General features: G+C 41.1%; 52 protein-coding genes and 1 other annotated feature (2 of these 53 running past the window's edge). Of the genes, 44 read left to right on the top strand and 8 right to left on the bottom strand.

The window, feature by feature from the left end; translation table 11 throughout:
- The 27 genes from mutM to SOR_RS10255 form a co-directional block, all read left to right on the top strand.
- Positions 1–429, top strand: the 3' portion of a protein-coding gene (gene mutM / locus SOR_RS05755) for a DNA-formamidopyrimidine glycosylase (protein WP_001114614.1). The gene continues 396 nt to the left of window position 1, outside the view; only the last 429 of its 825 coding nucleotides appear in the window; the start codon falls outside the window, past its left edge; it ends in the stop codon at positions 427–429.
- Positions 429–1,034, top strand: coding sequence for a dephospho-CoA kinase (coaE, locus tag SOR_RS05750; RefSeq protein WP_000516173.1), 606 nt, complete (start codon positions 429–431; stop codon positions 1,032–1,034). The genes mutM and coaE overlap by 1 nt, the downstream gene beginning before the upstream one ends.
- Positions 1,021–2,220 (top strand): multidrug efflux MFS transporter, encoded by a 1,200-nt coding sequence (locus SOR_RS05745; RefSeq protein WP_001156306.1) that lies wholly within the window; start codon positions 1,021–1,023, stop codon positions 2,218–2,220. Before coaE ends, SOR_RS05745 begins: the two co-directional genes overlap by 14 nt.
- Positions 2,220–2,369 (top strand): 50S ribosomal protein L33, encoded by a 150-nt coding sequence (gene rpmG / locus SOR_RS05740; protein WP_007519517.1) that lies wholly within the window; start codon positions 2,220–2,222, stop codon positions 2,367–2,369. Before SOR_RS05745 ends, rpmG begins: the two co-directional genes overlap by 1 nt.
- 39 nt (positions 2,370–2,408) lie before the next feature.
- On the top strand, positions 2,409–2,642 hold the full coding sequence (secG, locus tag SOR_RS05735) for a preprotein translocase subunit SecG (protein WP_000282517.1): 234 nt from the start codon (positions 2,409–2,411) through the stop codon (positions 2,640–2,642).
- Positions 2,643–2,749: 107 nt separating this feature from the next.
- On the top strand, positions 2,750–5,104 hold the full coding sequence (gene rnr, locus SOR_RS05730) for a ribonuclease R (RefSeq protein ID WP_000653285.1): 2,355 nt from the start codon (positions 2,750–2,752) through the stop codon (positions 5,102–5,104).
- Positions 5,067–5,534 (top strand): SsrA-binding protein SmpB, encoded by a 468-nt coding sequence (smpB, locus tag SOR_RS05725; RefSeq protein WP_001051740.1) that lies wholly within the window; start codon positions 5,067–5,069, stop codon positions 5,532–5,534. The genes rnr and smpB overlap by 38 nt, the downstream gene beginning before the upstream one ends.
- 14 nt (positions 5,535–5,548) lie before the next feature.
- Complete coding sequence (gene tehB, locus SOR_RS05720) at positions 5,549–6,409, top strand: SAM-dependent methyltransferase TehB (RefSeq protein WP_000413067.1); 861 nt, start codon at positions 5,549–5,551, stop codon at positions 6,407–6,409.
- Positions 6,410–6,586: 177 nt separating this feature from the next.
- Positions 6,587–7,735: a PDDEXK family nuclease gene (locus SOR_RS05715; RefSeq protein ID WP_000202637.1), complete on the top strand. Its 1,149-nt coding sequence runs from the start codon at positions 6,587–6,589 to the stop codon at positions 7,733–7,735.
- A gap of 77 nt (positions 7,736–7,812) precedes the next feature.
- The gene (locus SOR_RS05710) at positions 7,813–8,769 is read left to right on the top strand and encodes a competence protein CoiA (RefSeq protein ID WP_000495872.1); all 957 of its coding nucleotides are present in this window, start codon (positions 7,813–7,815) and stop codon (positions 8,767–8,769) included.
- A gap of 18 nt (positions 8,770–8,787) precedes the next feature.
- Positions 8,788–10,590: an oligoendopeptidase F gene (pepF, locus tag SOR_RS05705; RefSeq protein ID WP_000244093.1), complete on the top strand. Its 1,803-nt coding sequence runs from the start codon at positions 8,788–8,790 to the stop codon at positions 10,588–10,590.
- Position 10,591: 1 nt separating this feature from the next.
- The gene (locus tag SOR_RS05700) at positions 10,592–11,305 is read left to right on the top strand and encodes an O-methyltransferase (protein ID WP_000230397.1); all 714 of its coding nucleotides are present in this window, start codon (positions 10,592–10,594) and stop codon (positions 11,303–11,305) included.
- A gap of 67 nt (positions 11,306–11,372) precedes the next feature.
- Positions 11,373–12,314 (top strand): peptidylprolyl isomerase PrsA, encoded by a 942-nt coding sequence (gene prsA / locus SOR_RS05695; protein ID WP_000728079.1) that lies wholly within the window; start codon positions 11,373–11,375, stop codon positions 12,312–12,314.
- Between the two features lie 186 nt (positions 12,315–12,500).
- Complete coding sequence (gene ftsW, locus SOR_RS05690; protein WP_000703341.1) at positions 12,501–13,724, top strand: cell division peptidoglycan polymerase FtsW; 1,224 nt, start codon at positions 12,501–12,503, stop codon at positions 13,722–13,724.
- Positions 13,725–13,747: 23 nt separating this feature from the next.
- Entirely contained in the window at positions 13,748–16,444 is a 2,697-nt protein-coding gene (gene ppc, locus SOR_RS05685) for a phosphoenolpyruvate carboxylase (RefSeq protein ID WP_000058161.1), read from the top strand.
- A 96-nt stretch (positions 16,445–16,540) separates the two neighbouring features.
- Positions 16,541–16,757: a binding site (T-box leader), on the top strand.
- 118 nt (positions 16,758–16,875) lie between these two features.
- Positions 16,876–17,871: a tryptophan ABC transporter substrate-binding protein gene (gene trpX, locus SOR_RS05680; RefSeq protein WP_000792185.1), complete on the top strand. Its 996-nt coding sequence runs from the start codon at positions 16,876–16,878 to the stop codon at positions 17,869–17,871.
- A 65-nt stretch (positions 17,872–17,936) separates the two neighbouring features.
- Positions 17,937–18,803 (top strand): ABC transporter permease, encoded by an 867-nt coding sequence (locus SOR_RS05675; RefSeq protein ID WP_000637259.1) that lies wholly within the window; start codon positions 17,937–17,939, stop codon positions 18,801–18,803.
- Positions 18,800–19,558, top strand: coding sequence for an ABC transporter ATP-binding protein (locus SOR_RS05670; RefSeq protein ID WP_000125423.1), 759 nt, complete (start codon positions 18,800–18,802; stop codon positions 19,556–19,558). The genes SOR_RS05675 and SOR_RS05670 overlap by 4 nt, the downstream gene beginning before the upstream one ends.
- 195 nt (positions 19,559–19,753) lie before the next feature.
- Entirely contained in the window at positions 19,754–21,514 is a 1,761-nt protein-coding gene (dnaG, locus tag SOR_RS05665; protein WP_000227886.1) for a DNA primase, read from the top strand.
- Between the two features lie 2 nt (positions 21,515–21,516).
- Positions 21,517–22,626, top strand: a complete 1,110-nt coding sequence (rpoD, locus tag SOR_RS05660; RefSeq protein WP_000201892.1) for an RNA polymerase sigma factor RpoD — start codon at positions 21,517–21,519, stop codon at positions 22,624–22,626.
- Between the two features lie 14 nt (positions 22,627–22,640).
- Positions 22,641–22,970: a metal-sulfur cluster assembly factor gene (locus SOR_RS05655; RefSeq protein ID WP_000331930.1), complete on the top strand. Its 330-nt coding sequence runs from the start codon at positions 22,641–22,643 to the stop codon at positions 22,968–22,970.
- A gap of 113 nt (positions 22,971–23,083) precedes the next feature.
- On the top strand, positions 23,084–24,127 hold the full coding sequence (locus SOR_RS05650; RefSeq protein WP_041170859.1) for a glycosyltransferase family 4 protein: 1,044 nt from the start codon (positions 23,084–23,086) through the stop codon (positions 24,125–24,127).
- Positions 24,128–24,135: 8 nt separating this feature from the next.
- A complete protein-coding gene (locus SOR_RS05645) occupies positions 24,136–25,452 on the top strand; it encodes a glycosyltransferase family 4 protein (RefSeq protein WP_001219451.1) in 1,317 nt (438 codons plus the stop codon).
- A 27-nt stretch (positions 25,453–25,479) separates the two neighbouring features.
- Entirely contained in the window at positions 25,480–25,671 is a 192-nt protein-coding gene (locus SOR_RS05640) for a PspC domain-containing protein (RefSeq protein WP_001074501.1), read from the top strand.
- Between the two features lie 30 nt (positions 25,672–25,701).
- Entirely contained in the window at positions 25,702–25,836 is a 135-nt protein-coding gene (locus tag SOR_RS05635) for a DUF4044 domain-containing protein (protein ID WP_000863856.1), read from the top strand.
- 70 nt (positions 25,837–25,906) lie between these two features.
- On the top strand, positions 25,907–27,217 hold the full coding sequence (gene obgE / locus SOR_RS05630) for a GTPase ObgE (protein ID WP_000061636.1): 1,311 nt from the start codon (positions 25,907–25,909) through the stop codon (positions 27,215–27,217).
- A 9-nt stretch (positions 27,218–27,226) separates the two neighbouring features.
- Positions 27,227–27,391: a hypothetical protein gene (locus tag SOR_RS10255; protein WP_000502577.1), complete on the top strand. Its 165-nt coding sequence runs from the start codon at positions 27,227–27,229 to the stop codon at positions 27,389–27,391.
- 34 nt (positions 27,392–27,425) lie between these two features.
- Here SOR_RS10255 and SOR_RS05620 read toward each other — a convergent pair whose 3' ends face one another.
- Both SOR_RS05620 and SOR_RS05615 read right to left on the bottom strand, forming a co-directional pair.
- Positions 27,426–27,896, bottom strand: a complete 471-nt coding sequence (locus tag SOR_RS05620; protein ID WP_001043014.1) for an arginine repressor — start codon at positions 27,894–27,896, stop codon at positions 27,426–27,428.
- 524 nt (positions 27,897–28,420) lie between these two features.
- Complete coding sequence (locus SOR_RS05615; RefSeq protein ID WP_001212023.1) at positions 28,421–30,703, bottom strand: Xaa-Pro dipeptidyl-peptidase; 2,283 nt, start codon at positions 30,701–30,703, stop codon at positions 28,421–28,423.
- Between the two features lie 437 nt (positions 30,704–31,140).
- Between SOR_RS05615 and SOR_RS05610 the strand changes: the two genes are divergently transcribed.
- The 9 genes from SOR_RS05610 to sdbB all read left to right on the top strand — a co-directional run bounded on the left by SOR_RS05610 (position 31,141) and on the right by sdbB (position 42,472).
- Positions 31,141–34,242, top strand: a complete 3,102-nt coding sequence (locus tag SOR_RS05610) for a DNA polymerase III subunit alpha (protein ID WP_000561566.1) — start codon at positions 31,141–31,143, stop codon at positions 34,240–34,242.
- 81 nt (positions 34,243–34,323) lie between these two features.
- Positions 34,324–35,331, top strand: a complete 1,008-nt coding sequence (gene pfkA, locus SOR_RS05605; RefSeq protein WP_000820877.1) for a 6-phosphofructokinase — start codon at positions 34,324–34,326, stop codon at positions 35,329–35,331.
- Between the two features lie 66 nt (positions 35,332–35,397).
- Positions 35,398–36,903 carry a pyruvate kinase gene (gene pyk, locus SOR_RS05600; protein ID WP_001042832.1) on the top strand — a complete coding sequence of 502 codons (1,506 nt, stop codon included), beginning with the start codon at positions 35,398–35,400 and terminating at the stop codon, positions 36,901–36,903.
- Positions 36,904–37,063: 160 nt separating this feature from the next.
- A complete protein-coding gene (locus SOR_RS05595; RefSeq protein ID WP_001227110.1) occupies positions 37,064–38,323 on the top strand; it encodes a UDP-N-acetylglucosamine 1-carboxyvinyltransferase in 1,260 nt (419 codons plus the stop codon).
- A 15-nt stretch (positions 38,324–38,338) separates the two neighbouring features.
- Positions 38,339–38,890, top strand: coding sequence for a GNAT family N-acetyltransferase (locus tag SOR_RS05590; protein ID WP_001028755.1), 552 nt, complete (start codon positions 38,339–38,341; stop codon positions 38,888–38,890).
- Positions 38,883–40,160 carry a CBS-HotDog domain-containing transcription factor SpxR gene (gene spxR, locus SOR_RS05585; protein ID WP_000033809.1) on the top strand — a complete coding sequence of 426 codons (1,278 nt, stop codon included), beginning with the start codon at positions 38,883–38,885 and terminating at the stop codon, positions 40,158–40,160. The genes SOR_RS05590 and spxR overlap by 8 nt, the downstream gene beginning before the upstream one ends.
- 15 nt (positions 40,161–40,175) lie before the next feature.
- Positions 40,176–41,036 carry a methionyl aminopeptidase gene (locus SOR_RS05580; protein ID WP_000631558.1) on the top strand — a complete coding sequence of 287 codons (861 nt, stop codon included), beginning with the start codon at positions 40,176–40,178 and terminating at the stop codon, positions 41,034–41,036.
- A 125-nt stretch (positions 41,037–41,161) separates the two neighbouring features.
- Positions 41,162–41,869: a thiol-disulfide oxidoreductase-associated membrane protein CcdA2 gene (gene ccdA2, locus SOR_RS05575; protein ID WP_000443814.1), complete on the top strand. Its 708-nt coding sequence runs from the start codon at positions 41,162–41,164 to the stop codon at positions 41,867–41,869.
- 12 nt (positions 41,870–41,881) lie between these two features.
- Positions 41,882–42,472, top strand: coding sequence for a thiol-disulfide oxidoreductase-associated lipoprotein SdbB (gene sdbB, locus SOR_RS05570; RefSeq protein WP_000755590.1), 591 nt, complete (start codon positions 41,882–41,884; stop codon positions 42,470–42,472).
- On the opposite strand, the gene pbp3 is transcribed toward sdbB, so the two are convergent.
- Positions 42,456–43,697: a D-alanyl-D-alanine carboxypeptidase PBP3 gene (pbp3, locus tag SOR_RS05565; RefSeq protein ID WP_000720631.1), complete on the bottom strand. Its 1,242-nt coding sequence runs from the start codon at positions 43,695–43,697 to the stop codon at positions 42,456–42,458. The two genes, sdbB and pbp3, sit on opposite strands and share 17 nt — an antisense overlap.
- Positions 43,698–43,802: 105 nt before the next feature.
- Between pbp3 and SOR_RS05560 the strand changes: the two genes are divergently transcribed.
- The 4 genes from SOR_RS05560 (at position 43,803) to ffh (ending at position 48,403) form a co-directional block, all read left to right on the top strand.
- Positions 43,803–44,912, top strand: coding sequence for an AI-2E family transporter (locus SOR_RS05560; protein WP_000489823.1), 1,110 nt, complete (start codon positions 43,803–43,805; stop codon positions 44,910–44,912).
- Between the two features lie 235 nt (positions 44,913–45,147).
- Positions 45,148–46,344: an elongation factor Tu gene (gene tuf, locus SOR_RS05555; protein WP_001040723.1), complete on the top strand. Its 1,197-nt coding sequence runs from the start codon at positions 45,148–45,150 to the stop codon at positions 46,342–46,344.
- 143 nt (positions 46,345–46,487) lie between these two features.
- Positions 46,488–46,820 carry a putative DNA-binding protein gene (locus tag SOR_RS05550; protein WP_000402066.1) on the top strand — a complete coding sequence of 111 codons (333 nt, stop codon included), beginning with the start codon at positions 46,488–46,490 and terminating at the stop codon, positions 46,818–46,820.
- A gap of 11 nt (positions 46,821–46,831) precedes the next feature.
- Positions 46,832–48,403: a signal recognition particle protein gene (gene ffh, locus SOR_RS05545; RefSeq protein WP_000863609.1), complete on the top strand. Its 1,572-nt coding sequence runs from the start codon at positions 46,832–46,834 to the stop codon at positions 48,401–48,403.
- 88 nt (positions 48,404–48,491) lie between these two features.
- On the opposite strand, the gene SOR_RS05540 is transcribed toward ffh, so the two are convergent.
- The 5 genes from SOR_RS05540 to guaA all read right to left on the bottom strand — a co-directional run bounded on the left by SOR_RS05540 (position 48,492) and on the right by guaA (position 54,843).
- Positions 48,492–49,490: a sensor histidine kinase gene (locus SOR_RS05540; protein ID WP_000682243.1), complete on the bottom strand. Its 999-nt coding sequence runs from the start codon at positions 49,488–49,490 to the stop codon at positions 48,492–48,494.
- Complete coding sequence (locus SOR_RS05535; protein ID WP_000680570.1) at positions 49,480–50,163, bottom strand: response regulator transcription factor; 684 nt, start codon at positions 50,161–50,163, stop codon at positions 49,480–49,482. The genes SOR_RS05540 and SOR_RS05535 overlap by 11 nt, the downstream gene beginning before the upstream one ends.
- A gap of 32 nt (positions 50,164–50,195) precedes the next feature.
- The gene (locus SOR_RS05530) at positions 50,196–52,250 is read right to left on the bottom strand and encodes an FtsX-like permease family protein (protein ID WP_000491816.1); all 2,055 of its coding nucleotides are present in this window, start codon (positions 52,248–52,250) and stop codon (positions 50,196–50,198) included.
- Positions 52,240–53,013, bottom strand: coding sequence for an ABC transporter ATP-binding protein (locus tag SOR_RS05525; RefSeq protein ID WP_000447868.1), 774 nt, complete (start codon positions 53,011–53,013; stop codon positions 52,240–52,242). Before SOR_RS05525 ends, SOR_RS05530 begins: the two co-directional genes overlap by 11 nt.
- A 267-nt stretch (positions 53,014–53,280) precedes the next feature.
- Positions 53,281–54,843 (bottom strand): glutamine-hydrolyzing GMP synthase, encoded by a 1,563-nt coding sequence (gene guaA, locus SOR_RS05520; RefSeq protein ID WP_000065733.1) that lies wholly within the window; start codon positions 54,841–54,843, stop codon positions 53,281–53,283.
- Positions 54,844–54,983: 140 nt separating this feature from the next.
- Here guaA and SOR_RS05515 point away from each other — a divergent pair, with 140 nt between their 5' ends.
- The 4 genes from SOR_RS05515 to SOR_RS05500 all read left to right on the top strand — a co-directional run.
- Entirely contained in the window at positions 54,984–55,682 is a 699-nt protein-coding gene (locus SOR_RS05515) for a GntR family transcriptional regulator (RefSeq protein ID WP_000936196.1), read from the top strand.
- Positions 55,683–55,818: 136 nt separating this feature from the next.
- Positions 55,819–57,105 carry a peptidase U32 family protein gene (locus tag SOR_RS05510; protein ID WP_000169101.1) on the top strand — a complete coding sequence of 429 codons (1,287 nt, stop codon included), beginning with the start codon at positions 55,819–55,821 and terminating at the stop codon, positions 57,103–57,105.
- 14 nt (positions 57,106–57,119) lie between these two features.
- On the top strand, positions 57,120–57,431 hold the full coding sequence (locus tag SOR_RS05505; protein ID WP_001070652.1) for a CHY zinc finger protein: 312 nt from the start codon (positions 57,120–57,122) through the stop codon (positions 57,429–57,431).
- Positions 57,432–57,662: 231 nt separating this feature from the next.
- Positions 57,663–57,671 carry the 5' end (the start) of a F0F1 ATP synthase subunit C gene (locus tag SOR_RS05500; RefSeq protein WP_001054556.1) on the top strand. It continues 192 nt past the right edge of the window, so the window shows 9 of its 201 coding nt (coding positions 1–9); the start codon lies at positions 57,663–57,665; its stop codon lies off the right edge, out of view.

The following is a 57,671-nucleotide window of genomic DNA, read 5'->3' as shown; positions in this document are numbered from 1 at the left end:
GGTCCTGAGCCAAAAGAGCAGGATTTTGATTTGCAGGTCTTTCAAGCTGCCCTAGCCAAATCTAAGAAGCCTATCAAATCTCACCTTTTAGACCAGACCTTGGTAGCTGGCCTTGGCAATATCTATGTAGATGAGGTCCTCTGGCGAGCTCAGGTTCATCCAGCAAGACCTTCGCAAACTTTGACAGCAGCAGAAGCGTCAGCTATTCATGACCAGACCATTGCTGTTTTGGGGCAGGCTGTTGAAAAGGGTGGCTCTACCATTCGGACCTATACCAATGCCTTTGGGGAAGATGGAACCATGCAGGATTTTCATCAGGTCTATGATAAGGCTGGTCAAGCATGTTCACGCTGTGGCACCCTCATTGAGAAATTCCAGCTCGGTGGAAGGGGAACTCATTTTTGTCCTCAGTGTCAAAGGAGGGGCTAATGGGAAAAATCATTGGAATCACAGGAGGAATTGCCTCAGGTAAGTCAACTGTGACAAATTTCCTAAGAGAGCAAGGTTTTCAAGTGGTTGATGCTGACGCAGTCGTCCACCAGCTACAAAAACCTGGTGGTCGTCTTTATCAGCTCTTAGTTCAGCACTTTGGGCAGAAAATCATCCTTGAAAATGGAGAACTCAATCGCCCTCTCCTGGCTAGTCTCATCTTTTCAAATCCTGAGGAGCAGGAATGGTCTAAACAAACACAAGGAGAGATTATTCGTGAGGAATTGGCTGCATTGCGAGACCAGTTGATTCAGACAGAAGCGATTTTTTTCATGGATATTCCCCTGCTTTTTGAACAGGGCTACAGTGCTTGGTTTGATGAAACGTGGCTGGTCTATGTGGACTATGATATCCAATTGGAACGATTCATGAAACGGGATCATCTTTCTAAGGAAGTCGCCGAGTCGCGTCTTTCCGCCCAGTGGTCTTTAGAAGAAAAGAAAAAATTGGCAAGTCATATATTAGATAACAATGGCAGTCGTGATCAGCTTGTGGGTCAAGTAGTGAAGTTACTTGAAGGAGGCGACAGCTGTGCAAGAGATTAGTTGGAAAGAGAATCTTCGTGTCGCCTGGTTTGGTAGTTTTTTAACGGGCGCCAGCATTTCCTTGGTCGTTCCTTTTATGCCTATCTTTGTAGAGCAGTTGGGAATCGAAAGAAATCAAGTAACTTTCTATGCTGGATTAGCCATCTCGGTCTCGGCTGTTTCAGCAGCTCTAGTTTCTCCCATCTGGGGTATTCTTGCTGACAAATATGGACGAAAGCCCATGATGATTCGAGCAGGTCTTGCCATGACCATCACTATGGGAGGTTTGGCCTTCGTACCCAATATCTATTGGCTACTCTTTCTGCGCTTGCTCAATGGTGTATTTACTGGTTTTGTCCCCAATGCAACGGCCTTGATTGCTAGTCAGGTACCCAAAGATAAGTCTGGAGCGGCTCTGGGGACTCTATCTACAGGAGTTGTTGCAGGAACACTGACGGGTCCCTTTGTTGGAGGCTTTATTGCTGAAATTTTTGGCATTCGCAATGTCTTTTTATTGGTGGGTGCTTTCCTATTTTTAGCTGCAATCCTGACTATTTTCTTTATCAAGGAAGATTTTCAACCAGTGGCTAAGGAGAAGGCTATCCCAACGAAAGAAGTATTTTCTTCTTTCAAGTATCCTAGGCTTTTAGTAAACCTATTTTTGACGAGCTTTGTCATTCAATTTTCAGCTCAATCAATTGGTCCCATTCTAGCTCTCTATGTGCGGGACTTAGGGCAGTCCGAAAATCTCCTATTTATATCAGGATTGATCGTATCCAGCATGGGATTTTCTAGCATGATGAGTGCTGGAATTCTAGGAAAACTTGGCGATAAGGTAGGGAATCATAGATTGTTGGTCACAGCACAGATTTATTCCGTTATCATTTACCTTCTTTGTGCCCATGCGACCAGCCCCCTTCAACTTGGCTTGTATCGTTTTCTCTTTGGTTTGGGAACGGGAGCTCTCATACCGGGAGTCAATGCCCTTCTCAGCAAAATGACTCCAAAATCAGGTATTTCAAGGATTTTCGCCTTCAACCAAGTCTTTTTTTACCTCGGTGGAGTGATTGGACCTATGGCGGGATCCGCAGTTGCAGGATATTTGGGCTATCATGCTGTCTTTTATGCGACAGCAGCCTGTGTAGCTTTCAGTTGTTTATGTAACATAGTGCAATTTAGATCATTATTAAAAGTAAAGGAAATCTAGTGCGAGTAAAAATCAATCTCAAGTGCTCCTCTTGTGGCAGCATGAATTATCTAACCAGTAAGAACTCCAAAACTCATCCAGACAAGATTGAGGTGTTAAAATATTGTCCAAAGGAAAGAAAAGTAACTTTACATCTTGAATCTAAGTAGAATTTATGGTAAAATAATAGGGATTTTAAGGAGTTTGATATGTATAACCTATTATTAACCATTTTATTAGTATTATCTGTTGTGATTGTGATTGCGATTTTCATGCAACCAACTAAAAACCAATCCAGCAATGTATTTGATGCCAGCTCAGGTGATTTGTTTGAACGTAGTAAAGCGCGTGGTTTTGAAGCTGTGATGCAACGTTTGACAGGTATTTTAGTCTTTTTCTGGCTAGCCATTGCCTTAGCATTGACGGTATTATCAAGTAGATAAGAAATGGGCGAGACTAGGTCTTAGCCTCTTTTTATTTTTATTAAGTATTAAATGATGTTTGAAAAGGTCTTACAGTAACAGAAAATTAAAAAATCTAGAAAGAAAACATGAAAGATAAAATTAAAGAATATTTGCAAGAGAAGGGGCGAGTGACGGTAAATGACCTAGCTCAGGTTCTCGGAAAGGATGGATCCAAGGATTTCCGTGAGTTGATTAAGACCCTGTCTCTAATGGAAAGAAAGCACCAGATTCGATTTGGAGAAGATGGAAGCCTTACCTTGGACCAGAAGAAGAAACATGAAATCACCCTCAAAGGGGTTTTTCATGCCCATAAAAATGGGTTTGGCTTTGTCAGCCTGGAAGGCGAAGAGGACGACCTTTTTGTAGGAAAAAACGATGTCAACTATGCCATTGATGGTGATACCGTAGAGGTCGTGATTAAGAAAGTCGCTGACCGTAACAAGGGAACTGCTGCAGAAGCCAAAATTATCGATATTCTAGAGCATAGCCTGACGACAGTTGTCGGGCAAATCGTTCTGGATCAGGAAAAACCTAAGTATGCTGGCTACATTCGTTCAAAGAATCAGAAAATCAGCCAACCGATTTATGTGAAGAAACCAGCTCTTAAACTAGAGGGAACGGAAGTTCTCAAGGTCTTTATCGACAAATACCCAAGTAGAAAACACGATTTCTTTGTCGCTAGTGTACTGGATGTAGTGGGTCACTCTACTGATGCTGGGATTGATGTCCTTGAAGTTTTGGAGTCTATGGATATTGTCTCTGAATTTCCAGCGGCTGTTCTCAAGGAGGCGGAAAGTGTGCCTGATGCTCCTTCAGAAAAGGATATGGAGGGGCGTCTTGATTTGAGAGATGAGCTTACCTTTACCATTGACGGCGCGGATGCCAAGGACTTGGACGATGCAGTTCACATCAAGCCTTTGAAAAATGGCAATATCGAACTCGGAGTTCACATCGCGGATGTTTCCTACTATGTGACTGAGGGCTCTGCCCTTGACAAGGAAGCCCTTAACCGGGCAACTTCTGTCTATGTGACAGACCGTGTAGTACCTATGCTACCAGAACGACTGTCAAATGGCATCTGCTCTCTCAATCCTCAAGTAGATCGCTTGACCCAGTCTGCCATTATGGAGATTGATAAACATGGTCGTGTGGTTAATTACACCATTACCCAAACGGTTATCAAGACTAGTTTTCGTATGACCTATAGCGCTGTTAATGATATCCTAGCTGGCGATGAGGAAAAGAGACAAGAGTTTAAGAAAATTGTTCCTAGTATCGAGCTCATGGCCAAGCTTCATGAAAGGCTAGAAAACATGCGTGAGAAACGTGGTGCCCTGAATTTTGATACCAACGAAGCTAAGATTTTGGTGGATAAAAAAGGCAAGCCTGTGGATATTGTCCTCCGTCAACGCGGCGTTGCTGAGCGGATGATCGAGTCCTTCATGTTGATTGCTAACGAAACAGTTGCCGAGCACTTTAGCAAGCTGGACCTACCTTTTATCTATCGGATTCATGAGGAGCCTAAGGCAGAAAAAGTTCAGAAGTTTATTGACTATGCTTCAAGCTTTGGTTTGCGGATTTATGGGACTGCCAGTGAGATTAGCCAAGAGGCGCTTCAAGATATCATGCGTGCTGTTGAGGGAGAGCCTTATGCGGATGTATTGTCCATGATGCTTCTCCGCTCCATGCAACAAGCTCGCTATTCAGAGCACAATCACGGTCACTATGGTCTTGCTGCTGATTATTATACTCACTTTACCAGTCCGATTCGCCGTTATCCAGATCTCCTTGTCCACCGTATGATTCGGGATTACGGCCGTTCCAAGGAAATAGCAGAGCATTTTGAGCAAGTGATTCCAGAGATTGCAACCCAGTCTTCCAACCGTGAACGTCGTGCCATCGAGGCAGAGCGTGAAGTCGAAGCTATGAAAAAGGCTGAGTACATGGAAGAATACGTGGGCGAAGAGTATGATGCGGTTGTATCCAGCATCGTCAAATTCGGTCTCTTTGTCGAATTGCCAAATACAGTTGAAGGCTTGATTCACATTACTAATTTGCCTGAATTTTATCATTTCAACGAGCGTGACTTGACACTCCGTGGGGAGAAATCGGGCATAACTTTCCGTGTAGGACAGCAGATTCGCATTCGGGTTGAAAGAGCGGATAAGATGACAGGTGAAATTGACTTCTCTTATATCCCAAGTGAGTTTGATGTGATTGAAAAAGGCTTGAAACAAGCTGGGCGCAAAGACAGAGGTCGTGGTTCAAGTCGTCGTTCGGATAAGAAGGAAGACAAGAGAAAATCAGGGCGCTCAAATGATAAGCACAAGCATTCACAAAAAGACAAGAAGAAAAAGGGGAAGAACCCTTTTTACAAGGAAGTAGCTAAGAAAGGAGCCAAGCATGGCAAAGGGCGAGGGAAAGGTCGTCGCACAAAATAAAAAAGCGCACCACGACTATACAATCGTAGATACGCTAGAGGCAGGAATGGTCCTGACCGGAACTGAAATCAAGAGCGTTCGAGCTGCTCGAATCAATCTCAAGGACGGCTTTGCTCAAGTAAAAAATGGGGAAGTCTGGCTGAGCAATGTCCATATCGCCCCTTACGAAGAGGGCAATATCTGGAACCAGGAACCGGAACGACGTCGCAAACTTCTGCTCCATAAGAAGCAAATTCAAAAATTGGAACAAGAGACCAAAGGGACAGGAATGACCCTTGTTCCCCTTAAAGTCTATATCAAAGATGGTTATGCTAAACTCCTTTTAGGACTTGCTAAAGGGAAACATGACTATGACAAACGGGAGTCGATCAAGCGTCGTGACCAAAACCGCGACATCGCGCGTGTGATGAAAGCTGTCAACCAGCGTTAAGAAGAGGAAGTAAAATGGAAAAATTAATTGCCTATAAACGGATGCCCTTGTGGAATAAACAAACCATGCCTGAAGCTGTCCAGCAAAAGCACAATACTAAAGTCGGCACTTGGGGAAAAATTACTGTCTTGAAGGGTGCTCTCAAGTTTATTGAGCTGACAGAAGATGGTGAGGTTCTAGCTGAGTACCTCTTTGAGGCAGGAGCTGACAATCCTATGGCGCAACCACAAGCCTGGCACCGAGTGGAGGCTGCGACAGACGATGTAGAGTGGTACTTGGAATTTTATTGTAAACCTGAGGATTATTTCCCTAAGAAATACAATACCAATCCAGTCCACTCAGAGGTCCTAGAAGCTATGCAGACGGTGAAACCGGGGAAAGCCTTGGATTTGGGTTGTGGTCAGGGGCGTAACTCTCTCTTTCTCGCACAGAATGGTTTTGATGTGACAGCTGTTGATCAAAATGAATTGTCCCTTGAAATCTTGCAAAGCATCGTAGAGCAAGAGGATCTCGACATGCCTGTCGGACTTTATGATATCAATTCAGCCAGCATTAGCCAAGCCTATGATTTCATCGTATCGACAGTTGTTCTGATGTTCCTACAAGCGGACCGCATTCCAGCTATTATCCAAAATATGCAGGAGCACACCACGGTCGGTGGTTACAATCTTATCGTCTGTGCCATGGATACAGAGGATTATCCTTGCTCGGTTAATTTCCCATTCACCTTTAAAGAAGGGGAGTTGGCGGACTACTACAAGGATTGGGAATTGATCAAGTATAATGAAAACCCAGGACATCTGCACCGTCGTGATGAAAATGGCAATCGTATTCAACTACGCTTTGCGACCATGTTAGCTAAAAAGATCAAGTAAATCAAACCTATACCAGCGAATAGAAACTACTTTGCAAGGTTTCTATTCGTTTTTGTTTGCGTTGGTTGATTGGGGCAAGCAGGATTTTATGCTATACTAGAAGTAGGAAATCTGAGTAGTAGGGCTGTATTGCCGATACTCTCAGCGCAAGAAAGTCTTTATGATGGAGGTGGTCGAATGACGAGTCTTTTGGTGGAATTGTATGATCGGCATGTATTGGAAAAGAATGTCTACCAAGCCTTTATCAGTGATTGTGACGAGATTCTTTTTCTATCTTTGACGAAAATAAGCAATGAAGAGAAGCTCTCTCTCCGTCAGTTTATCATGGAAGAGGTACCTCATATTCAACGAGTGACCTTTCGTCAGTTATCCTTAGAACAACTAGCAGACCAGTTAGATTATTGTCTAGCAGGCTATGACCAGGTTCTTCTTGATGTTTTTGGTGGGGATTCGCTACTAGCCTTATCTCTCTATCAATACGGCTTGGATCGCCACCTCCCCATCGTAGCCATGGATGTCGAACGAGGAAAACAATACAAGTGGGTGGCTGGTCAGTTAGAAAAAGAAGACCTAGACATTCCAACCCTAAGCATCCAACAGCTGATCGCCTTGCGTGGCGGAAAAATGCTCAAATCAAAACGCCCTATCCACTCAGCTCAGCAAATTGCAGCCGTCAAAAAACTAGCCAGTTCTGCCATTGCCAACCCTGCCCACTGGTATCAAGTGACCCAATTTTTCTCTCTAGCTAAGACCAATGACCTGCATGCTGATACCGAAAAAATACTGGAAAACAACGGCAGGTATTATCACTATCCAGAATCCCTCATTCCTTTACTTGTGGAAGCGGGGATGCTTTGTATTGAAAGTGAGGACAAGAAACGAGTAGCATACAGCTTTCCAAGTCAAGAAGCTCAGGTCTTTTGCCGCAACAAGGGGCATATTTTAGAGGTATATCTCTATCTCTTGGCACTTGAATCGCAGCTGTTTGATGAGTGCATGATAGGCGGTGAGATTGATTGGAATGGCATCTTTCCAGAGGCAGACAATGTTCAAAATGAGATTGATGTCATTCTGAGAAAGGGGCGCTCAATTACCTTTATCTCCTGCAAGATGACAGATTTATCTGTTGAAGCCATCAACGAACTAGAAGTCTATGCCAATCATTTTGCCGGGGAGAGTTACCTCAAGTTAATTGTCTGTACGGGGAAAATCAATCCTGCTTATGCCAATCGCTGCCAGGAATACGGCGTGCTGGTCATTAGAAGTGAGCAGATTCCCAATCTCATTCCCATGCTAAAAAAATATTCTAAGAGACAAAAAAGATAAGAAATAATATCATGAAAGGCTGGGATTCCAGTCTTTTTTTCTTTCTTTTTCGAATAAATGAGAAAAGGAGGTAGACCATGTTTGTAGCCAGAGATGCCAAGGGGAAATTGGTGAATGCCCTCGAAAAAGATGTTACCAAGCAAGCTTATACTTGTCCAGCCTGTGGTGGTGGACTACGATTACGCCAAGGACCGAGGATTCGAACGCACTTTGCCCATGAAAGGTTAAGAGATTGTATGGCTATTTTTGAGAATGAAAGTCCAGAACACTTGGGTAACAAAGAGGCCCTTTATCACTGGGCCAAGAAGGACAATCAGGTCGCCTTAGAATATAGTCTGCCTGCGATTCAGCAGATAGCAGATGTTCTCGTCAATGAAAAACTAGCTCTTGAGGTTCAGTGCAGTCCCTTGTCTCAAAAGCTTCTAGGCGATAGAAGTCAAGGATACCGCAGCCAGGGCTATCAGGTTATCTGGTTACTGGGAGAAAAACTCTGGTTAAAAGAGCGATTAACACAATTGCAAAGGGGATTTCTCTATTTTAGTCAAAATATGGGATTCTATGTTTGGGAACTAGATCTCAAAAAGCAAGTTTTGAGACTTAAATACCTTTTACATCAGGACCTACGTGGCAAACTTCATTTTCAGGTCAAGGAATTTCCCTATGGCCAAGGAAATCTCTTGGAAATTCTACGATTTCCTTATCAAAAACAAAAGCTAGCTAGTCTTACAGTTTCTCAAGATTCAACTATCTGTCACTACATTCGCCAACAGTTGTACTACCAAATGCCTTACTGGATGAAGAAGCAAGAAGAGGCCTATCATCAAGGAGACAATCTATTAAACCGTCAACTGGACGACTGGTATCCCCAGGTCAGACCGATAGAGTCAGGTGATTTTTTGCAGATTGAAACGGATTTGACTAGCTATTATAGAAATTTTCAGGCCTACTATCAAAAAAATCCTAAAAATAATCGCCAAAAGCTCTATCCACCAGCCTTTTATCACTTATATTTCTCAAAAAATGTGGTAAAATAGAAAGGATGGAGGAATCTTATGGTATTACAACGACATGAAATAAATGAAAAAGATACATGGGATCTTTCGACAATCTACCCAACAGACCAGGCTTGGGAAGAAGCCTTGAAAGATTTAACTGAAAAAGTACAAACAGCAGCCCAGTATGAGGGGCATCTCTTGGACAGCGCAGACAGTTTGCTTGAGATCACAGAATTCTCACTTGACTTGGAACGCCAAGTTGAAAAGCTTTATGTCTATGCGCATATGAAAAATGATCAGGACACGCGTGAAGCCAAGTATCAAGAGTACTATGCTAAGGCAATGACCCTATACAGTCAGTTAGAACAAGCCTTTTCATTCTATGAACCTGAGTTTATGGAGATTAGCGAAGAGCAGTATGCGGCCTTCCTAGAAGCTCAACCAAAACTCCAAGTTTACAAGCACTTTTTTGACAAGCTCTTGCAAAAGAAAGACCATGTTCTTTCGCAACGTGAGGAAGAATTGCTTGCTGGAGCAGGAGAAATTTTTGGCGCTGCTAGTGAAACCTTTGCTATTTTGGACAATGCAGATATCACCTTTCCATACGTCTTGGATGATGAAGGCAAGGAAGTACAGCTCTCTCACGGAACATATTCTCGCTTGATGGAATCTAAAAATCGTGAAGTGCGCCGTGGTGCCTATGAAGCCCTCTATGCGACTTACGAGCAATTCCAACATACTTATGCGAAGACATTGCAAACAAATGTCAAGGTGCAAAACTACCGAGCAAAAGTTCGCAACTATAAGAGTGCTCGCCATGCAGCCCTCGCGGCAAACTTTGTTCCAGAAAGTGTCTATGACAATCTAGTAGCTGCAGTTCGCAAGCATTTGCCACTCTTGCATCGTTACCTAGAACTTCGTTCTAAAATCTTGGGTATTTCCGACCTCAAGATGTACGATGTCTACACTCCACTATCTTCAGTAGATTATAGCTTTACCTACGAAGAAGCCTTGAAAAAGGCAGAAGAAGCTTTGGCAGTTTTAGGTGACGACTACTTGAGCCGTGTTAAACGTGCCTTCAGTGAGCGTTGGATTGATGTCTATGAAAACCAAGGCAAGCGTTCAGGTGCCTACTCTGGTGGTTCTTATGATACCAATGCCTTTATGCTTCTCAACTGGCAGGATAATCTAGATAATCTTTTTACCCTTGTTCATGAAACAGGCCACAGTATGCACTCAAGCTATACTCGTGAAACCCAGCCTTATGTTTACGGAGATTATTCTATCTTCTTGGCGGAGATTGCCTCAACGACCAATGAAAATATCTTGACAGAAAAATTATTGGAAGAAGTAGAAGACGATGCGACACGCTTTGCTATCCTCAATAACTTCCTGGACGGTTTCCGTGGAACAGTCTTCCGTCAAACTCAATTCGCTGAGTTTGAACATGCCATCCACCAAGCAGACCAAAATGGAGAAGTCTTGACAAGTGATTTCCTCAATAAACTCTACGCTGACCTGAACCAAGAGTACTATGGACTCAGCAAGGAAGACAATCCTCAGATCCAATACGAGTGGGCACGCATTCCGCATTTCTACTATAACTACTATGTTTATCAGTATTCAACAGGTTTTGCAGCAGCTTCAGCCTTGGCTGAGAAGATTGTCCATGGTAGTCAAGAAGATCGTGACCGCTATATCGACTACCTCAAGGCAGGTAAATCTGACTATCCACTCAATGTCATGAGAAAAGCAGGAGTGGATATGGAGAAGGAAGACTATCTCAACGATGCCTTTGCAGTCTTTGAACGTCGCTTGAACGAGTTTGAAGCCCTTGTTGAAAAATTGGGACTAGCTTAAGATGGTAGAGTCTTATAGTAAAAATGCCAATCACAATATGCGTCGCCCCATCGTCAAGGAAGAAATCGTAGAACTCATGCGCCAGCGTCAAAAGCAGGTGACAGGCTCCCTGAAAGAATTGGAGACCTTCGCTCGTAAGGAAAACATTCCCATTATTCCCCATGAAACGGTCGTGTATTTTCGATTTCTCATGGAGACCATACAGCCTAAGAATATTTTGGAAATTGGAACGGCAATTGGCTTTTCTGCCCTCCTGATGGCGGAACATGCGCCAAATGCCAAGATTACAACGATTGACCGTAATCCTGAGATGATAGGCTTTGCCAAGGAAAACTTTGCCCAGTTTGACAGTCGTAAGCAAATCACCCTCCTAGAGGGAGATGCAGTCGATGTTTTATCTAGTCTGACAGAAACTTATGATTTTGTCTTTATGGATTCGGCCAAGTCCAAGTATATCGTCTTTCTGCCTGAAATTCTTAAACATTTGGAAGTCGGTGGAGTGGTGGTCTTGGATGATATTTTCCAAGGAGGAGATGTTGCCAAGGATATCATGGAAGTACGCCGAGGTCAACGCACCATTTACCGTGGTTTGCAAAGACTTTTCGACGCAACTTTGGACAATCCAGGTCTAACAGCAACTTTAGTTCCACTTGGGGACGGCATTCTCATGATACGAAAGAATCTAGCAGAAGTAGAGCTTCCTGAGAGCGAATGATTTTCAGAAAAATTTAAGAAATTATAGTAAAATAGATAAGGTAACACTTACCGTAAAAGGAGTAAACATGAAGAAAAAACTTATGGCAGGAGCCATCACACTTTTATCAGTAGCAACACTTGCAGCTTGTTCAAACAGTTCTGAAGGAAAAGATTTGATCAGCATGAAGGGCGATGTGATTACAGAACATCAATTCTTTGAAGAAGTAAAGAACAATCCAACCGCACAACAAGTCTTGCTCAATATGACTATCCAAAAAGTATTCGAACAACAATATGGATCAGAGGTAACGGATAAAGATGTGGATGACGCCGTTGCTGAAGAACAAAAGAAATACGGTGATAGCTATAACAGCGTGCTTCAACGTGCAGGTATGACACCTGAGACTCGTAAAGCTCAAATCCGTACTAGCAAATTGGTTGAATTGGCGGTTAAGAAGGCCGCTGAGAGCGAATTGACAGACGAAGCCTACCAAAAGGCTTTTGAAGCGTACACACCAGATGTAACTGCTCAAATCATCCGTATGGACAATGAAGACAAGGCAAAAGAAGTACTTGAGAAAGCTAAAGCAGAAGGTGCGGATTTTGCTCAGTTGGCAAAAGACAACTCTAACGACGACAAAACAAAAGAAAATGGTGGAGAAATCACTTTTGACTCTGCTTCAACAGAACTTCCAGAACAAGTCAAGAAAGCAGCCTTTGCCTTGGATGTGAACGGGGTTTCTGATGTGATTACAGCTACTGGAACACAAGCCTACAGCAGTCAGTTCTACATCATCAAAGTAACGAAGAAAACAGAAAAATCTTCTAATATAGAGGATTACAAAGAAAAATTGAAGACCATCATCTTGACTCAAAAACAAAATGATTCAGCCTTTGTTCAAGGAGTAATTGGTAAAGAATTGCAAGCAGCAAACATCAAGGTTAAAGACCAATCATTCCAAAACATCTTCACCCAATACATCGGTGGTGGTGACTCAAGCTCAAGCAGCAGCTCTTCATCTAACTAAGAAAGCAAAAACAAATCTCAAAAGAGATTTGTTTTTTTATACCTGATACTAGAAAATGAGTAAAATTCGAAGGATTAAAGGATAAGAGTTTTTTTCTTTCTGAAAAAGTGGTATAATAGCAATCAAAACTAGAAAATAAAACGGAATTGGGAACAGAAGCGTCTGTTCCTATTAGAGTGGTGAAATATGAAAATTAGTAAAAGGCACCTACTAAACTATTCCATTTTGATTCCTTATTTCCTTTTATCGATTTTGGGACTGATTGTGGTGTACTCGACAACGAGTGCAACCTTGATCGAAGAAGGAAAAAGTGCCTTTCAATTGGTGCGTAACCAGGGGATCTTCTGGATAGCTAGTTTGATTCTGATTGCCTTAATCTATAAATTAAAATTAGGTTTCCTAAGAAATGGGCGTCTCATCTTTATCGTAATGATTGTGGAGATGGTTCTTTTAGCTCTGGCGCGACTGGTCGGGACACCTGTCAATGGAGCATACGGATGGATTTCTGTAGGACCTGTAACGATTCAGCCTGCGGAGTACCTTAAGATTATCATCATCTGCTACCTGGCACATCGATTTTCAAAGGAACAAGATGAGATTGCAGTTTATGACTTCCAGGTTTTGACACAGAATCAGTGGCTACCTCGAGCTTTTAACGACTGGCGTTTTGTTCTGCTGGTTCTGATTGGTAGCTTGGGAATTTTTCCAGACTTGGGTAATGCGACCATCTTGGTCTTGGTGGCGCTCATCATGTATACGGTTAGTGGGATTGCCTATCGTTGGTTCTCGACCATTCTAGCTCTCTTGGCAGGGAGCTCAATGTTAGTCTTGTCTGTCATTCGCTTTGTTGGGGTTGAAAAGTTCTCTCAAATTCCTGTATTTGGTTACGTTGCTAAACGTTTTAGTGCCTTCTTCAATCCCTTTAATGATTTGGCGGGGGCAGGACATCAGCTCGCAAATTCCTACTATGCAATGGTAAATGGAGGCTGGTTCGGACTGGGACTAGGGAATTCTATCGAGAAGCGTGGTTATCTGCCAGAAGCCCATACGGATTTTGTCTTTTCGATTGTCATCGAGGAGTTTGGATTTGTTGGAGCCAGTATGATTTTGGCTCTACTCTTCTTCTTGATTTTGCGAATCATCTTGGTTGGTATTCGAGCAAAGGATCCCTTTAACTCCATGGTTGCTATTGGTGTCGGAGGGATGATCCTTGTTCAGGTATTTGTCAATATCGGTGGGATTTCAGGATTGATTCCTTCTACAGGGGTAACCTTCCCCTTCCTTTCACAAGGTGGGAACAGTCTCCTGGTATTATCAGTAGCCATCGCGCTTGTACTAAACATTGATGCCAGCGAAAAACGTGCCAAACTTATCAGAGAATACGAGAATCAAACCGATGAAAGTCTGTAAGGATTGAATGGAAAGGAAAGTATATGTCTCTTCAAAAATTAGAAAACTATAGTAATAAAGCAGTTGTCCAAGAAGAAGTCTTGATTCTGACTGAGCTATTAGAAGATATTACAAAAAATATGCTGGCGCCAGAAACCTTTGAAAAGATTATCCAGTTAAAGGAATTATCAACTAGCGAGGATTATCAAGGGCTCAATGACCTAGTGACAAGTCTTTCGAATGAAGAAATGATTTACATTTCACGCTATTTCTCTATCCTTCCACTTTTGATTAATATCTCCGAGGATGTGGATTTGGCCTATGAAATTAATCACCAAAACAATGTGGACCAAGACTATCTAGGAAAACTATCTACAACGATTAAGATGGTAGCTGAAAAAGAAAATGCAGCTGAAATTTTAGAAAAGTTAAATGTCGTTCCTGTCTTGACCGCCCATCCAACGCAAGTACAACGCAAGAGTATGCTGGATTTGACCAACCATATCCATACGCTCTTGCGCAAGTACCGTGATGTCAAACTCGGCTTGATTAATAAAGAAAAATGGCACACAGATCTCCGTCGTTACATTGAAATTATCATGCAAACGGACATGATTCGTGAGAAGAAATTGAAAGTAACCAACGAAATCACCAACGTGATGGAGTACTACCAAAGTTCTTTCCTGAATGCTGTTCCACGTTTGACAGCTGAGTATAAAAAAATGGCCAAAGAACAAGGTATCGATCTCCAACATCCAAAACCGATTACCATGGGGATGTGGATCGGAGGAGACCGTGATGGAAATCCTTTCGTAACTGCAGAAACCCTCAACAAATCAGCCTTGACTCAGTGTGAAGTCATCATGAACTACTATGATGAAAAGATTTATAATCTTTATCGTGAATTTTCACTGTCAACCAGCATCGTGAATGTCAGCGACAAGGTTCGTGAGATGGCGCTGAAGTCACAAGATAACTCCATTTACCGTGAAAAAGAACTCTATCGTCGTGCTCTTTTTGACATTCAAGCTAAGATGCAGGCAACCAAGGCTTATCTCATTGAAGACAAGGAACTTCAGCCTAGATATGCCACTGCAGATGAATTCTATCAAGATTTGTTGGCGATTCGCGATTCTCTCCTTGAAAACAAAGGGGAATACCTGATTTCTGGAGAATTTGTCGAGTTGATGCAGGCAGTTGAAATCTTTGGCTTCTATCTTGCCTCTATCGACATGCGCCAGGATTCTAGTGTTCACGAAGCCTGTGTGGCTGAATTGCTAGCATCAGCTGGTATCAACGACCACTATAGCGACCTTTCTGAAGACGAAAAATGTACCCTCCTCTTAAAAGAGTTGGAAGAAGATCCTCGTATCCTCTCAGCGACTCATGCTCAAAAGTCAGAACTTCTTGAGAAGGAACTGTCTATCTTTAAAGCTGCCCGCAAGTTGAAGGATAAACTGGGTGAAAACGTCATTCGTCAAACCATCATTTCTCACGCAACAAGTGTATCCGATATGTTAGAGCTAGCCATTATGCTTAAGGAAGTCGGTTTGGTGGATGCCCAAAAAGCCCGCGTTCAGATTGTTCCCCTCTTTGAAACGATCGAGGACTTGGATCACTCAGAAGAAACCATGAGAAGATATTTCTCTCTTCCTTTGGCTAAAAAATGGATTGCTTCAAAAGACAACTACCAAGAAATCATGCTTGGTTACTCTGATAGTAACAAGGACGGTGGTTACCTATCATCATGTTGGACTCTCTATAAAGCGCAACAACAACTGACTGCTATTGGGGATGAATTTGGCGTTAAAGTCACTTTCTTCCATGGTCGTGGTGGTACTGTGGGTCGTGGTGGTGGACCAACTTATGAAGCCATCACATCTCAACCACTTAAGTCTATTAAGGACCGTATCCGTTTGACTGAGCAAGGAGAAGTGATTGGAAACAAATACGGTAACAAAGATGCTGCCTATTATAACCTTGAAATGTTGGTTTCTGCAGCCATTAACCGTATGATTACCAAGAAGAAGAGTGATACCAATACATCAAACCGTTACGAAGCCATCATGGACCAAGTAGTGGACCGCAGCTACGATATCTACCGTGACTTGGTCTTTGGAAATGAACATTTCTATGACTATTTCTTTGAATCAAGCCCAATCAAGGCTATTTCAAGCTTCAATATCGGTTCGCGTCCAGCAGCTCGTAAGACCATCACTGAAATTGGCGGTTTGCGCGCTATCCCTTGGGTCTTCTCATGGTCACAAAGCCGTGTCATGTTCCCTGGATGGTATGGTGTAGGATCAAGCTTTAAAGAGTTTATTGATCAAGATCCGAAAAATATCGAGTTTCTTCGTGATATGTACCAAAACTGGCCTTTCTTCCAATCTTTGCTTTCCAATGTAGACATGGTCTTGTCAAAGTCTAACATGAATATTGCCTTTGAATATGCCAAGCTCTGTGAAGACGAAGAAGTGCAAGCTATCTACTACACTATTTTAGATGAATGGCAGTTAACCAAGGATGTTATTTTAGCTATCGAAGGTTATGATGAACTCTTAGCAGAAAACTCTTACCTAAAAGACAGCCTAAACTATCGTATGCCTTACTTTAATATCCTTAACTACATCCAGTTGGAGTTGATTAAACGTCAACGTCGCGGCGAATTGTCGGCAGACGAAGAAAAACTGATCCATACAACCATTAACGGAATTGCAACTGGTTTACGTAATTCAGGCTGATATTCTACAAACTTCCTCTTTTTTCAAGGGGAAGTTTTTGAATTGTTTAAAAAATTCTAAAAATAGTCTTGACAAGTAGTTGAAAAATGATATAATTTAAATATTCAGAAAGTAATCATTGAAGTTTTTTAGAGAGTCTGTGGTTGGTGGAAACAGATAGATGAAAGTGATGAAAATTGGGCTGAATGTACTTAAGAATTTGAAATCATAAAAATTCGGTGAGCACACCTTACAGTGCAACTCGTGAATGCGAGAAAGAGCGATAGGGATAGTCCCTATAATTGAGGTGGCACCGCGCATCGACGTCCTCACACAAGTTTTTTGTGTGGGGACTTTTTCTATTAGGAGGAAAGATATTGGAATTTAAACGATGGCATCGCTTGATGATGTAATTTAAAAAGTTAAGGTAAAAGAATTAAGGAGAAAGAAAAATGAAAAATAAACGTTTGATTGGAATTGTCGCTGGATTAGCAGTATTGGTGGTGGCTAGCTTGATTTATTCATCAATGAACAAGCCAGCAACTAAGGAAGAGCAAAAGGTCGCTAAGGTTGGTGTCCTTCAATTTGTTAGTCACCCATCCTTGGACTTGATTTACCAAGGGATTCAAGATGGACTAGCTGAAGAAGGCTATAAGGACGATCAAGTAAAAATCGACTTTATGAACTCTGAAGGTGATCAGAGCAAGGTTGCAACCATGAGTAAACAATTGGTAGCAAATGGAAACGATGTTGTTGTTGGGATTGCAACACCAGCAGCTCAAGGGCTCGCAAGTGCTACAAAAGACCTACCAGTTATCATGGCTGCTATTACAGACCCAATCGGTGCTAACTTGGTCAAAGATTTGAAAAAACCAGGTGGCAACATCACAGGGGTATCAGACCACAACCCTGCTGAACAACAAGTAGAGTTGATAAAAACTCTCACACCAAATGTCAAAACAATCGGCGCTCTTTACTCAAGTAGCGAAGATAACTCAAAAACACAGGTAGAAGAATTCAAGGCTTATGCTGAAAAAGCAGGTTTGACAGTCGAAACATTTGCTGTTCCATCAACAAATGAAATTGCTTCAACAGTCAATGTTATGACCAGCAAGGTCGATGCGATTTGGGTTCCAATTGACAACACTATTGCATCCGCATTTTCAACAGTTGTTTCAAGCAACCAAACAGCTAAAAAGCCAATCTATCCAAGTGCCACTGCCATGGTAGAAGCAGGTGGACTAGCATCTGTAGTAGTTGACCAACACGATCTTGGTGTGGCTACTGGTAAAATGATTGCTAAAGTTTTGAAGGGTGAAAAACCAGCTGATACGCCAGTTAATGTCTTTTCAACTGGTAAGTCAGTGATTAATAAAAAACTAGCGCAGGAACTTGGTATCACCATTCCTGAGTCCGTTCTAAATGAAGCAGGACAAGTGATTGAATAAAGATAAAGGAGGAGCTGGACACATCTCCTCCCATTTTTACTAAAGAAAGAAATGAGTGAAAGATTATGATAGTATCCATTATTTCTCAGGGGATGGTCTGGGCGATTTTAGGTTTGGGAATCTTTATGACTTTTCGAATTTTGAATTTCCCTGATATGACTACTGAAGGTTCTTTTCCTCTTGGGGGAGCAGTAGCTGTAACCTTGATAACACAGGGAGTCAACCCAGTTTTAGCAACCCTAGCTGCAGTAGGTGCGGGCTGTCTAGCTGGAATGGCGACAGGTCTCTTATATACCAAAGGAAAAATCCCAACTCTCTTATCAGGGATTTTGGTCATGACTTCCTGCCATTCCATCATGCTCATGATTATGGGACGTGCGAACTTGGGGCTTCTTGGGACCAAGCAAATTCAAGATGCCTTGCCTTTTGATTCGGATCTCAATCAACTCCTGACTGGATTAATCTTTGTAGCTCTTGTAATTGGTCTCATGCTCTTTTTCCTTGATACCAAACTAGGTCAGGCCTACATCGCTACTGGTGATAATCCTGATATGGCTCGTAGCTTTGGTATCAATACGGGTCGTATGGAACTCATGGGTTTGGTTCTCTCAAATGGGATTATCGCGCTTGCAGGGGCATTAATTGCTCAACAAGAAGGATATGCAGACGTTTCTCGAGGAATTGGAGTGATTGTCGTAGGGCTTGCTAGCTTGATTATTGGTGAGGTATTGTTCAAGAGTTTGACCCTGGCAGAGCGACTCATGACCATTGTCGTGGGGTCTATTGCTTATCAGTTTCTCGTCTGGGGAGTGATTGCTCTTGGATTTAATACAAGTTATCTTCGTTTATACAGCGCCTTGATTTTGGCAGTTTGTCTCATGATTCCAACCTTCAAAAGCAAATACCTGAAAGGAGTCAAGTTTAGCAAATGACAGCAATTGTAGAATTAAAAAATGCTACCAAAGTCATCACGAATGGCTTTGATGAGGAAAAAATCATTCTGAATGATGTTTCTCTTGAAATTTTCGAACATGATTTCATTACCATCCTAGGGGGAAATGGAGCTGGGAAGTCAACGCTTTTTAACACGATTGCAGGTACCTTACCTTTAACAAGTGGAAGTATCCGTATCATGGGCGAGGACGTGACGCATTTTTCACCTGAAAAGCGGGCTAAGTATTTGTCTCGTGTCTTTCAGGATCCTAAGATGGGTACGGCTCCCCGTATGACGGTGGCGGAAAATCTCTTGATTGCCAAGTTCCGTGGTGAGAAGAGAGGGCTTCTTCCTAGAAGATTATCAAGTCATAGAGAAGAGTTTCAGGCTACCATTGAAAAGGTTGGAAATGGTCTTGAAAAACATCTGGACACTCCGATTGAATTTCTATCAGGTGGTCAACGTCAGGCCTTGAGTCTCTTGATGGCAACCTTAAAGCGACCAGAGTTGCTCTTGTTGGATGAACACACAGCAGCCCTCGACCCCAAGACCAGTGTTGCCTTGATGGAGTTAACAGATGAATTTGTCACAAAAGATAAGCTGACTGCCCTCATGATTACCCACCATATGGAGGATGCGTTGAAGTATGGAAATCGTTTGATTGTCATGAAAGAAGGTCGTATCATCCAGGACCTCAACAAAGAAGAAAAAGCTAAGATGAAGATTTCAGACTACTATCAATTATTTGAATAGATGAGTTAAATTATCATCAAAAATAGTGAAGAAAAACTTAGAAGCATGGAAGTGTTTCTGAGTTTTTTATCTCCTCTTTCTATCTAGAAAAATAAGGCAAAGAGAATTACGGAAAGCGTATGAAATGGTTTACTTTTTTTCAGAAATAAGCTATACTAGTTTACGTGAAACTATGATAAGATGGAGGTATTGTGTATGGTTGACAAGCAAGTCATTGAAGAAATCAAAAACAATGCCAACATTGTGGAAGTCATAGGTGATGTGATTTCTTTACAGAAGGCTGGACGGAACTATTTAGGGCTCTGTCCTTTTCATGGTGAAAAGACCCCCTCTTTCAACGTTGTGGAAGACAAGCAGTTTTATCATTGCTTCGGCTGTGGTCGTTCAGGAGATGTCTTTAAGTTCATCGAAGAATACCAAGGCGTGTCCTTCATGGAAGCCGTTCAGCTCTTAGGAGAGCGCGTCGGTATTCAACTAGCCATGCCTGTCCAGTCTCGTTCTCAACAGGCTTCGCCTCATCAAGCTTTATATGACATGCATGAAGAAGCTGCCCGTTTTTATCATGCCATCCTCATGACGACAAAGATGGGAGAAGAAGCAAGGGCTTATCTCTACAAACGAGGATTGACAGACGATGTTCTGAAGCACTTCCAGATTGGACTAGCTCCAGCAGAGAGAACTTATCTCTATCAACGTTTGGCTGACAAGTTTGAGGAAAAGGATTTATTGGATTCGGGCTTGTTTTATCTGTCAGATGGTAATCAATTTTATGATACTTTTTTTGGACGGATCATCTTTCCTTTGACCAATGACAAGGGACAGGTTATTGCATTTTCAGGTCGTATCTGGCAAGAAACAGATAGTCAGACTGCCAAATATAAAAATAGTCGCTCGACTGCAATTTTTAACAAGAGTTACGAATTGTATCATTTGGACAAGGCAAAAAAGGGAACAGGTAAGATTACAGAGCTCTATCTGATGGAAGGCTTCATGGATGTGATAGCAGCCTACCGTGCTGGTATAGAAAATGCTGTAGCTTCCATGGGAACAGCCTTAAGCAAGGAGCATGTTGACCACCTTAAACGCTTTACCAAAAAAATTGTTCTCAGCTATGATGGTGACAAGGCAGGGCAGGCAGCAACAGCCAAGGCTCTAGAGGAATTAAAAGACTTCTCAGTGGAGGTTGTTCGAGTACCTGATGCCATGGACCCAGATGAGTATTTGCAAAAGAATTCTGCTGAAGACCTGGCTTACCTTTTAACCAAGACTCGTATCAGTCCTATAGAGTTCTATATTCACCAGCTAAAGCCTGAAAATAGTGATAACTTGCAGGCGCAAATTGAGTTCATTGAAAAGATTGCTCCCCTAATCGCCAAAGAAAAGTCTATCACTGCCCAGAATTCTTATATCCACATTCTGGCGGATAATCTACCTTCTTTTGATTACCAGCAGGTGGAACAGATAGTAAATGAAAGTCGCATTGTTCAGAGGCAGGAAAGAGTTAAAGAGGAGCAACCTCCAGCAGCGATTAGTTTACCTGTAACGCGCCAACTGACAGCAGTCATGAGAGCAGAGGCTCATCTCCTCTATAGGATGGCTGAGAACCCAGTTGTTTTGAATGACTATCGATTAAGAGAAGATTTTTTCTTTGATACCCCAGAATTTCAGATTCTTTACGAATTATTAAGTGAGCAGGGAGAAATCGCCTCAGAGGAGCTTTCTCATCAGACACCTGAAGTTGAAAATGCTTGGTACCACGTGCTTAGCTTGGATTTGCCAGTTGAGATGTCGCCCCAAGAGCTAGCGGAAGTCGAAGCGACTCGAAACCGTGCCCTCCTCAGCAAGGACAACTTAAGAATTAAAAAGAAAGTGCAGGAAGCTAGTCATGTAGGAGATACAGACACAGCCTTGGAAGAATTGCAACGATTGATTTCCCAAAAGAGAAGAATGGAGTAATAATGGCAACAAAACAAAAAGAAGTAACCACATTTGATGTGCAAGTAGCAGACTTTATCCGTAACCACAAAAAAACAGGAACAGCAACAGATGACGAAATCAATTCAAGTCTGGTTATTCCTTTTACCCTCGATGCAGACGGCATTGAAGACCTTTTGCAACGGATTCAGGATGCTGGAATTTCTATCACAGACAACGAAGGAAATCCAAGCGCGCGTGTGCTTAGTGCAGAAGAAGAGCCAGAACTCAGTGATGAGGACTTGATTGGCTCAACTTCTGCCAAGGTCAATGACCCAGTCCGTATGTATTTGAAGGAAATCGGGGTCGTTCCTCTCTTGACCAACGAAGAGGAAAAAGAATTGGCCCTAGCAGTTGAGGCTGGTGATATCGAAGCCAAACAACGTCTTGCAGAAGCCAACCTTCGTTTGGTGGTTTCTATCGCTAAGCGCTACGTAGGGCGTGGCATGCAATTTCTGGATTTGATCCAAGAAGGAAACATGGGCTTGATGAAGGCTGTTGACAAGTTTGACTATTCAAAAGGATTTAAGTTTTCTACGTACGCAACTTGGTGGATTCGTCAGGCGATTACCCGTGCCATCGCTGACCAGGCACGTACTATTCGTATCCCTGTCCACATGGTAGAAACCATTAACAAGCTTGTCCGTGAACAGCGGAATCTCCTTCAAGAATTGGGGCAAGATCCAACTCCTGAACAAATTGCTGAGCGTATGGATATGACACCTGACAAGGTCCGTGAAATCCTAAAGATTGCCCAAGAACCAGTATCACTTGAAACACCGATCGGTGAAGAGGACGATAGTCATCTTGGGGACTTTATCGAAGACGAAGTGATTGAAAATCCAGTAGACTACACAACTCGTATCGTTTTGCGTGAGCAGTTGGATGAGGTTTTGGATACTCTTACAGACCGTGAAGAAAACGTTCTGCGCCTTCGTTTCGGGCTAGATGATGGGAAAATGCGTACTCTTGAAGATGTTGGTAAAGTCTTTAACGTGACTCGTGAGCGTATCCGTCAGATTGAGGCTAAGGCTTTGAGAAAATTGCGTCAACCAAGTCGCAGTAAACCCCTTCGTGATTTTATTGAAGACTAAGAGTGAGGAATAACATGGCTTATACAGAAGAGCAAATCGAAACGATCAAAACACGCATTTTAAATGCTTTGGAAGAAGTCATCGACCCTGAGTTGGGGATTGATATTGTCAACCTAGGTTTAATTTATGAAATTCGTTTTGATGGTGAAACAGGTCACACTGAAATTGATATGACCTTGACAACTATGGGCTGCCCACTGGCTGACCTTTTGACAGACCAGATACACGATGCGATGACAGATGTGCCTGAGGTAACCAATACCGAAGTTAAATTGGTCTGGTATCCAGCTTGGACGGTTGAAAAAATGAGTCGATATGCACGTATCGCTCTAGGAATTAAATAAAGACTAAGAAAAATGCGAGAGACGATTGGAAAAAGGATAAAATTATCCTATTTTCCAATCGTCTCTTCTTTCTTTTGCTGATTTTCTGGAAATAAAATGGTATAATGAAAGGTATGGAAAACGAAAAATTGCGTATTAATATGCTAAGCTCAAGTGAAAAAGTAGCTGGTCAAGGAGTGTCAGGAGCTTATCGAGAATTGGTTAGTCTCCTTCACCGCGATGCCAAAGACCAGTTGATTGTTACAGAGAATCTTCCTGTAGAGGCAGATGTAACTCATTTTCACACCATTGATTTCCCCTATTATTTATCTACTTTCCAAAAGAAACGCTCTGGGAGAAAAATTGGCTATGTGCATTTTTTGCCTGATACGCTTGAGGGGAGTTTGAAGATCCCATTTTTCCTAAAAGGAATTGTCAAACGCTATGTTTTTTCCTTTTACAACCGAATGGAACACTTGGTGGTGGTCAATCCCATGTTTATCGAGGATTTGGTGGCTGCTGGTATTCCGCGTGAAAAAGTAACTTATATTCCAAACTTTGTAAACAAAGAAAAATGGCATCCATTACCAGCTGAACAGGTTGCACAACTCCGGAAGGAAATGGATCTTGCGGAAGATCAGTTTGTCGTAATCGGTGCGGGTCAGGTTCAGAAACGTAAAGGAATTGATGATTTTATCCGTCTTGCTGAGGAATTGCCAGAAATTACCTTTATCTGGGCAGGTGGTTTTTCATTTGGTGGGATGACAGATGGTTATGAACGCTACAAGAAGATAATGGACAATCCACCCAAAAATCTTATTTTCCCTGGAATTGTGTCACCGGAACGGATGCGGGAGCTTTACGCTATGGCGGATCTATTCTTGCTACCAAGTTACAATGAATTATTCCCTATGACTATCTTAGAGGCCGCTAGTTGCGAGGCTCCTATTATGTTAAGAGATTTGGATCTGTATAAGGTTATTCTTGATGGGAATTATCGTGCTACAAGTGATGTTTCCGAGATGAGAGAAGCAATCCTAGAATACAAGAATGACCCTAAAGCTTTAAAGGACTTGAAAGAAAAAGCTCGCGAGATCTCCAAAGAGTACTCTGAGGAGCATTTGTTGGAAATCTGGTTAAAATTTTATCGAGAACAGGCTGCTTTGGGCAAAAAGTGAGGTAATTTATGCGAATTGGTTTATTTACAGATACCTATTTCCCTCAGGTTTCCGGGGTTGCGACTAGTATTCGAACCTTGAAGACAGAGCTTGAGAAGCAAGGACATGCAGTTTTTATCTTTACAACAACAGATAAAGATGTGAACCGATACGAAGATTGGCAAATTATCCGAATTCCGAGTGTTCCCTTCTTTGCATTTAAGGATCGACGTTTTGCTTATCGTGGCTTTACAAAAGCGCTTGAAATTGCTAAACAGTATCAGCTAGATATCATTCATACCCAGACAGAATTTTCACTTGGTTTGTTAGGGATTTGGATTGCGAGAGAATTGAAAATTCCTGTTATTCATACCTACCACACCCAGTACGAAGATTATGTGCATTACATTGCGAAGGGTATGCTGATTCGTCCGAGTATGGTAAAATATTTGGTGCGTGGCTTCCTTCATGATGTAGATGGCGTGATTTGCCCTAGTGAGATTGTTCGGGACCTTTTATCTAAATACAAAGTCAAGGTTGAAAAGCGTGTTATTCCAACTGGTATTGAGTTAGCAAAATTTGAACGACCTGAGATTAAAGAAGAGAATTTAGCTGCACTTCGATTTAAACTTGGGATTAAAAAAGACGAGAAAATGTTACTAAGTCTTTCTCGGATCTCCTATGAGAAGAATATCCAAGCGGTGCTGGTCGCCTTTGAGCAGGTTTTGAAAGAAGAAGACAAGGTGAAACTGGTTGTTGCTGGTGACGGTCCTTATTTGGACAGTCTGAAAGAAGAAGCAATCAAATTGCAAATTCAAAATCAGGTGATTTTTACTGGTATGATCGCCCCAAGTGAAACAGCCTTGTATTATAAGGCGGCAGATTTCTTTATCTCTGCATCCACTAGTGAAACCCAAGGGTTGACTTATCTAGAGAGTCTAGCTAGTGGAACGCCTGTCATCGCTCATGGAAATCCTTATCTGGATAATCTGATCAATGACAAGATGTTTGGAACCCTCTACTATGGAGAAAAGGACCTTGCAGGTGCCATCTTGGAGGCTTTGATTGCCACTCCAGATATGGATGAGCAAAAGTTGGCTGACAAGTTATATGAGATTTCTGCTGAGAATTTTGGGAAACGAGTTCACGAGTTTTACCTTGATGCCATTATTTCAAATAATTTTGAACAAGAATTGCTCGATGGAGAACCTATGAGTCAACGTTTTCTAAAAACCATTTTATATCTACCTCAACAAGCAGTCAGCGCCCCGGTAAAAGAATCTAAACGCATTCTGAAGGCGTCAAAAAAACAGTTGTCCAGTATGCGAGACTACTGGAAAGATTGACAATAAGTAAAAAAGGAGGAATAAACGATGGCAAAAAAATTTATGAGAAGTGGGAAAGACCAGAAAATTGGAGGCGTTTGCGCCGGTGTTGCCAACTATTTTGATATTGATCCGACGATTGTCCGAGTGATTTGGGGAGTTCTAGCCTTTTGTTATGGAGCAGGGGTTCTTGCTTACTTGATTTTGTGGGCAATTGCACCTGTTTCTACAGAATATTAAATTAAAATTATAGAGTGAAAAGGAGAAACTATGGCTTTTGGAGATAATGGTAACCGTAAAAAAACATTGTTTGAAAAGGTGACACTTGTTATCGTGCTCATCATGTTGTTTGTAACCCTTGCTGGTATCTTTGCAACTGCGCTTGGAGCTTTTAGCAGATTCTAAGCAAGTTGTTTAGACAGAAACAATAACTAATGACTGGGATTTCCCAGCCTTTTTAAAGTGAGAAGAAAATATGAGTATGTTTTTAGATACAGCCAAGATTAAGGTCAAGGCTGGTAATGGTGGCGATGGCATGGTTGCCTTTCGCCGTGAAAAATATGTCCCTAATGGCGGTCCTTGGGGTGGTGATGGTGGACGTGGAGGTAACGTTGTTTTCGTGGTAGACGAAGGCTTGCGTACCTTGATGGATTTCCGCTATAACCGTCATTTCAAGGCTGACTCTGGTGAAAAAGGGATGACCAAAGGAATGCACGGTCGTGGTGCAGAAGATCTTCGTGTTCGCGTACCACAAGGAACTACTGTTCGTGATGCGGAAACAGGTAAAGTCATTACAGACTTGATTGAACATGGTCAAGAATTTATCGTGGCTCATGGCGGTCGAGGTGGTCGTGGAAATATCCGTTTTGCCACGCCAAAAAATCCTGCACCTGAAATCTCTGAGAATGGAGAACCAGGTCAAGAACGTGAGTTGCAACTGGAATTAAAAATTTTGGCGGATGTCGGCTTAGTCGGTTTCCCATCTGTTGGAAAGTCAACTTTGCTTAGTGTCATCACTTCAGCTAAACCTAAAATCGGTGCTTACCACTTTACGACGATTGTCCCTAATTTGGGTATGGTTCGTACGCAGTCAGGTGAATCTTTTGCAGTAGCAGATCTTCCAGGTTTGATTGAGGGAGCTAGTCAAGGTGTTGGTCTTGGAACTCAGTTTCTCCGTCATATCGAACGCACTCGAGTTATCCTTCATATCATCGATATGTCGGCTAGCGAAGGACGTGATCCTTATGAGGACTACCTTGCTATCAATAAGGAATTAGAATCCTACAACCTTCGTCTGATGGAGCGTCCGCAGATCATCGTGGCTAACAAGATGGATATGCCTGAAAGTCAAGAAAATCTTAAAACTTTCAAGGAAAAATTGGCAGCAAACTACGACGAGTTCGAGGAACTTCCAGCCATCTTCCCTATTTCTGGTCTGACCAAGCAAGGGTTGGCGACTCTTTTGGATGCTACAGCCGAGTTGTTAGACAAGACTCCAGAATTCCCGATTTATGATGAATCCGATATGGAAGAAGAGGCTTACTATGGCTTTGACGAGGAAGAAAAAGCCTTTGAGATTAGTCGTGATGATGATGCGACATGGGTACTTTCTGGTGAAAAACTCATGAAACTCTTTAATATGACCAACTTTGACCGTGACGAATCAGTCATGAAGTTTGCCCGTCAGCTTCGTGGTATGGGGGTTGACGAAGCCCTTCGTGCGCGTGGAGCCAAAGATGGTGATTTGGTTCGCATCGGTAAATTTGAGTTTGAATTTGTAGACTAGGAGATTGATATGGGAGATAAACCGATATCATTCCGAGATGCAGATGGAAATTTTGTTTCTGCAGCAGATGTGTGGAATGAAAAGAAACTAGAAGAATTGTTTAATCGTCTCAATCCTAAACGCGCTCTTCGATTGGCACGTACAAAGAAAGAAGAAACACAGTTAAAGAAATAAAAAATTCCCGTGATTTTTAATCACGGGATTTGTTTTATTCACTAAAGAAAAATGGTGGTGCATATTTTTTGAGACTTTCAAAACAAGCTTGCGCTTTTGTAGCATCTTCACAGATAATCATGCAGACATCGTCTCCACAAAGGGTTGCAACGATATCTGGAAAGGCCAAGGAATCAATTACAGATCCAAAAGATTGGGCTAAACCGGGTAAAGTTTTCAAAATAACTTGGTGTTGCACAGGACGCAACATAACAAGAGCATCTTCCATATAATTTTCAAGACGTTTTTCCCACTTGGAGATAGATCCTGTATTTAGCACATAATAAGAATGATCCTCTTCGCGCACTTTTGAAAGGTTCATGGTTTTGATATCGCGTGATAAGGTAGCCTGAGTAACTTGGATATCATTTTCCGCTAATAAGGCTTGTAATTCAGCTTGAGTATGGATTTTGTTTTTTGAAACGAGGGCGCGGATAAGTTGGTGTCTGTGTTCTGATTTGTTCATAAAGTAAGTACTCCTTTTACAAGGTACAGTAGCGTGGACTGAACGAAAACGTCAGTCAGGTGGTAGGCGGTATTGTCACGTATGATGATGTCAAAGTCAGTAGGATAAAGAACTAGACGGAGAGAATCTCCTTCTTTTAACTTGTCACTATTTTCGCGCAGATAAACTGGGTAGCAATCGGTTTATCTACATTGATGTTCTTTAATGACAGTGAATCATTCAATTTGGGTAGCTTTTTGTCACGGCTTGTTGTGAATTTACTATAAATGTTAATTCACAAAGATTTTTCAACATGTGGTCTAGTAGCGTTTATGATAAATGGTGACACATGTTGGTTAGGGGTGTTAGGATCTTTTTTCCAAGTTCTGTCTAGGGGCATTTAAAATGCTTTTAGATGAACTGGATTTGATACGAAGTTTATGTTTGATTCGACTGTTCAAGTGGAAAACTTTGGTTATAGGAAGTTCAATGGTCAAATTCATTGACTTTTCCTTTGAATACTTCCGTATTGAAAGTCTGGTACATTATACCTTTTGACAAGGTAGGATAAGACTAGACTGTGCTAAATCAACAGTCAACTGATAGTCTGTATTATCTCGAATTGTAATCTCAAAGTCTGTTGTGTAGAGAACCAAACGGAGAGTATCTCCTTTTTTAAGTTTGTAGATAGTTGGTTGAAGCTCTAGCTTGAAGTCCATCCATTCATTTGGTTGGATTTCTTCAATCGTCAAGAGATTGGTTCGATTTTGAAGATTAAGGTAGCCTTTGGTGATGACACGTTGGGCACTTGGGTTGAATGGTAGTTCACAGAGATTTTCTAACATGTGGTAACGGCCATTATCAATGGTTCTAGCACTTAAAACAGCTGGATAAGGCTGTAGATATTTCTTTTGTCCAAGTTCTAACAGTTGGGCTGATAATAAGCCCTTGTTCGTACTCGATTTGACACGAAGTTTTAGCTCTACTCGCCCATTTAAGTGAATGTCTTGACTTACTAGAAGGTCAATGGTGATCTGATTAGCTTTTCCTTGGTAAAGTTCGGTGTTGAAGGTCTGGTAAGTCTTGCCATAACGTTCAAAATCTTTTTGATCATACTGGTTTTGAATCACTTTTTCTTCAGTTCCAAGAGAGAAGGTATGCAGTTCATCCTGTTTGCCAAAGTTATCAAGACCTTGCCATCTTTGCGGTGCGATATTGTCCTGCCAGATGACAGTCGGAAGTTGATAGCTTGAGTCAAGTCCTAGCAATTTCTTACTTAACAAGGCATTCATGGACTCGCGGAAGTCGATCGACTGCCAGTTGTTCATATAAACATGGGCACCATGATGGAAAAAGAGGTGCTTATTGATATGGCTAGGAAGGGCATGAAACATCTGGTAAACATGAAGAGGTTTGACGTTCCAATCCTGGGAACCATGCGTAAAGACGACATCAACTTGAACCTTGTGAGCATTGAGCAGATAGTTGCGGTCATGCCAAAACTGATTGTAGTCACCAGTCTTGCGATCGAGTTTCTCTTTAACCTTCTCTAAATCTGCCTGATGAGCTTCATTGCCACGAATATAGTCACCGGCTTGGAGGTTGCGAGAGTAGGTCAGTTCAGCAAGTGAGTCAAAATCCTCACCTGGATAGCCACCTGGGCTAGTCACCAGACCATTTTCCCGATAGTAGTTGTACCAAGAGGAAATACCTGCTTCAGCGATGATGACTTCTAAGCCATCAACACCAGTGGTGGCGAGACCATTGGACATGGTACCTAGATAGGAAATACCTGTTGTTGCGACTTTCCCGTTTGACCAGTCAGCTTTGACTTGGCGTTTGCGCGTGTGGTCCGTGAAAGCACGGCAACGACCATTGATCCAGTCAATGACATTTTTATAAGCTTCAATCTGCTGGTAGTCACCATTGGTCATGAGCCCTTGGGAATCCTTGGTACCAACACCTGATACATAGAGATTGGCAAATCCACGTGGAAGGAAGTAGTCATTTAGAGTGTATGAGCTATTGATATGAGATAGCTTTTCTTCAGCTTCAGTGACGACTTCTGCTTGACCATGAGATTTGACTAAATTCAGCTTAGGTTCCTCAAGTTCAATGGTGTGGGGCGGTTTGACCTCAAGCTCTCCTTCCATTTTGTAGAGAGCCTTGTCACTGGCTTTGTCGTTGGTCCCTTGGTGATAAGGGCTGGCAGTCATGACTGAAGGAATCTGTCCATCATAACGAGGACGAATAATGCTGACCTTGACTAAATCAGGGAGTCCGTCTTTATCAGTATCCACACGGCTCTCGACATAGACGACTTCACGAATGACTTCATGACTAGAGAAAGTTGCCAAGCTTTTGCCGTTAAAGTAGTGATAGTGATTATCTTCTGAAATGAGTCCATCACTAACAAGCTGATCGATGAGCGTGTTTCCTTTTTTCGTTCGCGTATTGAGTAACTGATAAAGATTTTCAATGAGATCTCCATAAACAATAGGAAAATCAGTTTCTTTACGGAACTGTTCGGCATCCTCAAAGTCAATAAGATAGCTATATCCTAAAAGTTGAAAAGCTGCTGTGTAGAAAATCTCCTCAGTTAACTCACGGTCTGACTGGAAAAAGGTTACTAAATCTGTTTCTTTATCCGCGGCCAATGTGGACAAGGCATAATCCGTGTTAGAATAAGTGAAAAAACTCCAACGAATGAAGTCTTCAAACTGTCTTTTTAAGGACAGTTGGGGTGACAGCTTTAGACCAAGATTTTCTAATTCCTCAAATCGTTGAGAACTAGTGGTTGGTTGATAGCTGAATTGATTAAAACGCATGTTTCTCTCCTTTGAAAACAAACTGGATTTATTATATCAAAAAAGAGGGAAAAATGGAATAAATAAACTTAAATGAAATAAATTTCTTAAACCAGCATATCAATTTGGTAAGTTATTATAAAATGCTGAATAAATACCATAGAAGTAAGCCTTTTTCTAGAGATTTTTATATGTAAAACTGCATATAGCTCCTATCTTTGTTATACTTCGTTTGGTATAAATATATCTAAATTTACATTTAAAACTATCATATGATATTAATTTTTTATTTCTTTCCTCTGAGAAATGAAGAATTTAACAGTAAGAAAATAAGAAGAGAAGAAGAGAAGAAGTTTGTTACTGATGATATTGAAAAGAAAGAGCAGAGTAGCTTCAATATCCAACTTAAAACTTAAAATGGTATAATAGTAGTAAAACGAAAGCAAGGAGGAGAAGAAATGATTGCACAGCTCGACACCAAGACTGTTTATAGTTTTATGGAAAGTGTGGTTTCGATTGAAAAATATGTACAAACAGCTAAAGTGTATGGCTATTCTCACCTTGCTATCATGGATGTGGATAATCTCTATGGGGCTTATCATTTTTTAGAAGTGACTCGAAAATATGGAATCCAACCTTTAATTGGTCTTGAAATGTCCTTGATCAAAGATGAAAAGAATATTTCTTTCCGTTTTCTAGCTCTATCCACTAAAGGGTATCAAGAGTTGATGAAGTTATCCACTTTAAAAATGACTGGACGGAAAAATTGGTCTGACTTTACCAGTCACCTTGAGGATGTTGCTGTTATTGTTCCTTATTTTGATGGAATCGATCAGCTGGATTTGGGTCATGATTATTTTATTGGGGTTAGTCCCGATACTCACCAAGAAGTCTTTACCAAACCCATTCTTCCACTGTATCAGGTCAACTCCTTTGCCAAAGAAGACCTACAGGTTTTACAAATCTTGTCGGCGGTCAAGGATAATGTCAGTATGAGAGAAGTGGATCTGCATTCACAGCAAGGGAACTTTCTACCAGCCTCAGACTTAGAAGCACGGTTTAAAAATCGCTTTCCTCAGGCACTTGCCAATCTTCAAGATTTGATAGAGAATGTTAGCTACCAACTTGATCCAAGTTTAAAACTCCCTCGCTTTAACCCTGAAAGACCAGCGGTGGAAGAGCTTCGAGCAAGAGCTGAGAAAGGCTTGAGTGACAAGGGGCTAACCTCAGCTATCTATCGTGAGCGACTGAATGAGGAATTAGCTGTGATTCATGATATGGGATTTGACGACTATTTTCTTGTAGTTTGGGATTTGCTCCGTTTTGGACGTTCCCAAGGCTACTATATGGGAATGGGGCGTGGGTCTGCTGTTGGTAGTTTGGTCGCCTACTCACTTGACATCACAGGGATTGATCCGGTTGAGAAGAACCTGATTTTCGAGCGCTTTTTAAATCGTGAGCGTTACACCATGCCCGATATCGATATCGACATTCCAGACCTTTATAGACCAGAGTTCATTCGCTATGTTCGTGATCGCTATGGCAGTCAACACGTGGCGCAGATTGTCACTTATTCGACCTTTGGAGCAAAACAGGCAATTCGTGATGTTTTCAAACGCTATGGCGTTCCAGAGTATGAATTAACCAATATTACGAAAAAAATCAGTTTCCGAGATACGCTAACGACTGCTTATGAAAAGAACTTGCAATTTAGACAGGTTATCAATAGTAAGATTGAATACCAAAAAGCTTTTGAGATTGCTCGAAAAATTGAAGGGTATCCTCGTCAAACCTCTATCCATGCGGCCGGAGTCGTTATGAGTGACCAAGACTTGACGGACTACATTCCTCTAAAATATGGTGAGGATATGCTCATCACCCAGTATGATGCTCATGGTGTTGAAGCTAATGGCCTTTTAAAAATGGATTTCCTAGGTCTGCGTAATCTAACTTTTGTACAAAAAATGCAGGAATTACTGGCTGAGTCAGAAGGTGTTCATCTAAAAATCGAAGAGATTGATTTGGAAGACAAAGAAACCTTGGCCCTTTTTGCTTCTGGAAATACCAAGGGGATTTTCCAATTTGAACAACCTGGCGCCATCCGACTCTTGAAACGAGTTCAGCCGCAAGTCTTTGAAGAGGTAGTAGCAACGACATCCCTCAATAGACCAGGTGCTAGTGATTATATTGATAATTTTGTGGCTCGTAAGCATGGCAAAGAAAAGGTGACGGTGCTGGATCCTGTCTTGGAAGACATCCTGTCATCAACCTACGGTATTATGCTCTATCAAGAGCAAGTCATGCAGGTAGCTCAGCGCTTTGGAGGCTTCAGCCTTGGTAAAGCCGATATTCTCAGACGAGCCATGGGTAAGAAAAATGCTAAAGAGATGCATTTGATGAAGGAAGATTTTATCACTGGTGCAGTCAAACTCGGTCATTTGGAAGAAAAAGCCAATCAAGTATTTGCCGTGATGGAAAAGTTTGCAGGCTATGGGTTTAATAGATCCCACGCCTATGCCTACTCAGCACTGGCATTCCAACTTGCTTATTTTAAAACTCATTATCCTGCTATTTTCTTTCAAGTCATGTTGAATTATTCAAGCAGTGATTATATTGTAGATGCTCTGCAGATGGGATTTGATGTAGCGCCTTTAGCCATCAACAGCATTCCCTATCATGATAAAATTGCTAAGAAGAAAATCTATCTTGGTCTAAAAGCCATTAAGGGAATGCCAAGAGATTTGTCTTACTGGATTATTGAAAATCGTCCTTTCTCAAGCATTGAAGATTTTGTCACACGTCTTCCCAAGAATTACAAGAAATTGTCGCTTTTGACGCCTTTGGTTGAACTAGGACTTTTTGATGAATTTGACAAGAATCGCCAGAAAATCTTAGTGAACCTACCAAACTTATTTGTCTTTGTTGAGGAGTTAGGTGGACTCTTTGCGGATACAAATTATAGTTGGACTGAAGCTGATGATTTTACTGAGGCAGAGAAATTTTACAAAGAGCAGGAACTGATTGGGGTAGGTATCAGTCCCCATCCTCTCCAAACTCTTGCCAAACAAGCCCTATATCCGACCACTCCAATCACTAATCTAACCGAGGGAGCTCAAGCCACTCTCCTAGTTGAAGTGCAAAAGATTAAAGTGATTCGAACCAAGAAAGGCGAGAGTATGGCTTTTCTACAGGTTCATGATAGTAAGTCTCGGATGGATGTAACTGTATTTTCAGACCAATATAGAAAATTTGCTTCCAATTTATCCGAAGGTAAATTTTACTACATCAATGGCAAAGTTCAATCTCGAGATGGTCGTCTGCAAATGATTGCACAAGATTTGAAAGAAGCAGTGGCGGAACGATTCTGGATTCAAGTTAAAAATCATGAAAATGATAAAGAGATTTCAAATATCCTAGAACAATACAAAGGCCCAATCCCTGTCATTATCAGGTATGAAGAGGAACAAAAAACAGTTGTTTCTACTCAATATTTTGTAAGAAAAGATTCTGCTCTAGAGGAAAAATTAGAGGGAATTGCTATGAAAACGATTTATCGCTAAAAATACGGAAAATAGAAGAATTTTCGATTTAAATGTGGTATAATCAGTAAGAATGTTAAAAGAAAAAGGAGCATAAACCAAATGAAACGTATTGCTGTTTTGACCAGTGGTGGAGACGCCCCTGGTATGAATGCTGCCATCCGTGCGGTAGTTCGCCAAGCAATCTCAGAAGGAATGGAAGTTTTTGGTATCTATGATGGATACGCAGGTATGGTTGCCGGTGAAATTTATCCGCTTGATGCTGCTTCAGTAGGAGACATCATTTCTCGTGGTGGTACTTTCCTTCATTCTGCTCGTTACCCTGAGTTTGCACAACTTGAAGGCCAACTTAAAGGGATTGAGCAATTGAAAAAACACGGTATCGAAGGAGTCGTAGTTATCGGTGGTGATGGTTCTTATCATGGAGCTATGCGCTTGACTGAGCATGGATTCCCTGCTATTGGACTTCCAGGTACAATCGATAACGATATCGTAGGTACTGACTTTACAATCGGATTTGATACTGCAGTTACGACTGCAATGGATGCGATTGATAAGATTCGTGACACATCATCAAGTCACCGTCGTACTTTCGTTGTTGAAGTAATGGGGCGTAACGCTGGTGATATCGCTCTTTGGGCAGGTATCGCAACTGGTGCTGACGAAATCATCATCCCTGAAGAAGACTTCAAGATGGAAGATATCGTTGCAAGCATCAAATCTGGTTATGAATGTGGTAAGAAACACAACATCATCGTTTTGGCTGAGGGAGTTATGTCTGCCGATGAGTTTGGTAAGAAACTCAAGGAAGCTGGAGACACTAGTGACCTTCGTGTAACTGAACTTGGACACATCCAACGTGGTGGATCACCAACTGCTCGTGACCGTGTATTGGCATCACGCATGGGTGCACACGCTGTTAAACTCCTTAAACAAGGAATCGGTGGTGTCGCTGTCGGTATTCGTAACGAGAAAATGGTTGAGAATCCAATTCTTGGAACAGCAGAAGAAGGAGCTTTGTTTAGCTTAACAGCTGATGGTAAGATCGTTGTTAACAACCCTCATAAAGCTGATCTTGAACTTTCTGATTTGAACAAGAGCTTGTCCTAATCAACTTTCATTAATTTGGTAACATGACCTTAAAAGGTCGAATTATATAAAGGAGTCACAAAAATCATGAACAAACGTGTAAAAATCGTTGCAACTTTAGGTCCTGCGGTTGAAATCCGTGGTGGTAAAAAATTCGGTGAAGACGGATACTGGGGTGAAAAACTTGACGTTGAAGCTTCAGCTCAAAATATTGCTAAATTGATTGAAGCAGGAGCAAACACTTTCCGTTTCAACTTCTCACACGGTGACCACCAAGAACAAGGTGAGCGTATGGCAACTGTTAAACTTGCTGAAAAACTTGCAGGTAAAAAAGTTGGTTTCCTTCTTGATACTAAAGGACCTGAAATCCGTACTGAATTGTTCGAAGGTGAAGCTAAAGAGTATTCATACAAAACTGGTGAAAAAATCCGTGTTGCAACTAAACAAGGAATCAAATCAACTCGTGAAGTGATTGCTTTGAACGTTGCTGGTGCTCTTGACATCTATGATGACGTTGAAGTTGGTCGCCAAGTATTGGTTGACGATGGTAAATTGGGTCTTCGCGTTGTAGAAAAAGACGATGCAACTCGTGAATTTGTAGTTGAAGTGGAAAATGACGGTGTTATCGCTAAACAAAAAGGTGTAAACATCCCTAACACTAAAATTCCTTTCCCAGCTCTTGCTGAACGTGATAACGATGATATCCGCTTTGGTCTTGAACAAGGTATTAACTTCATCGCGATTTCATTCGTACGTACTGCAAAAGACGTTAACGAAGTTCGTGCAATCTGTGAAGAAACTGGTAACGGTCACGTTCAATTGTTCGCTAAAATCGAAAACCAACAAGGTATTGACAACTTGGATGAAATCATTGAAGCTGCTGACGGTATCATGATCGCCCGTGGTGACATGGGTATTGAAGTACCATTCGAAATGGTTCCAGTTTACCAAAAAATGATTATCACTAAAGTGAACGCAGCAGGTAAAGTTGTTATCACAGCAACAAACATGCTTGAAACAATGACTGAAAAACCACGTGCAACTCGTTCAGAAGTATCAGACGTATTCAACGCTGTTATCGACGGAACTGACGCAACAATGCTTTCAGGTGAGTCTGCAAACGGTAAATACCCACTTGAATCAGTAACAACAATGGCTACGATTGACAAGAATGCACAAACTCTTCTTAATGAATACGGTCGTTTGTCATCAGTTAACTTGGCGCGTAATTCTAAGACTGAAGTTATGGCATCAGCTGTTAAAGATGCAACTAACTCAATGAATATCAAGTTGGTAGTTACCCTTACTAAAACTGGTCACACAGCTCGCTTGATTTCTAAATACCGTCCAAATGCTGATATCTTGGCTATCACTTTCGATGAATTGACTGAACGTGGATTGATGTTGAACTGGGGTGTTATTCCAGTAACAACTGAACGTCCTTCAAATACTGACGATATGTTTGATCTTGCTGAAAAGATCGCAGTTGAACAAGGCTTGGTTGAATCTGGTGATGATATCGTTATCGTTGCAGGTGTGCCACTTGGAGAAGCTGTTCGTACAAACACAATGCGTATCCGTACAGTACGTTAATCTAACATTAAAACCTATCATTTCAGGCTGAAAAGCTTGAGTGATAGGTCTTTTTTTATCAAAATGAGATGGTATTTAGTAAATAGGAATGGGAAAAAACTGAAAATTATGGTATAATAGAACGAAAAGACCTTTTTAGTAAATTTTGAAAGAGTAAAACATGAGAAAAATTGTCATCAATGGTGGACGTCCATTGCAAGGTGAGATCACCATTAGTGGTGCTAAAAATAGTGTTGTAGCGCTTATTCCAGCTATTATCTTATCAGATGATATTGTCACTTTAGATTGCGTTCCAGATATTTCAGACGTTGCTAGTCTTGTCGAAATCATGGAGATTATGGGGGCGACTGTTAAGCGTTATGAGGATGTCTTGGAGATTGATCCAAGAGGTGTTCAAAACATTCCTATGCCTTATGGCAAGATTAATAGCTTGCGTGCTTCTTATTATTTCTACGGAAGTCTTTTAGGTCGCTTTGGTGAAGCTACAGTTGGACTTCCTGGTGGATGTGATCTGGGACCTCGTCCGATTGATCTTCACTTAAAAGCCTTTGAAGCCATGGGTGCTAAGGTCAGCTATGAGGGAGATAATATGAATTTATCTGCCCAAGGTAAGGGGCTTCATGGCGCAAGTATTTACATGGATACCGTTAGCGTTGGAGCAACGATTAACACCATGATTGCTGCGGTTAAAGCTAAGGGACGTACTGTCATTGAAAATGCGGCCCGTGAACCAGAAATCATCGATGTTGCTACCCTTTTGAACAACATGGGAGCACACATTCGTGGTGCAGGGACTGATATTATCATTATTGATGGTGTTGAGAAACTTCATGGGACTCGTCACCAAGTCATTCCGGACCGTATTGAAGCTGGAACTTATATTTCACTTGCTGCTGCGGTTGGTAAAGGAATTCGTATTAACAACGTTCTCTATGAACACTTAGAAGGCTTTATCGCAAAACTAGAGGAAATGGGCGTTCGTATGACGGTCTCTGAGGATAGTATCTTCGTTGAAGAGCAGTCAGACTTAAAGGCAATAAATATTAAAACCGCTCCTTATCCTGGTTTTGCAACTGATTTGCAACAGCCTATCACGCCACTTTTACTAACTGCGCAAGGTCGTGGAACCATTATTGATACGATTTATGAGAAACGTGTTAATCATGTCTTTGAGTTAGCAAAAATGGATGCGGATATTACGACTACAAACGATCACATTATTTACAACGGTGGTCGTAACTTACACGGGGCAAGTGTAAAAGCTACAGACTTGCGAGCTGGTGCTGCACTTGTCATCGCCGGCTTGATGGCTCAAGGCCAGACTGAAATTACAAATATTGAGTTTATCCTTCGTGGCTACTCAGATATTATTGAAAAATTGCGTAGTCTTGGAGCGGATATTACACTCGTTGAAGACTAAGCCGTTGAGGTGATTATGAATATTTGGACCAAATTAGCAATGTTTTCTTTTTTTGAAACGGAGCGCTTGTATTTGCGTCCTTTCTTTTTTAGTGACAGTTATGCGTTTTTCGAGATTGCTTCAAACCCTGAGAATTTACAGTTTATTTTTCCAAGTCAAGCAAGTTTGGAAGAAAGTCAGTACGCACTTGCTAACTATTTTATGAAGAACCCTCTAGGGGTTTGGGCAATTTGTCTCCAAGGAAATCAGGAAATGATTGGCTCCATTAAATTTGAAAAGATTGATGAAATCAAAAAAGAAGCAGAAATTGGTTACTTCTTAAAAAAGGATTCTTGGGCACAAGGTTTTATGACAGAAGTGGTTACCAAGCTATGTCAGCTTTCATTTGAAGAATTTGGTTTAAAACAATTATCCATCATCACTCATTTGGAAAATCAAGCTAGTCAAAAAGTAGCCTTAAAATCGGGCTTTAGCCTCGTCCGACAGTTTAAGGGGAGCGATCGCTATACACGAAAAATGAGGGACTATCTTGAATTTCGATACATAAAAGGAGAATTCAATGAGTAAACACCAGGAAATTTTGTCCTATCTGGAAGAGTTGCCAATTGGGAAGAGAGTTAGTGTTCGCAGTATTTCCAATCACCTAGGTGTTAGTGACGGAACAGCCTACCGAGCTATCAAAGAAGCTGAAAATCGGGGAATTGTTGAGACTCGCCCCCGCAGTGGAACCATACGAGTCAAGTCCCAGAAAGTGGCTATTGAGAGGCTAACCTATGCTGAAATTGCTGAAGTCACCTCCTCTGAAGTTTTAGCTGGTCAAGAAGGGCTTGAGAGAGAGTTTAGTAAATTCTCCATTGGGGCTATGACAGAGCAAAATATCCTGTCCTATCTCCATGATGGCGGTCTTTTGATCGTCGGAGACCGTACTCGCATTCAACTTTTAGCCTTGGAAAATGAAAATGCAGTCCTTGTAACAGGTGGTTTTCATGTCCAAGACGATGTTCTTGAGTTGGCTAATAAAAAAGGGATTCCAGTTCTGAGGAGTAAACATGACACTTTTACAGTAGCGACCATGATTAACAAAGCCCTCTCAAATGTTCAAATCAAAACCGATATTCTGACAGTCGAAAAGCTCTATCGTCCCAGTCATGAGTATGGTTTTTTGAGAGAGACGGATACAGTCAAAGACTATCTAGACTTGGTCCGTAAGAACAGAAGTAGTCGTTTCCCAGTCATTAATCAGCACCAAGTGGTTGTTGGCGTTGTTACTATGCGTGACGCAGGAGACAAGTCTCCCAGCACGACGATTGACAAGGTGATGACGCGAAGTATCTTCGTAACAGGTTTAGCGACCAATATTGCCAATGTCAGTCAACGAATGATCGCAGAAGACTTTGAGATGGTTCCCGTTGTCAGAAGTAACCAAACCTTGCTCGGTGTCGTAACACGACGAGATGTCATGGAAAAGATGAGTCGTTCCCAAGTTTCTGCTTTGCCGACCTTCTCAGAGCAAATCGGGCAAAAACTCTCTTATCATCATGATGAGGTCGTCATTACTGTTGAGCCCTTCATGCTGGAGAAAAATGGGGTCCTTGCTAATGGAGTCTTGGCTGAAATCCTCAACCATATGACCCAAGACCTCGTTGTCAATAGCGGACGTAATCTCATCATTGAGCAGATGTTGATTTATTTCTTGCAGGCTGTACAGATAGATGATACTCTGCGGATTCAGGCTCGAATTATTCACCACACGAGACGTTCAGCTATTATTGATTATGATATTTATCATGGTCATCAGATTGTTTCAAAAGCAAATGTTACGGTTAAAATTAATTAGAATCTAGGAGAAAAAATGATAACTTTAAAATCAGCACGTGAAATCGAAGCCATGGACAAGGCTGGTGATTTCCTAGCAAGTATCCATATCGGCTTACGTGATTTGATTAAGCCAGGCGTGGATATGTGGGAAGTTGAAGAGTACGTTCGTCGACGTTGTAAAGAGGAGAATTTCCTTCCTTTACAGATTGGAGTAGATGGTGCAGTCATGGATTACCCCTATGCCACTTGTTGCTCTCTCAATGACGAAGTAGCTCACGCTTTTCCACGTCATTACATCTTGAAAGATGGTGATTTGCTCAAGGTTGACATGGTACTGGGTGGTCCGATTGCCAAATCCGACCTCAATGTCTCTAAACTCAATTTCAACAATGTTGAGCAAATGAAAAAATACACCCAAAGTTATACTGGTGGTTTAGCTGACTCATGTTGGGCTTATGCGGTTGGTACACCGTCTGAAGAAGTGAAAAACCTGATGGACGTGACCAAGGAAGCTATGTATAAAGGGATTGAGCAAGCAGTTGTTGGCAATCGTATCGGTGATATCGGTGCAGCCATTCAAGAATACGCTGAAAGTCGCGGTTACGGTGTCGTTCGCGATTTGGTTGGTCATGGTGTTGGTCCAACTATGCACGAGGAGCCAATGGTTCCTAACTACGGTATTGCAGGCCGTGGACTCCGCCTCCGTGAAGGAATGGTACTAACCATTGAACCCATGATCAATACTGGTGACTGGGAAATCGATACAGATATGAAGACTGGCTGGGCTCATAAGACTATAGATGGCGGCCTGTCTTGCCAATATGAACACCAGTTCGTGATTACCAAAGACGGTCCAGTTATCTTGACTAGTCAAGGTGAAGAAGGAACGTATTAAAAAAAGGAGCTTAGCTCCTTTTTTTGTGTCAAATTTTATCAAAATAAATAAGCGTAGCAGACTTCTTACAAATTTATTCTTTTGTAGTAAAATAGGATTAGAATTTTGAGAAAGTAGGTAATTCGTTGGAGTCGATTATATTTCTAGTATCCGTTTTTTTAGCTGGTATCCTGTCCTTCTTTTCACCCTGCATCTTTCCTTTGCTACCTGTCTATGCTGGTATTTTACTGGATGATCAGGGAAATTCGAAAAGCTTTCGCTTTTTTGGAAGAGACGTTGCATGGTCTGGTTTAATTCGAACCTTGTGCTTTATTGCAGGAATCTCCCTTATTTTCTTTATTTTAGGATTTGGAGCTGGATTCCTAGGGCAGATGCTCTATGCAGACTGGTTTCGTTATGCTATGGGAATAGTCATTATTCTTTTAGGGCTTCACCAGATGGAAATCTTGCATTTCAATAAACTGGAGATTCAAAAGACAGTCACCTTCAAACAATCCAAGTCTAATCACTATCTGTCAGCCTTCTTGCTTGGGATAACCTTTAGTTTTGGTTGGACCCCTTGTATCGGACCAGTTTTAAGTTCGGTCTTGGCTCTTGCAGCTTCAGGAGGGAATGGTGCTTGGCAAGGAGCCGTGTTAACATTAGTATACACATTGGGAATGGCCCTTCCTTTCATTATTTTGGCCTTGGCTTCGGGCTGGATTATGCCCTATTTTAGTAAATTGAAACCCCATATGATTCTACTAAAGAAAATCGGGGGAGCTTTGATTATTTTGATGGGATTATTATTAATGCTAGGGCAGTTAAATGCCTTATCAGGAATTCTTGGATAAAAGGAGAAAAAGATGAAAAAAGTTATTTTTGCTGGATTGAGCCTCATGTCTTTATTTTTGTTGATTGCCTGTGGTGAAAAAGAAACCAAACAGACAAGCAGTCCAAAACAACCCGCTGTACAACAAATCGCAGTCGGTAAGGATGCGCCAGACTTTACCTTGCAGTCTATGGATGGCAAAGAAGTCAAGTTATCAGACTATAAAGGGAAAAAGGTCTATTTGAAATTCTGGGCTTCTTGGTGTGGACCATGTAAAAAAAGCATGCCTGAGTTGATGGAATTAGCTGCCAAACAAGATCGAGACTTTGAAATCTTGAGTGTCATCGCACCTGGTCTACAAGGTGAAAAAACAGTTCAAGACTTTCCAAAATGGTACAAAGAACAAGGATACAAGGATATTCCAGTTCTATATGATACGCAAGCAACTACCTTCCAAGCCTACCAAATTCGTAGTATTCCAACGGAATACTTGATTGACAGTCAGGGTAAAATCGGAAAAATCCAATTTGGTGCTATTAGCAATGCTGATGCAGAAGCAGCATTTAAAGAAATGAATAAAAGAAAAAATCGCGATTGTTCGCGATTTTTTATAGTTTTTCATTGATAAAGCGGATGAATTGATTCCACCAAACTTTCAAAAAGAAGGCTTTTTCTACTTTCTTTTCAGAAACCATTTCAAAAGATGGTTTGTCAGCAGTGAGATAGCCCTGGCCAATCAAATCCTGATCTTCATAGGTTAGAGTACCGACAACCTTTCCTTCTTCCAATGGAGCCATTTCTGATGTTAATTTCGGTGTGAATTGGAGAGCTGGTGTAGTAGCGCTTCCGATGCGTTGGACGATGGAAATGTCTGACTTAGCGACAGCTGTCACATTATCTTCTTTACCATCCAGAACTGTTACTTTACTATCGTTGTATGCTTCACCTTTCTGAACGACGGTTTTTAAGGCAAAGTTTGCAGAAATATAATCTAAAAGTGCAGAAGTTGCGGTAAAACGCGCATAAGGGTTGGTATCTTGTTGATCTGCATTTAAAACAACTGTAATAATACGCATCCCTTTCTCAACAGTTGTTCCAACGAATGAAGCACCAGCTTTATCAGTAGTACCTGTCTTTAGTCCATCAATTCCACCACGATAGGCAGGCATTCCCTCCAACATATAGTTGGTTGAGTGGATTTCAAGTCCTGCAAAGGTAGAAGTTGGCTTTTTGGTGATTTCCAAAACTTGAGGATAATCTCGGATGAGGTTACGAGCGACGATTGCAACGTCGTAGGCACTCAACTTGTTTTCATCGTCTTTCTTTGAACCTGGATAGATATTATCGCCAAGGGTCTCATTATTTAAACCAGTAGTGTTTACAATAGTTGCATCTTGAATTCCCCATTCAAGAAGTTTAGCCCTCATTTTGTCTACAAAGTCTTTCTCAGAACCAGCAATCTTTTCTGCTAGTGCAATCGCAGCGCTGTTTGCACTGGATACCATTGTAGCCTCTAATAGTTGTTCAACAGTATAATTTCGAGCTTCCATTGGGACGTTACTCGCCTCAGAATTAGTTGTAAGTTTGTAAGGATAGTCTGAAATATCAACGGGTGTAGACAGGCTGATAGTTCCTTGTTCCAGAGCTTCATAGACCAAATAAACTGTAACTAGTTTGGTAATAGAAGCAATTTCTACAGGCTGATTTGCATCTTTTTCATAAAGGATTTTTCCAGTCGTAGCCTCGACAGCAATGGCATGTTTAGCAGCAACATCAAATTCCTGAGCAGAAACAGTAGAAGCTGTTCCAAAAACTAAAAGTGTCATAAAAGATAAAATTATTTTTTTCATATTAGCTTTATTTTATCATAAAGAAAAAAAATATTCTCGCTTTTTTTACTAAAGCCATCTTATCTTTTTCAGAAATATGGTAAAATAGAGAGAAGGAGGATACCTATGTTCCGTAGAAACAAATTATTTTTTTGGACAGCTGAAATTTTATTATTAACACTGATTTTCTATCTTTGGAGAGAAATGGGGGCCATCATTACTCCCTTTGTGACGGTTGTAAATACCATCATGATTCCATTTTTGCTTGGTGGATTTTTTTACTACATTACAAATCCAATCGTTACTTTCTTAGAAAAGAGATGTAAAATCAATCGTCTAATTGGTGTCTTGGTCACTCTTTGTGCCTTGATTGGTGCTATCGTTGTAGGAGTCGTTTATCTCTTGCCGATTTTGATTAATCAGTTGACCAGCTTGATTATTTCTAGTCAAAACATCTATAGTAGACTACAAGATTTGATCATCGATTTGTCCATGAATCCAGTCTTCCAAAATATTGATATTCAACAAACTATTCAACAACTTAATCTCTCCTATGTGGATATCCTCCAGAATATCCTGAATAGCGTCAGCAATAGTTTAGGAAGCGTTCTTTCAGCCTTGTTTAGTACAGTTCTAATCCTCATTATGACCCCTGTATTCTTGATTTATTTCTTGTTGGATGGTCATAAGTTGCTACCAATGTTGGAACGTACCGTCTTAAAGCATGACAAATTGAATCTTTCTAGCCTTTTAACCAATCTCAATACAACCATAGCGCGGTATATCAGTGGAATTGCGATTGATGCGGTTATTATTGGATGTTTGGCTTATATTGGCTATAGCGTTATCGGATTAAAGTACGCCCTAGTTTTTGCTATTTTCTCTGGAATTGCAAATTTAATTCCTTATGTTGGTCCAAGTATTGGCTTGATTCCAATGGTGATTGCCAATGTGTTCACAGATCCTCATCGTATGTTGATTGCGGTTGCTTATATGCTTATTATTCAACAGATTGATGGGAATGTTCTCTATCCACGTATCGTTGGAGGAGTTATGAAAGTACATCCGATTACGATTTTAGTGCTCCTTTTACTGTCAAGTAATATCTACGGTGTCATAGGGATGGTCGTAGCAGTACCTACTTACTCCATTTTTAAAGAAATTACTAAGTTCCTAGCGAAATTATATGAAAATCATAAAGAAGCTAAGGAACTGGAAAAAACAGAATCAAATTAAAATCAGGGAGACCTGATTTTTTTGATGAAAAGACTATCTTCCAAACAAAATAAGTTTGAATTCATATTGCCATAAAGAAGCAGAAGAACAGGATTTGATAAGATTTAGATTAATTCACAAAATATGTGTAAAACACTTGCAATTTAGCAGAAATTTGATAAAATAGTAAGGAAAGTTAGACTGTATTGCCTACTGTCTATCTATAAAATATATTTTATTGGAGGCTTTTACTCAAATGGCAAAAGAAAAATACGATCGTAGTAAACCACACGTTAACATTGGTACTATTGGACACGTTGACCACGGTAAAACTACCCTAACTGCAGCTATCACAACTGTTTTGGCACGTCGCTTGCCTTCATCAGTTAACCAACCTAAAGACTATGCGTCTATCGATGCTGCTCCAGAAGAACGCGAACGCGGTATCACTATCAACACTGCACACGTTGAGTACGAAACTGAAAAACGTCACTACGCTCACATCGACGCTCCAGGACACGCGGACTACGTTAAAAACATGATCACTGGTGCTGCCCAAATGGACGGAGCTATCCTTGTAGTAGCTTCAACTGACGGACCAATGCCACAAACTCGTGAGCACATCCTTCTTTCACGTCAGGTTGGTGTTAAACATCTTATCGTCTTCATGAACAAGATCGACTTGGTTGACGACGAAGAATTGCTTGAATTGGTTGAAATGGAAATCCGTGACCTTCTTTCAGAATACGACTTCCCAGGTGACGATCTTCCAGTTATCCAAGGTTCAGCTCTTAAAGCTCTTGAAGGTGACTCTAAATACGAAGACATCATCATGGAATTGATGAACACTGTTGATGAGTACATTCCAGAACCAGAACGTGACACTGACAAACCATTGCTTCTTCCAGTCGAAGATGTATTCTCAATCACTGGACGTGGTACAGTTGCTTCAGGACGTATCGACCGTGGTACTGTTCGTGTCAACGACGAAATCGAAATCGTTGGTATCAAAGAAGAAACTTCAAAAGCAGTTGTTACTGGTGTTGAAATGTTCCGTAAACAACTTGACGAAGGTCTTGCCGGAGATAACGTAGGTGTCCTTCTTCGTGGTGTTCAACGTGATGAAATCGAACGTGGACAAGTTATCGCTAAACCAGGTTCAATCAACCCACACACTAAATTCAAAGGTGAAGTCTACATCCTTACTAAAGAAGAAGGTGGACGTCATACTCCATTCTTCAACAACTACCGCCCACAATTCTACTTCCGTACTACTGACGTTACAGGTTCAATCGAACTTCCTGCAGGTACTGAAATGGTAATGCCTGGTGATAACGTGACTATCGACGTTGAGTTGATCCACCCAATCGCCGTAGAACAAGGTACTACATTCTCTATCCGTGAGGGTGGACGTACTGTTGGTTCAGGTATGGTTACAGAAATCGAAGCTTAATTCGATTTAGTTCCCAGAAGAACAATTATTTAAGTCAGACACTAAAAGAATCTTGCTTTGCAAGGTTCTTTTTTTCTTCTTCTTACTCTATTTGAAGTGCTTCTACTCTAGCAGTATAATCGTTTTTTGGTATAATAAAAGTTATGGAAATCGAAAAAACCAATCGTATGAACGCCCTTTTTGAATTTTATGCGGCGCTTTTGACAGACAAGCAGATGAACTATATTGAACTCTATTATGCTGATGATTATAGTCTTGCTGAGATTGCTGAAGAGTTCGGTGTTAGTCGTCAGGCTGTCTATGACAATATCAAGCGAACAGAAAAGATTCTAGAAGATTATGAGATGAAACTGCACATGTATTCGGACTATATTGTCCGCAGTCAGATTTTTGACCAGATCTTGGAGCGTTATCCCAAGGATGACTTTCTGCAGGAGCAGATAGAAATTTTAACAAGTATTGATAATAGAGAATAAGAGGAAGAAAAATGGCATTTGAAAGTTTAACAGAACGTTTACAGAACGTCTTTAAAAATCTACGTAAAAAAGGAAAAATATCTGAGGCTGATGTCCAGGAAGCAACCAAAGAGATTCGCTTGGCCTTGCTGGAAGCCGACGTTGCCTTGCCTGTTGTAAAGGACTTTATCAAGAAGGTTCGTGAACGTGCAGTCGGACACGAGGTCATTGATACCCTCAATCCAGCTCAACAGATTATCAAAATCGTTGATGAGGAATTGACAGCTGTTTTAGGTTCCGATACGGCAGAAATTATCAAGTCACCAAAAATTCCAACCATTATCATGATGGTCGGTTTGCAAGGGGCTGGTAAAACGACATTTGCTGGTAAGCTGGCTAATAAACTCAAGAAGGAAGAAAATGCTCGTCCTTTGATGATTGCGGCAGATATTTATCGTCCAGCAGCCATCGATCAGCTGAAAACACTTGGACAACAAATTGATGTTCCTGTCTTTGCACTTGGAACAGAAGTGCCAGCTGTTGAGATTGTTCGTCAAGGTTTGGAGCAAGCCCAAGCCAACCATAACGACTATGTCTTGATCGATACGGCAGGGCGTTTACAAATTGATGAACTTCTCATGAATGAGCTTCGTGATGTTAAAGCACTGGCTCAACCAAACGAAATCCTTCTTGTCATTGATGCCATGATTGGTCAGGAAGCGGCTAATGTTGCCCGTGAGTTTAATGCTCAGTTAGAAGTGACTGGTGTCATCCTTACCAAGATTGATGGGGATACTCGTGGTGGTGCAGCTTTGTCTGTTCGTCACATCACTGGAAAACCTATCAAGTTCACTGGTACGGGTGAAAAGATAACAGATATCGAAACCTTCCACCCAGATCGTATGTCAAGCCGTATCCTTGGTATGGGGGATATGCTGACCTTGATCGAGAAAGCTTCTCAGGAATATGATGAACAAAAAGCCCTTGAAATGGCTGAGAAGATGCGCGAAAACACCTTTGATTTCAATGATTTCATCGATCAATTGGATCAGGTGCAAAATATGGGGCCAATGGAAGACTTACTTAAGATGATTCCAGGTATGGCTAACAATCCGGCCCTTCAAAATATGAAGGTAGATGAGCGCCAAATTGCGCGCAAACGTGCCATTGTGTCTTCCATGACACCTGAGGAGCGTGAAAATCCTGATTTGTTAAATCCAAGTCGTCGCCGCCGTATCGCTGCAGGTTCTGGTAATACCTTTGTTGAAGTCAATAAATTTATCAAGGACTTTAACCAGGCCAAACAGCTCATGCAAGGTGTCATGTCTGGGGATATGAACAAGATGATGAAACAAATGGGAATCAATCCCAATAACCTTCCAAAAAATATGCCAAATATGGGAGGGATGGATATGTCTGCCCTTGAAGGCATGATGGGACAAGGTGGAATGCCGGATATGTCAGGTCTCGGAGGAGCAGGCATGCCAGATATGAGCCAGATGTTTGGTGGCGGACTCAAAGGTAAAATCGGTGAATTTGCTATGAAACAGTCTATGAAACGCATGGCCAACAAAATGAAAAAAGCTAAGAAGAAGAGGAAATAAGAAAAAGGAAAGCAGAAGAGCTTTCCTTTTTTAATATAAAATAAGAGCTTTCCATGATCATGTAATCTTTTCCCAATCGAAACATTTACTAAATAGAAAGAGTAATCTCAAATCCTTGCATCCATTCGGATTTTACTGTGATTTCGATTTTTAAAGCATCTGCTAATTGTTTGACCAGATAGAGGCCCATGCCTGTTGATTTTTTCCTTGTGTCTCCTGAATCACCTGTAAAGCCTTTTTCGAAGATATGAGGGAGGTCGCAAGCTTTAACTCCGCAGCCATTATCCCTAATAATCAGACTTGTGCGCCCCTTATCCTTTGACATATAAATATTGAGTTCGGGATTGTCGGAGCTATATTTAATGGAGTTGGCTAGGATTTGAGAGAGGATAAATTCAAAACTGCGTTTATCGGTGTAGCAGATTCCTTGTATGTTTTCTACCTTAATCGTAAATTTCTTTTCTTTGAGCAAGGGATCAAAGTTTTCCAAAAGATCTTGGATACACTCTTCTAGGTCAAGGTATTCAAATAGAAAATCATTTTTCTCACTTTTCACCCTGTAGTAGAATAGGATCTGTGATACATTTTCTTGGATTTGCTTTTTCACATAGTCCAACTTAAAAGCTGTATCCTCAGGCAACTGGTCGCTTTGATTGTCCAAAAGGAGGGAAAGAAGCGACAGAGGGAGTTTAATCTCATGCGCCCATTTTTCAACATAGTCCTCATACTCGGCTAGTAATGAGTTGAGTTTTCCTATTTCAGCCTGCTTTTGATAAAGTGTATCTGCTATTTTTTCAATGCTTTCTTTTTCTGAGGCACTTGATAAATGCAATAATTCAAGCTCAGTATCCGTCTTGGGATTGGCTATGAAGGCTTTATAGGCAGATGATTTTTTTCTTTCTGTTTTTATAAGTAAGAATGATAGGATGAAAAAAAGCAGGACGGTGGCTAAAATATAGAGAAGGATGAGGGCTTGAAACATTCTCACATCTGAAAGCCAAAGCAGGACAGCTGTAAATAGATCAAATGCTAAGAGAACAAGTAACCAAGGCAGATAACTAGCTAGATATTTTAGATTATGTTTCATCTGGACTTACCTCTTCAAGCTTGTAACCAATACCTCTGACGGACTTGACTTGAAGGGCAATGCCAGCCTGTTTCATCACCTTTTTTAGTCTTGCAATGTTCACTTGTAGGGCATTTTCATCGATGAACTCAGTTGTATTCCACAGTTTCATACTTAGTTCTTCTTTTGTGACGACAGGAGCATTAGTAACCAATAAGGTTTCTAACAATTTCCCTTGATTTTGGGGGAGTAAAATCGAGTGTCCATTGATATAAAGGGTATAGGTCTGTCTATCCAGCAGAAAATTATCTTTTTCAAGTAGATTTTGTCTGCCTTCATAGCGTTTCAAGATATTTTCTATACGTGCCAAAAATCTTTCTTTCTTGAAAGGCTTTGTTAGATACTCATCTGCCCCTAATTTCAGGGCGTAAATCTCATCTTTTAGTTGTTCACGGGAGGTGAGAACCAATATGGGCACAGAGCGTTTGGACTTGAGATTTTTACAAATTTGAAAACCTGTTTCTCCCGGCAAATTCAAATCCAGTATGATTAAATCCGTATCGTATTGCAGTACTTGCTGGCTTGTATCTTTGAAGTCAGTCAACTTATCAACTTGATAACCCGTTTTCTCTAACAAAATAACAATTTCATCTCGAATCAAGGCTTCATCTTCAATAACCAGAATATGCTTCATATCGGTTCCTCCTTTTCCTAATTTATTTTACCTTATTCATCTCTTTTGGGTTCCATTAAGGACAACAAGTACTTGTTGCTATTTTTCTTTACAATTCTTATATAGATGATTTCAAATCCAGTTAACAGCAGTACTATCAGCATGGCTGTGATAAATTTCTGCCCCATGGCCATTCTTGAGCTAGCGGGTACTATTCCTGTGAGGAGGGAGCTCACTCCGAAGCTACTACTGATAAGTGCAAGGGCTATTGGCAGACCAAAATACCAATTGATTTGCTTTTCTGAAGATCTACAAAGAGTTTCATAGTTGGCACCAAGATGGATTAAGGTCTGGTATCGTCTATAGGATTGTCTTTGTCCCATCAAAAACTGAACGCCAATGATTGTATTTGTGACAACAAGGAAGATGATAGCCAGATAGATAGTGATATAGCTGGCAGAGATAATGTAAAATAATTGTCTTCCCATATTTTGTATATAGCTTTCATAGCCAAGAGAGGTTTGATTTAGCTTTTCATTGGTATCTGAGATAGCTCTCATCAGGCCTTTTTCCTTGACTAGCTCAGGAGCTAAGATACCGCTGACATAGTTCGAGTAGCGACCGTCTGTATAGTTCATAAAGACTTCATCTGGGACTATGAGGGCAACAGAGAGGGTGATTTCACGATCCGTTACAATCGGTAAAGACTCCACCTCTCCAATCAATTTTACATCATTTTCCATGACTTTGATTTGAGGATTCGTCTTTAGAACAGAGTTGACGAGACTTTCATCTGGGAGAAAATCTTTCCCTATATACAAGTAGGCTTCCTTGCTAGTTAATTCTAGAGGAGGGAGATTGGCAGCCTTTCTAAGTTCATTGTATTCGGAAACTGGTATGAGGTGGGAAGTAGTAGACTGTTTAAATCTTTGGAGCAAAATTTCCTTGTTCTTGCTGCCTTTTTGCTCTTTCAAAATCTTGATGAACTGTTCAAAGGACACGGACTCGTGTTCTTTCGGTTTGCCGACTTTGATTTGCAGAATCTTTGAAAACTGTGATGCTAATCCTGCAGTTTCAAGCTCTTTTTTAACTTTGTCTATATCAAGATTTTCGTCTGTTTCCTGCTTGCTATCTCTAAATGTATAATCCAATACGTGGGTTTGATTGCCTGAATTGCCACTTGAAATAGCAACACCTGCTCCAAAGAGGCACAAGGCAGAGAAGATTAAGAGGGAGCAGATGGCCAGTATAGTTGAGCGCTGGATAACTAATTCCTGAATCTGTCTAAAATTATAGGCATGAAGTTTTCGATTGTTTCCAAGCTTGACCAAAAAGTCTATAAATAAACGCATACCAAAGAAGAGTAGGATAGTTCCCAGAGTTCCTAAGAGAACGGTGATGCCCATTGTTATGACATTTTCCCAAGCTCGTCCACTCATCCCCATGTAATAGGCTGTTCCTAGAAGCAAAATCCCGAGGACAGAAGCAAGAAGGTATACCCCCTTGGGTAGTACTTTCTTAATCCCAGAAGGAGAATAGGTAAGCAGGTTTCCGATTTCCATATTGGCCGTCTTTGCACTTAAAAGGACAAAAACAGCTAATTTTACGGCTAGGAAGCCGATGACTGTATAGAGTAGAGCTGTGGTAGATAGAGAAAATTGATGTTCAATAATCCCTAGTCCTACAATTTTAGCGGTTATTAGGCTGATTAGTTCTGAGATCAAGATAGAAATTGGAAGGCCTATTCCAAGGGCAAGGACACTGTTTCTCAAATCCTCGAGCAGGAGTAGCAAGAACAGTTTGCTTCTTCGCATTCCCAGTGTGAGATAGACACCAAATTCATGTTTTCTCCTTTCCATCTGCATACTGCTTGCGAAGTAGACTAGAAAAAAGAGAATAAAGAGCGTTGCTACATAAAGAATAGGAATCATGCTAAAGAGTTTATTTACAGCATCACTTTCTATTTGTTTGAGAAAGATCATTACATCTTGATGAGACAAAGAAAGGATGATGTAAAAGGAGATAATAGAAAGAACCATGGAACTGAAGTACAAGCCATTATTTTTTCGATCTCTCTTGCTATTTGTTGAGACTAATTTAGAAAACATTGCCATCACCTCCAGCTAGGGCTGCCATGACCTTTAGTATTCTGTGGTAGAAATCTTCTTGACTTTCTCTTGGATAATCGCGACGGATTTCATGGAATAGTTTTCCGTCTTGGATAAACAAGATGCGGTTGCAAAAGCTGGCTGCAACGGAATCGTGGGTCACCATGAGAATGGTGGTTTCTTCCACTTGATTCATTTCGGATAATTTTTGCATCAAAATGGTCGCATTTTTTGAATCCAAAGCCCCTGTGGGCTCGTCTGCAAATACAATCTTAGGGTCTAAAATTAAGGCGCGCGCAGCAGCTACCCTTTGCCGTTGACCACCTGATAATTGAGAAGGGAACTTATCCAGAAGTTCAGAAATATCCAGATATTGGGAAAGTAATTCTAACCGAACCTTGCTTTCGTCGGCATCGACCTTGTGTAAAGACAAGGGGAGTAAAATATTTTCTTTGGCTGTAAGATTGTCCAAAAGCTCAAAATTCTGGAAGAGATAGCCAATTTCCTTGCCTCTATAATCTGCTAATTGGCTCCCTTTTAACTGACCTAAATCTTTTTCTTGCATTTGAATAGAGCCGTCAGTTGGCTTGATGATTGTGGCGAGACAGTTAAGAAGGGTTGTTTTCCCAGAACCGCTACTCCCCATAATTCCTAAGAACTCACCTTTTACAACTTGAAAAGATATGCCGTTTAAGGCCTTGGTGATATTCGGCTCTTTTCCATAATGCTTTTTTAATGATTCTACTCGTAAAATTGTTTCCATGTGAAACACCTCCATCTTTTGTTACTTTCATTATAGTATGAATCAGAGTAGAATAACACTTACGGATGATGTAAGAAATCTTTATCGTTGACTTCTATGGTCAGTTTATTGGACTTATACTTACTATATTATAGCATGGTTTTAGGGATTTAAAAAGGGGAGTTGATGCTCAAGGACTTTCTATATTACAAAAATTTCTGATTTTGAAAATATGAAAGAAAAAGCCTTAGAAACATTGATTTCTAGGGCTTTTTAAGATCATTAACTCTATTCCCACTCAACAGTTGCAGGTGGTTTACTTGTGATGTCGTAGACGATACGGTTGACGTGGTCAACTTCGTTAACGATACGTACAGAAATCTTTTGAAGGACATCCCAAGGAATTTTGGCAAAGTCAGCTGTCATACCATCGATAGAAGTGATAGCGCGAATGGCAATGGTGTAGTCATATGTACGACCGTCACCCATAACACCTACTGAACGAACGCCTGTGTTGACAGTGAAGTATTGCCAGATATCGCGGTCAAGACCAGCTTTAGCGATTTCTTCACGAAGGATAGCATCAGACTCACGGACAGTTTCTAGTTTTTCTTCAGTGATTTCACCCATGACACGAATCGCAAGTCCTGGTCCTGGGAATGGTTGGCGCCATACAATGTGGTCTGGCATACCAAGCTCTGTACCGAGGGCACGGACTTCGTCTTTATAAAGAGTGTTCAATGGTTCAATCAGTTCAAACTGCATGTCTTCTGGAAGACCACCAACGTTGTGGTGTGATTTGATGGTTTGAGCAGTATCTGTACCAGACTCAATCACGTCAGTGTAAAGCGTTCCCTGAGCAAGGAATTTTACATCTTTTAGCTTGCTTGCTTCGTCATCAAAGACATAAACAAATTCGTTACCGATGATTTTACGTTTTTGCTCAGGATCAGAAACACCTGCAAGTTTGTCAAGGAAGCGTTTTGCAGCGTCTGCTTTGACGATATTCAAACCGAACTTACCACCAAGCATGTCCATAACTTGGTCAGCCTCTCCCTTACGGAGAAGACCGTGGTCTACAAAGATACAGATCAATTGATCACCGATCGCTTTTTGAAGAAGAACACCAACAACAGAAGAGTCAACACCACCTGATAGACCTAGAAGAACACGCTTGTCACCTACAGTTTCACGGATTTTCTTAATCTGCATGTCGATGAAGTTGTCCATTGACCAGTCGCCTTTAGCCTTACAGATGTTAAGGGCAAAGTTGCGAAGGATATCATTTCCGTATACAGAATGGCGCACTTCTGGGTGGAATTGGATACCATAGATGTGCTTGTCAGGGTTTTCAATAGCTGCATAAGGACAGTCAGCAGAAGTGCCAGTACGAACAAAATCAGCTGGAATCTCTGTAACAGCATCGCCATGGCTCATCAAAACAATCTGTTCTTCAGGAGTCCCTTCAAAGAGGGCAGAAGTAGTATGAGTAAGTGGTGATTGGCCATACTCTCGGTTACCAGCATCACCTGCAGGAACAACTTTTCCACCAAGTTTATGAGTTAAAAGTTGCATACCATAGCAGATTCCCAAAATTGGAATGCCAAGTTCAAAAATTTCTGGGTCAATATCAAATGAACCATCTTCATATACAGAGTTTGGTCCACCAGAGAGGATGATCCCTACAGGGTTAATCGAACGAACCTCTGCAGCTGAGATTTTGTGACTTTTTAGCTCTGAAAAAACACCAATTTCACGAATACGGCGTGAAATCAGCTGGTTGTATTGGCTACCATAGTCCAGCACGATGATTTTTTCGACATCTTGCAAATCAGTTGAAATGTTGCTCATCTTTTTCCTTTCTCAAAAGAAATATCTTTTTCAATATTCTATCACAAATAGGGGCGAATTACCAACTAAACAAGGCAAAGTTTGACTTTTTCTTAGCAAATACGGTACAATGGAGAAAATAAAGAAAAGAAGAGAGAATCATGTTACCAGCTTATATGAAAATCCACGATCAGATCAAGAAGGATATAGATGAGCATCGTTGGAAAATCGGAGAGAGGCTTCCAAGTGAGCGAGATTTAGCTGAACAGTTTCAAGTTAGCCGGATGACATTACGCCAAGCTATCTCTCTCTTGGTCGAGGAAGGAGTTTTGGAGCGTCGTGTAGGAAGTGGAACCTTTGTCTCTAGCACTCGTGTCCAAGAAAAAATGCGTGGGACAACCAGTTTTACGGAGATTGTCAAATCTCAGGGGAAAGTTCCATCTAGTCAACTCATTTCTTACAGAAGAACCATTCCAAATGAGCAAGAGGTCGCTAAGCTGGGGATTACTCCAACAGAGAATATTATCCGCATGGAACGGGTGCGTTATGCTGACCAAATACCGCTAGTCTATGAAGTCGCATCCATCCCTGAGAAATTTATTAAGGATTTCAAAAAAGAAGAAATCACCAGTCATTTCTTCCAAACCTTGCAGCAGCATGGCTACCGGATTGGCAAATCCCAACAGACCATTTATGCGAGATTGGCTAAGGAAAAGATTGCTCACTATCTAGAAGTCGAAAAGGGGCATGCCATTTTAGCCTTAACTCAGGTTTCCTATCTCGATGATGGGACGGCTTTCGAGTACGTAAAGAGTCAATACGTTGGCGAACGCTTTGAATTTTATCTTGAAAATAACTAGTCTAGAAAGGCTAGTTTTTTATTTTAGAAAAGATTAGAATTGTCAAAACAATCTGTCTAGGCTTGATTTTATCCATTATTTACTATAAAATGAGAAGGAAAAACGTCAAACTTTTATATTGCAAATAGGAGAAAAAATGACAAAAACATTAAAACGTCCTGAGGTTTTATCACCTGCAGGGACTTTAGAGAAGCTAAAAGTAGCTGTTCAATATGGTGCGGACGCAGTCTTCATCGGTGGACAGGCCTATGGTCTTCGTAGCCGTGCTGGAAACTTTACCTTTGAACAGATGGAAGAAGGAGTCCAGTTTGCTGCTAAGTACGGTGCCAAGGTCTATGTGGCTGCTAACATGGTTATGCACGAAGGAAACGAAGCTGGTGCTGGAGAATGGTTCCGTAAGTTGCGTGACATCGGGATTGCCGCAGTTATCGTGTCAGATCCAGCCTTGATTATGATTGCAGCAACCGAAGCACCAGGTCTTGAAATCCACCTTTCAACCCAAGCCAGTGCGACCAACTATGAAACTCTTGAGTTCTGGAAAGAACTTGGTCTAACTCGCGTAGTTTTGGCCCGTGAAGTTTCAATGGAAGAATTGGCAGAGATTCGCAAACGCACTGATGTAGAAATTGAGGCCTTTGTCCATGGAGCCATGTGTATTTCTTACTCAGGTCGCTGTACGCTCTCAAACCACATGAGTATGCGTGATGCCAACCGTGGTGGTTGTTCACAGTCTTGCCGTTGGAAATACGATCTTTACGACATGCCCTTTGGTCAAGAACGTAAAAGTCTGAAAGGTGAAATTCCAGAAGAATTTTCAATGTCAGCCGTCGACATGTCCATGATTGACCATATTCCAGATATGATTGAAAACGGTGTAGACAGTCTTAAGATTGAAGGCCGTATGAAGTCGATTCACTATGTTTCAACTGTGACCAACTGTTACAAGGCGGCTGTAGATGCTTATCTCGAAAGTCCCGAGAAATTTGAAGCCATCAAACAGGACTTGGTAGACGAGATGTGGAAGGTTGCCCAACGTGAATTGGCAACAGGTTTCTACTATGGTACACCTACAGAAAACGAACAGTTATTTGGCGCTCGTCGTAAAATTCCTGAATATAAGTTTGTCGCTGAAGTGGTTGCGTATGATGATGCGACTCAAACGGCAACCATTCGTCAACGGAATGTCATCAACGAAGGCGATCAAGTCGAGTTTTATGGACCAGGTTTCCGTCATTTTGAGACTTATATCGAAGACCTTCATGATGCCAAGGGCAATAAAATCGACCGCGCTCCAAATCCAATGGAACTCTTGACCATCAAGGTTCCACAACCTGTACAAGCAGGTGACATGGTCCGCGCTCTCAAGGAAGGTCTTATCAATCTTTATAAGGAAGATGGAACTAGCGTTACAGTTCGTGCCTAGAGAAGGAAAAGTGAATGAATCAAGCTCAAGGTTTGTTAGTTGATGATGAAGGCAGATGTATTCATTACCATGGTGAAAAGGACATCGTTTCCCTCCAGTGTTATGAGTGTAAAAAATACTATGCTTGTTATCAGTGCCACAATGCTATGGAAACGCATTTGTTTTCGCCCTATCCCTTGGTGCTTTCTGAGGATCGACCAATCTTATGTGGGGTTTGTAAGAGGACAATGACTTTCCAAGAATACCAAAAACAGATGGCTTGTCCTTACTGCAGTGCACCATTTAATCCAGGTTGTAAACAACACTATTCCTACTATTTTAAATAAACTGAATCAATCCAAGTTTTAAACTTGGATTTTTCGGTTTGTTTCAGAAAATATAGTAAAATCAAGAAAAACACGCAATCTAAAATGGAAAAACTTTCTATAGAATAGGGTAAAAATAGCAAAAATAGAAATATATTACCTGAAACGCTTTCAACGTAAGTAAAAAGTTGACAAATCAAAATTTTAGGACTAAACTAAGTAAGTAAATTTTAAATAAAAGGAGAATTCATCATGAATTTA

The organism is Streptococcus oralis Uo5, assembly GCF_000253155.1.
GTDB lineage: Bacteria > Bacillota > Bacilli > Lactobacillales > Streptococcaceae > Streptococcus > Streptococcus oralis_L.
This window is presented reverse-complemented; position numbering and strand designations above follow the sequence as displayed.

Excerpts from the sequence above, each read along its gene's own strand:
- coaE (WP_000516173.1), top strand. The coding sequence starts at position 429 with ATGGGAAAAATCATTGGAATCACAGGAGGAATTGCCTCAGGTAAGTCA.
- secG (WP_000282517.1), top strand. The coding sequence starts at position 2,409 with ATGTATAACCTATTATTAACCATTTTATTAGTATTATCTGTTGTGATT.
- rnr (WP_000653285.1), top strand. The coding sequence starts at position 2,750 with ATGAAAGATAAAATTAAAGAATATTTGCAAGAGAAGGGGCGAGTGACG.
- smpB (WP_001051740.1), top strand. The coding sequence starts at position 5,067 with ATGGCAAAGGGCGAGGGAAAGGTCGTCGCACAAAATAAAAAAGCGCAC.
- tehB (WP_000413067.1), top strand. The coding sequence starts at position 5,549 with ATGGAAAAATTAATTGCCTATAAACGGATGCCCTTGTGGAATAAACAA.
- SOR_RS05715 (WP_000202637.1), top strand. The coding sequence starts at position 6,587 with ATGACGAGTCTTTTGGTGGAATTGTATGATCGGCATGTATTGGAAAAG.
- SOR_RS05710 (WP_000495872.1), top strand. The coding sequence starts at position 7,813 with ATGTTTGTAGCCAGAGATGCCAAGGGGAAATTGGTGAATGCCCTCGAA.
- pepF (WP_000244093.1), top strand. The coding sequence starts at position 8,788 with ATGGTATTACAACGACATGAAATAAATGAAAAAGATACATGGGATCTT.
- SOR_RS05700 (WP_000230397.1), top strand. The coding sequence starts at position 10,592 with ATGGTAGAGTCTTATAGTAAAAATGCCAATCACAATATGCGTCGCCCC.
- prsA (WP_000728079.1), top strand. The coding sequence starts at position 11,373 with ATGAAGAAAAAACTTATGGCAGGAGCCATCACACTTTTATCAGTAGCA.
- ftsW (WP_000703341.1), top strand. The coding sequence starts at position 12,501 with ATGAAAATTAGTAAAAGGCACCTACTAAACTATTCCATTTTGATTCCT.
- ppc (WP_000058161.1), top strand. The coding sequence starts at position 13,748 with ATGTCTCTTCAAAAATTAGAAAACTATAGTAATAAAGCAGTTGTCCAA.
- trpX (WP_000792185.1), top strand. The coding sequence starts at position 16,876 with ATGAAAAATAAACGTTTGATTGGAATTGTCGCTGGATTAGCAGTATTG.
- SOR_RS05675 (WP_000637259.1), top strand. The coding sequence starts at position 17,937 with ATGATAGTATCCATTATTTCTCAGGGGATGGTCTGGGCGATTTTAGGT.
- SOR_RS05670 (WP_000125423.1), top strand. The coding sequence starts at position 18,800 with ATGACAGCAATTGTAGAATTAAAAAATGCTACCAAAGTCATCACGAAT.
- dnaG (WP_000227886.1), top strand. The coding sequence starts at position 19,754 with ATGGTTGACAAGCAAGTCATTGAAGAAATCAAAAACAATGCCAACATT.
- rpoD (WP_000201892.1), top strand. The coding sequence starts at position 21,517 with ATGGCAACAAAACAAAAAGAAGTAACCACATTTGATGTGCAAGTAGCA.
- SOR_RS05655 (WP_000331930.1), top strand. The coding sequence starts at position 22,641 with ATGGCTTATACAGAAGAGCAAATCGAAACGATCAAAACACGCATTTTA.
- SOR_RS05650 (WP_041170859.1), top strand. The coding sequence starts at position 23,084 with ATGGAAAACGAAAAATTGCGTATTAATATGCTAAGCTCAAGTGAAAAA.
- SOR_RS05645 (WP_001219451.1), top strand. The coding sequence starts at position 24,136 with ATGCGAATTGGTTTATTTACAGATACCTATTTCCCTCAGGTTTCCGGG.
- SOR_RS05640 (WP_001074501.1), top strand. The coding sequence starts at position 25,480 with ATGGCAAAAAAATTTATGAGAAGTGGGAAAGACCAGAAAATTGGAGGC.
- SOR_RS05635 (WP_000863856.1), top strand. The coding sequence starts at position 25,702 with ATGGCTTTTGGAGATAATGGTAACCGTAAAAAAACATTGTTTGAAAAG.
- obgE (WP_000061636.1), top strand. The coding sequence starts at position 25,907 with ATGAGTATGTTTTTAGATACAGCCAAGATTAAGGTCAAGGCTGGTAAT.
- SOR_RS10255 (WP_000502577.1), top strand. The coding sequence starts at position 27,227 with ATGGGAGATAAACCGATATCATTCCGAGATGCAGATGGAAATTTTGTT.
- SOR_RS05620 (WP_001043014.1), bottom strand. The coding sequence starts at position 27,896 with ATGAACAAATCAGAACACAGACACCAACTTATCCGCGCCCTCGTTTCA.
- SOR_RS05615 (WP_001212023.1), bottom strand. The coding sequence starts at position 30,703 with ATGCGTTTTAATCAATTCAGCTATCAACCAACCACTAGTTCTCAACGA.
- SOR_RS05610 (WP_000561566.1), top strand. The coding sequence starts at position 31,141 with ATGATTGCACAGCTCGACACCAAGACTGTTTATAGTTTTATGGAAAGT.
- pfkA (WP_000820877.1), top strand. The coding sequence starts at position 34,324 with ATGAAACGTATTGCTGTTTTGACCAGTGGTGGAGACGCCCCTGGTATG.
- pyk (WP_001042832.1), top strand. The coding sequence starts at position 35,398 with ATGAACAAACGTGTAAAAATCGTTGCAACTTTAGGTCCTGCGGTTGAA.
- SOR_RS05595 (WP_001227110.1), top strand. The coding sequence starts at position 37,064 with ATGAGAAAAATTGTCATCAATGGTGGACGTCCATTGCAAGGTGAGATC.
- SOR_RS05590 (WP_001028755.1), top strand. The coding sequence starts at position 38,339 with ATGAATATTTGGACCAAATTAGCAATGTTTTCTTTTTTTGAAACGGAG.
- spxR (WP_000033809.1), top strand. The coding sequence starts at position 38,883 with ATGAGTAAACACCAGGAAATTTTGTCCTATCTGGAAGAGTTGCCAATT.
- SOR_RS05580 (WP_000631558.1), top strand. The coding sequence starts at position 40,176 with ATGATAACTTTAAAATCAGCACGTGAAATCGAAGCCATGGACAAGGCT.
- sdbB (WP_000755590.1), top strand. The coding sequence starts at position 41,882 with ATGAAAAAAGTTATTTTTGCTGGATTGAGCCTCATGTCTTTATTTTTG.
- pbp3 (WP_000720631.1), bottom strand. The coding sequence starts at position 43,697 with ATGAAAAAAATAATTTTATCTTTTATGACACTTTTAGTTTTTGGAACA.
- SOR_RS05560 (WP_000489823.1), top strand. The coding sequence starts at position 43,803 with ATGTTCCGTAGAAACAAATTATTTTTTTGGACAGCTGAAATTTTATTA.
- tuf (WP_001040723.1), top strand. The coding sequence starts at position 45,148 with ATGGCAAAAGAAAAATACGATCGTAGTAAACCACACGTTAACATTGGT.
- SOR_RS05550 (WP_000402066.1), top strand. The coding sequence starts at position 46,488 with ATGGAAATCGAAAAAACCAATCGTATGAACGCCCTTTTTGAATTTTAT.
- ffh (WP_000863609.1), top strand. The coding sequence starts at position 46,832 with ATGGCATTTGAAAGTTTAACAGAACGTTTACAGAACGTCTTTAAAAAT.
- SOR_RS05540 (WP_000682243.1), bottom strand. The coding sequence starts at position 49,490 with ATGAAACATAATCTAAAATATCTAGCTAGTTATCTGCCTTGGTTACTT.
- SOR_RS05535 (WP_000680570.1), bottom strand. The coding sequence starts at position 50,163 with ATGAAGCATATTCTGGTTATTGAAGATGAAGCCTTGATTCGAGATGAA.
- SOR_RS05530 (WP_000491816.1), bottom strand. The coding sequence starts at position 52,250 with ATGTTTTCTAAATTAGTCTCAACAAATAGCAAGAGAGATCGAAAAAAT.
- SOR_RS05525 (WP_000447868.1), bottom strand. The coding sequence starts at position 53,013 with ATGGAAACAATTTTACGAGTAGAATCATTAAAAAAGCATTATGGAAAA.
- guaA (WP_000065733.1), bottom strand. The coding sequence starts at position 54,843 with ATGAGCAACATTTCAACTGATTTGCAAGATGTCGAAAAAATCATCGTG.
- SOR_RS05515 (WP_000936196.1), top strand. The coding sequence starts at position 54,984 with ATGTTACCAGCTTATATGAAAATCCACGATCAGATCAAGAAGGATATA.
- SOR_RS05510 (WP_000169101.1), top strand. The coding sequence starts at position 55,819 with ATGACAAAAACATTAAAACGTCCTGAGGTTTTATCACCTGCAGGGACT.
- SOR_RS05505 (WP_001070652.1), top strand. The coding sequence starts at position 57,120 with ATGAATCAAGCTCAAGGTTTGTTAGTTGATGATGAAGGCAGATGTATT.